This window comes from Jannaschia sp. Os4, from assembly GCF_016820245.1.
In the GTDB taxonomy this organism is placed as follows: Bacteria; Pseudomonadota; Alphaproteobacteria; order Rhodobacterales; family Rhodobacteraceae; genus Jannaschia.
Genome location: NZ_JAFCAR010000005.1, coordinates 53,872 through 107,718, shown reverse-complemented (window position 1 = coordinate 107,718; position 53,847 = coordinate 53,872). Strand labels below are relative to the sequence as shown.

55 protein-coding genes (2 of these 55 cut by a window edge) are annotated in these 53,847 nt (G+C 74.3%); 30 read left to right on the top strand and 25 right to left on the bottom strand.

The annotated features are described in order from the left end of the window. Positions 1 to 1,175, bottom strand: partial view of a UDP-N-acetylmuramoyl-tripeptide--D-alanyl-D-alanine ligase gene (gene murF / locus JQC91_RS14205; RefSeq protein WP_203287791.1) — the 5' portion only. The gene continues 211 nt to the left of window position 1, outside the view; only the first 1,175 of its 1,386 coding nucleotides appear in the window; it begins with the start codon at positions 1,173 to 1,175; the stop codon falls past the left edge of the window. Next, positions 1,172 to 2,611 carry a UDP-N-acetylmuramoyl-L-alanyl-D-glutamate--2,6-diaminopimelate ligase gene (locus JQC91_RS14200; RefSeq protein WP_203287789.1) on the bottom strand — a complete coding sequence of 480 codons (1,440 nt, stop codon included), beginning with the start codon at positions 2,609 to 2,611 and terminating at the stop codon, positions 1,172 to 1,174. Before JQC91_RS14200 ends, murF begins: the two co-directional genes overlap by 4 nt. 139 nt (positions 2,612 to 2,750) lie before the next feature. Here JQC91_RS14200 and pepN point away from each other — a divergent pair, with 139 nt between their 5' ends. Both pepN and JQC91_RS14190 read left to right on the top strand, forming a co-directional pair. After that, positions 2,751 to 5,306, top strand: coding sequence for an aminopeptidase N (gene pepN / locus JQC91_RS14195; protein WP_203287787.1), 2,556 nt, complete (start codon positions 2,751 to 2,753; stop codon positions 5,304 to 5,306). Continuing rightward, a complete protein-coding gene (locus tag JQC91_RS14190) occupies positions 5,293 to 6,207 on the top strand; it encodes a hypothetical protein (RefSeq protein WP_203287785.1) in 915 nt (304 codons plus the stop codon). The genes pepN and JQC91_RS14190 overlap by 14 nt, the downstream gene beginning before the upstream one ends. Here JQC91_RS14190 and JQC91_RS14185 read toward each other — a convergent pair. The 4 genes from JQC91_RS14185 to JQC91_RS14170 form a co-directional block, all read right to left on the bottom strand. Further along, positions 6,204 to 7,160: an acetyl-CoA carboxylase carboxyltransferase subunit alpha gene (locus JQC91_RS14185; protein WP_203287783.1), complete on the bottom strand. Its 957-nt coding sequence runs from the start codon at positions 7,158 to 7,160 to the stop codon at positions 6,204 to 6,206. The genes JQC91_RS14190 and JQC91_RS14185 overlap by 4 nt on opposite strands. Positions 7,161 to 7,266: 106 nt before the next feature. Then, entirely contained in the window at positions 7,267 to 8,337 is a 1,071-nt protein-coding gene (locus tag JQC91_RS14180) for a LytS/YhcK type 5TM receptor domain-containing protein (RefSeq protein ID WP_203287781.1), read from the bottom strand. Positions 8,338 to 8,423: 86 nt separating this feature from the next. After that, positions 8,424 to 9,377, bottom strand: coding sequence for a CoA ester lyase (locus JQC91_RS14175; RefSeq protein WP_203287771.1), 954 nt, complete (start codon positions 9,375 to 9,377; stop codon positions 8,424 to 8,426). Between the two features lie 94 nt (positions 9,378 to 9,471). Continuing rightward, entirely contained in the window at positions 9,472 to 10,014 is a 543-nt protein-coding gene (locus JQC91_RS14170) for a TlpA disulfide reductase family protein (RefSeq protein WP_203287768.1), read from the bottom strand. On the opposite strand from JQC91_RS14170, the gene argH reads away from it, so the two are divergent. Together argH and JQC91_RS14160 are read left to right on the top strand one after the other, a co-directional pair. Continuing rightward, positions 10,013 to 11,392: an argininosuccinate lyase gene (argH, locus tag JQC91_RS14165; protein ID WP_203287766.1), complete on the top strand. Its 1,380-nt coding sequence runs from the start codon at positions 10,013 to 10,015 to the stop codon at positions 11,390 to 11,392. The genes JQC91_RS14170 and argH overlap by 2 nt on opposite strands. Further along, on the top strand, positions 11,389 to 11,610 hold the full coding sequence (locus JQC91_RS14160) for a hypothetical protein (RefSeq protein ID WP_203287764.1): 222 nt from the start codon (positions 11,389 to 11,391) through the stop codon (positions 11,608 to 11,610). The genes argH and JQC91_RS14160 overlap by 4 nt, the downstream gene beginning before the upstream one ends. Here JQC91_RS14160 and JQC91_RS14155 read toward each other — a convergent pair. Next, a complete protein-coding gene (locus tag JQC91_RS14155; protein ID WP_343069982.1) occupies positions 11,600 to 12,376 on the bottom strand; it encodes a hypothetical protein in 777 nt (258 codons plus the stop codon). The genes JQC91_RS14160 and JQC91_RS14155 overlap by 11 nt on opposite strands. Further along, positions 12,373 to 13,659, bottom strand: a complete 1,287-nt coding sequence (locus JQC91_RS14150) for a hypothetical protein (protein ID WP_238941568.1) — start codon at positions 13,657 to 13,659, stop codon at positions 12,373 to 12,375. The genes JQC91_RS14155 and JQC91_RS14150 overlap by 4 nt, the downstream gene beginning before the upstream one ends. Before the next feature lie 197 nt (positions 13,660 to 13,856). On the opposite strand from JQC91_RS14150, the gene JQC91_RS14145 reads away from it, so the two are divergent. From JQC91_RS14145 to JQC91_RS14130, 4 genes are all read left to right on the top strand, one after another. After that, the gene (locus JQC91_RS14145; protein ID WP_203287763.1) at positions 13,857 to 14,516 is read left to right on the top strand and encodes an HAD-IA family hydrolase; all 660 of its coding nucleotides are present in this window, start codon (positions 13,857 to 13,859) and stop codon (positions 14,514 to 14,516) included. Then, complete coding sequence (locus tag JQC91_RS14140) at positions 14,513 to 15,262, top strand: TauD/TfdA family dioxygenase (RefSeq protein ID WP_203287760.1); 750 nt, start codon at positions 14,513 to 14,515, stop codon at positions 15,260 to 15,262. The genes JQC91_RS14145 and JQC91_RS14140 overlap by 4 nt, the downstream gene beginning before the upstream one ends. A 63-nt stretch (positions 15,263 to 15,325) precedes the next feature. Beyond that, positions 15,326 to 16,591, top strand: a complete 1,266-nt coding sequence (lysA, locus tag JQC91_RS14135; RefSeq protein ID WP_203287758.1) for a diaminopimelate decarboxylase — start codon at positions 15,326 to 15,328, stop codon at positions 16,589 to 16,591. 19 nt (positions 16,592 to 16,610) lie between these two features. Further along, a complete protein-coding gene (locus JQC91_RS14130; protein WP_203287756.1) occupies positions 16,611 to 19,238 on the top strand; it encodes a DUF4175 family protein in 2,628 nt (875 codons plus the stop codon). 3 nt (positions 19,239 to 19,241) lie between these two features. Here the strand turns inward: JQC91_RS14130 and JQC91_RS14125 are convergent, their stop codons facing one another. Beyond that, a complete protein-coding gene (locus tag JQC91_RS14125) occupies positions 19,242 to 20,234 on the bottom strand; it encodes a zinc-ribbon domain-containing protein (protein WP_203287754.1) in 993 nt (330 codons plus the stop codon). A gap of 177 nt (positions 20,235 to 20,411) precedes the next feature. Between JQC91_RS14125 and JQC91_RS14120 the strand changes: the two genes are divergently transcribed. Genes JQC91_RS14120 through JQC91_RS14110 form a run of 3 tightly spaced genes read left to right on the top strand, consistent with a single transcriptional unit; the run spans position 20,412 to position 22,762 of the window. Next, positions 20,412 to 21,089 carry an ATP-binding cassette domain-containing protein gene (locus tag JQC91_RS14120; protein WP_203287752.1) on the top strand — a complete coding sequence of 226 codons (678 nt, stop codon included), beginning with the start codon at positions 20,412 to 20,414 and terminating at the stop codon, positions 21,087 to 21,089. Positions 21,090 to 21,103: 14 nt separating this feature from the next. Then, a complete protein-coding gene (locus JQC91_RS14115) occupies positions 21,104 to 21,997 on the top strand; it encodes a cell division protein FtsX (protein WP_203288640.1) in 894 nt (297 codons plus the stop codon). Between the two features lie 21 nt (positions 21,998 to 22,018). Beyond that, positions 22,019 to 22,762 carry a lysophospholipid acyltransferase family protein gene (locus tag JQC91_RS14110; RefSeq protein ID WP_203287750.1) on the top strand — a complete coding sequence of 248 codons (744 nt, stop codon included), beginning with the start codon at positions 22,019 to 22,021 and terminating at the stop codon, positions 22,760 to 22,762. An 87-nt stretch (positions 22,763 to 22,849) separates the two neighbouring features. Here JQC91_RS14110 and JQC91_RS14105 read toward each other — a convergent pair whose 3' ends face one another. Continuing rightward, positions 22,850 to 23,134, bottom strand: a complete 285-nt coding sequence (locus tag JQC91_RS14105; protein ID WP_343069981.1) for a helix-turn-helix domain-containing protein — start codon at positions 23,132 to 23,134, stop codon at positions 22,850 to 22,852. Between the two features lie 213 nt (positions 23,135 to 23,347). On the opposite strand from JQC91_RS14105, the gene JQC91_RS14100 reads away from it, so the two are divergent. Together JQC91_RS14100 and JQC91_RS14095 are read left to right on the top strand one after the other, a co-directional pair. Further along, a complete protein-coding gene (locus JQC91_RS14100; protein WP_203287748.1) occupies positions 23,348 to 23,851 on the top strand; it encodes an ester cyclase in 504 nt (167 codons plus the stop codon). A 31-nt stretch (positions 23,852 to 23,882) separates the two neighbouring features. Continuing rightward, a complete protein-coding gene (locus JQC91_RS14095) occupies positions 23,883 to 24,791 on the top strand; it encodes an NmrA family NAD(P)-binding protein (RefSeq protein ID WP_203287747.1) in 909 nt (302 codons plus the stop codon). A gap of 186 nt (positions 24,792 to 24,977) precedes the next feature. Here JQC91_RS14095 and JQC91_RS14090 read toward each other — a convergent pair whose 3' ends face one another. The 5 genes from JQC91_RS14090 to JQC91_RS14070 all read right to left on the bottom strand — a co-directional run bounded on the left by JQC91_RS14090 (position 24,978) and on the right by JQC91_RS14070 (position 30,342). Further along, complete coding sequence (locus JQC91_RS14090; protein WP_203287746.1) at positions 24,978 to 25,772, bottom strand: trypsin-like serine protease; 795 nt, start codon at positions 25,770 to 25,772, stop codon at positions 24,978 to 24,980. A 68-nt stretch (positions 25,773 to 25,840) separates the two neighbouring features. Next, positions 25,841 to 27,247: a glycolate oxidase subunit GlcF gene (glcF, locus tag JQC91_RS14085; protein WP_203287745.1), complete on the bottom strand. Its 1,407-nt coding sequence runs from the start codon at positions 27,245 to 27,247 to the stop codon at positions 25,841 to 25,843. 20 nt (positions 27,248 to 27,267) lie between these two features. After that, entirely contained in the window at positions 27,268 to 27,609 is a 342-nt protein-coding gene (locus tag JQC91_RS14080; protein ID WP_203287744.1) for a hypothetical protein, read from the bottom strand. Continuing rightward, positions 27,609 to 28,673, bottom strand: a complete 1,065-nt coding sequence (locus tag JQC91_RS14075) for an FAD-binding protein (RefSeq protein ID WP_203288638.1) — start codon at positions 28,671 to 28,673, stop codon at positions 27,609 to 27,611. The genes JQC91_RS14080 and JQC91_RS14075 overlap by 1 nt, the downstream gene beginning before the upstream one ends. 241 nt (positions 28,674 to 28,914) lie before the next feature. Next, a complete protein-coding gene (locus tag JQC91_RS14070) occupies positions 28,915 to 30,342 on the bottom strand; it encodes an FAD-linked oxidase C-terminal domain-containing protein (protein WP_203287743.1) in 1,428 nt (475 codons plus the stop codon). A 120-nt stretch (positions 30,343 to 30,462) separates the two neighbouring features. Here JQC91_RS14070 and JQC91_RS14065 point away from each other — a divergent pair, with 120 nt between their 5' ends. The 3 genes from JQC91_RS14065 to JQC91_RS14055 are packed head-to-tail and all read left to right on the top strand — an operon-like array spanning position 30,463 to position 32,015. Then, the gene (locus JQC91_RS14065) at positions 30,463 to 31,155 is read left to right on the top strand and encodes a DUF599 domain-containing protein (protein ID WP_238941567.1); all 693 of its coding nucleotides are present in this window, start codon (positions 30,463 to 30,465) and stop codon (positions 31,153 to 31,155) included. Positions 31,156 to 31,204: 49 nt separating this feature from the next. After that, positions 31,205 to 31,621 carry a CopD family protein gene (locus tag JQC91_RS14060; RefSeq protein WP_203287742.1) on the top strand — a complete coding sequence of 139 codons (417 nt, stop codon included), beginning with the start codon at positions 31,205 to 31,207 and terminating at the stop codon, positions 31,619 to 31,621. A 46-nt stretch (positions 31,622 to 31,667) separates the two neighbouring features. Next, positions 31,668 to 32,015, top strand: a complete 348-nt coding sequence (locus JQC91_RS14055) for a hypothetical protein (protein ID WP_203287741.1) — start codon at positions 31,668 to 31,670, stop codon at positions 32,013 to 32,015. On the opposite strand, the gene JQC91_RS14050 is transcribed toward JQC91_RS14055, so the two are convergent. Continuing rightward, positions 31,997 to 32,692, bottom strand: coding sequence for a CDP-alcohol phosphatidyltransferase family protein (locus JQC91_RS14050; protein WP_203287739.1), 696 nt, complete (start codon positions 32,690 to 32,692; stop codon positions 31,997 to 31,999). The genes JQC91_RS14055 and JQC91_RS14050 overlap by 19 nt on opposite strands. Before the next feature lie 109 nt (positions 32,693 to 32,801). Here JQC91_RS14050 and JQC91_RS14045 point away from each other — a divergent pair, with 109 nt between their 5' ends. Continuing rightward, positions 32,802 to 33,608 carry a class I SAM-dependent methyltransferase gene (locus JQC91_RS14045; RefSeq protein WP_203287736.1) on the top strand — a complete coding sequence of 269 codons (807 nt, stop codon included), beginning with the start codon at positions 32,802 to 32,804 and terminating at the stop codon, positions 33,606 to 33,608. On the opposite strand, the gene JQC91_RS14040 is transcribed toward JQC91_RS14045, so the two are convergent. Beyond that, entirely contained in the window at positions 33,572 to 34,150 is a 579-nt protein-coding gene (locus JQC91_RS14040; RefSeq protein WP_203287734.1) for a cytochrome P460 family protein, read from the bottom strand. The two genes, JQC91_RS14045 and JQC91_RS14040, sit on opposite strands and share 37 nt — an antisense overlap. Before the next feature lie 179 nt (positions 34,151 to 34,329). Between JQC91_RS14040 and JQC91_RS14035 the strand changes: the two genes are divergently transcribed. The 4 genes from JQC91_RS14035 to JQC91_RS14020 all read left to right on the top strand — a co-directional run bounded on the left by JQC91_RS14035 (position 34,330) and on the right by JQC91_RS14020 (position 37,819). After that, positions 34,330 to 35,508 carry an aspartate aminotransferase family protein gene (locus tag JQC91_RS14035; protein WP_203287732.1) on the top strand — a complete coding sequence of 393 codons (1,179 nt, stop codon included), beginning with the start codon at positions 34,330 to 34,332 and terminating at the stop codon, positions 35,506 to 35,508. A 72-nt stretch (positions 35,509 to 35,580) separates the two neighbouring features. After that, positions 35,581 to 36,507, top strand: a complete 927-nt coding sequence (gene argF, locus JQC91_RS14030) for an ornithine carbamoyltransferase (RefSeq protein WP_203287730.1) — start codon at positions 35,581 to 35,583, stop codon at positions 36,505 to 36,507. Between the two features lie 46 nt (positions 36,508 to 36,553). Further along, a complete protein-coding gene (locus JQC91_RS14025; protein ID WP_203287728.1) occupies positions 36,554 to 36,868 on the top strand; it encodes a multidrug efflux SMR transporter in 315 nt (104 codons plus the stop codon). A 39-nt stretch (positions 36,869 to 36,907) separates the two neighbouring features. Further along, positions 36,908 to 37,819, top strand: a complete 912-nt coding sequence (locus JQC91_RS14020) for a DMT family transporter (RefSeq protein WP_203287726.1) — start codon at positions 36,908 to 36,910, stop codon at positions 37,817 to 37,819. On the opposite strand, the gene JQC91_RS14015 is transcribed toward JQC91_RS14020, so the two are convergent. Next, a complete protein-coding gene (locus JQC91_RS14015) occupies positions 37,809 to 38,624 on the bottom strand; it encodes an ABC transporter permease (protein ID WP_203287724.1) in 816 nt (271 codons plus the stop codon). The two genes, JQC91_RS14020 and JQC91_RS14015, sit on opposite strands and share 11 nt — an antisense overlap. 159 nt (positions 38,625 to 38,783) lie before the next feature. Between JQC91_RS14015 and JQC91_RS14010 the strand changes: the two genes are divergently transcribed. Further along, a complete protein-coding gene (locus JQC91_RS14010; protein WP_203287722.1) occupies positions 38,784 to 39,401 on the top strand; it encodes a GcrA family cell cycle regulator in 618 nt (205 codons plus the stop codon). Positions 39,402 to 39,497: 96 nt separating this feature from the next. On the opposite strand, the gene pssA is transcribed toward JQC91_RS14010, so the two are convergent. The 3 genes from pssA to JQC91_RS13995 form a co-directional block, all read right to left on the bottom strand. Then, positions 39,498 to 40,232: a CDP-diacylglycerol--serine O-phosphatidyltransferase gene (gene pssA / locus JQC91_RS14005; protein ID WP_203287719.1), complete on the bottom strand. Its 735-nt coding sequence runs from the start codon at positions 40,230 to 40,232 to the stop codon at positions 39,498 to 39,500. Position 40,233: 1 nt separating this feature from the next. After that, positions 40,234 to 40,929, bottom strand: coding sequence for a phosphatidylserine decarboxylase (locus tag JQC91_RS14000; protein ID WP_203287717.1), 696 nt, complete (start codon positions 40,927 to 40,929; stop codon positions 40,234 to 40,236). 80 nt (positions 40,930 to 41,009) lie between these two features. After that, on the bottom strand, positions 41,010 to 42,971 hold the full coding sequence (locus tag JQC91_RS13995) for an AsmA family protein (protein ID WP_203287715.1): 1,962 nt from the start codon (positions 42,969 to 42,971) through the stop codon (positions 41,010 to 41,012). 118 nt (positions 42,972 to 43,089) lie between these two features. On the opposite strand from JQC91_RS13995, the gene rimO reads away from it, so the two are divergent. Beyond that, entirely contained in the window at positions 43,090 to 44,457 is a 1,368-nt protein-coding gene (gene rimO / locus JQC91_RS13990; RefSeq protein ID WP_203287713.1) for a 30S ribosomal protein S12 methylthiotransferase RimO, read from the top strand. A gap of 58 nt (positions 44,458 to 44,515) precedes the next feature. Then, the gene (locus tag JQC91_RS13985) at positions 44,516 to 44,740 is read left to right on the top strand and encodes a hypothetical protein (RefSeq protein WP_203287711.1); all 225 of its coding nucleotides are present in this window, start codon (positions 44,516 to 44,518) and stop codon (positions 44,738 to 44,740) included. Positions 44,741 to 44,757: 17 nt separating this feature from the next. Here the strand turns inward: JQC91_RS13985 and JQC91_RS13980 are convergent, their stop codons facing one another. Together JQC91_RS13980 and JQC91_RS13975 are read right to left on the bottom strand one after the other, a co-directional pair. Next, positions 44,758 to 45,534 (bottom strand): polyhydroxybutyrate depolymerase, encoded by a 777-nt coding sequence (locus tag JQC91_RS13980; RefSeq protein WP_203287709.1) that lies wholly within the window; start codon positions 45,532 to 45,534, stop codon positions 44,758 to 44,760. Positions 45,535 to 45,652: 118 nt separating this feature from the next. Further along, a complete protein-coding gene (locus JQC91_RS13975) occupies positions 45,653 to 46,366 on the bottom strand; it encodes a M48 family metallopeptidase (protein WP_203287707.1) in 714 nt (237 codons plus the stop codon). Between the two features lie 56 nt (positions 46,367 to 46,422). On the opposite strand from JQC91_RS13975, the gene JQC91_RS13970 reads away from it, so the two are divergent. From JQC91_RS13970 to JQC91_RS13955, 4 genes are all read left to right on the top strand, one after another. After that, entirely contained in the window at positions 46,423 to 46,821 is a 399-nt protein-coding gene (locus tag JQC91_RS13970; RefSeq protein WP_203287705.1) for a DUF393 domain-containing protein, read from the top strand. Beyond that, positions 46,821 to 47,054, top strand: coding sequence for a hypothetical protein (locus JQC91_RS13965; RefSeq protein WP_203287703.1), 234 nt, complete (start codon positions 46,821 to 46,823; stop codon positions 47,052 to 47,054). Before JQC91_RS13970 ends, JQC91_RS13965 begins: the two co-directional genes overlap by 1 nt. A 95-nt stretch (positions 47,055 to 47,149) precedes the next feature. Continuing rightward, positions 47,150 to 47,881, top strand: a complete 732-nt coding sequence (locus JQC91_RS13960) for an SDR family oxidoreductase (protein WP_203287702.1) — start codon at positions 47,150 to 47,152, stop codon at positions 47,879 to 47,881. 171 nt (positions 47,882 to 48,052) lie between these two features. After that, entirely contained in the window at positions 48,053 to 48,925 is an 873-nt protein-coding gene (locus tag JQC91_RS13955; RefSeq protein WP_203287701.1) for a 1-acyl-sn-glycerol-3-phosphate acyltransferase, read from the top strand. Between the two features lie 4 nt (positions 48,926 to 48,929). Here JQC91_RS13955 and JQC91_RS13950 read toward each other — a convergent pair whose 3' ends face one another. Then, positions 48,930 to 50,330, bottom strand: a complete 1,401-nt coding sequence (locus JQC91_RS13950) for a YcjX family protein (protein WP_203287700.1) — start codon at positions 50,328 to 50,330, stop codon at positions 48,930 to 48,932. 88 nt (positions 50,331 to 50,418) lie between these two features. Between JQC91_RS13950 and truA the strand changes: the two genes are divergently transcribed. After that, positions 50,419 to 51,198 carry a tRNA pseudouridine(38-40) synthase TruA gene (gene truA, locus JQC91_RS13945; RefSeq protein WP_203287699.1) on the top strand — a complete coding sequence of 260 codons (780 nt, stop codon included), beginning with the start codon at positions 50,419 to 50,421 and terminating at the stop codon, positions 51,196 to 51,198. Here the strand turns inward: truA and JQC91_RS13940 are convergent. Continuing rightward, positions 51,162 to 51,836 carry an SIMPL domain-containing protein gene (locus JQC91_RS13940; RefSeq protein WP_203287698.1) on the bottom strand — a complete coding sequence of 225 codons (675 nt, stop codon included), beginning with the start codon at positions 51,834 to 51,836 and terminating at the stop codon, positions 51,162 to 51,164. The two genes, truA and JQC91_RS13940, sit on opposite strands and share 37 nt — an antisense overlap. A gap of 148 nt (positions 51,837 to 51,984) precedes the next feature. Here JQC91_RS13940 and JQC91_RS13935 point away from each other — a divergent pair, with 148 nt between their 5' ends. After that, positions 51,985 to 53,847, top strand: the 5' portion of a protein-coding gene (locus tag JQC91_RS13935; protein ID WP_203287697.1) for a hypothetical protein. 1,146 nt of this gene lie beyond the right edge of the window; 1,863 of the gene's 3,009 nt are visible here — the first part of the coding sequence; its start codon is at positions 51,985 to 51,987; the stop codon falls past the right edge of the window.

Sequence of the window (53,847 nt, the reverse complement as noted above, 5' to 3'; positions counted from 1 at the left end):
ACGGCATCCAGCGCGTCCACCGCGTCGAGCCCGGCGAGGCCCGCGTGGAGGGCCGGGCCGGTCGGCCCGAGTTCCTTCATGTCGCCGAGGATGGCGACGCGCCGCGCCCTCTTCGGCACGGGGGTCGCGGCGAGCAGGTCCAGCGCCGCCCCCACGGAGGCGGGGTTCGCGTTGTAGGCGTCGTCGAACAGTTCGATGGGTGGCGCATCGGCGTCCACCCGCACGGCGTGGCGCGCCCCCCGGCCGTCCGGCGGGGTCCAGTCCGACAGGGCCAGCGCCGCCCGCGCGACGTCGCCGCCGAGGTGATGGACGCAGGCCAGCACCCCGAGCGCGTTGGACGCGAAATGCGCGCCCGGCGCGCCGATGCGGAAGGCGATCGCGCCCACCGGCGTCGCCGCCTCGCAGGCGACCGAGTCCGCCCCCGCCGCCACGCGGGTCAGCCGCCACGCCGCGTCCTCGGCATGGCCGAAGCCCTCGCCGTCGCCGCGCCGCAGCATGTCCTGGTGCGGGGCGTCCGCGTTCCACAGCGCCACGCCCCCCGGCTCCAGCCCCTCGAAGATCGACGCCTTCTCGCGCGCGATGCCCTCCAAGCCGTCCTCGAACGCCTCCAAGTGCACGGGCGCCACCGTGTTGACGATGGCCACGTGGGGCCGCGCCTGGACGGCGAGCGGCGCGATCTCGCCGGGATGGTTCATCCCGATCTCGATCACGGCGAAGTCCGCGTCGGGCGGCAGCCCCGCCAGCGTCAGCGGGACGCCCCAGTGGTTATTGTAGGACTTGATGGCCGCGTGGGCCGTGCCCTGCCGCGCCAGCACGTGGCGCAGCATCTCCTTGGTCGAGGTCTTGCCCACCGACCCGGTGATCGCCGCGACGCGCGCCCCGCTCCGCGCCCGCCCGGCGCGGCCCAAGGCCTCCAGCCCCGCCTGCACGTCGTCCACGACCAGCAGCCGGTCCGGCGCCACGCCCTCGGGCACGCGGGAGACCAGCGCGGCGCCCGCGCCCTTGGCCAAGGCATCGCCGACAAAATCATGTCCGTCCCGCGCGGCCCTGAGCGCGACGAACATCTCGCCCGGACGGATGGCCCGGCTGTCGATCGACGGTGCGCCGGCCTCCCAGTCGGAGGCCACCGTCCCGCCCGTGGCGGCGGCCGCGTCCCGTGCCGTCCAGATGCTCATGCCCCCCGGCCCTCCAACGCCGCCACCGCGATGGATGCCTGCTCGGCGTCGTCGAACGGATGCACCACGTCGCCCACGGTCTGCCCCGTCTCGTGCCCCTTGCCCATCACCAGCAGCGCGTCGCCCGGCTCCAGCATCGCGGCCCCCCGCAGGATCGCCTCCGCCCGGTCGCCCACCTCCACGGCCGCCGGCGCGCCCTCCAGCACGGCGGCCCGGATGGCCGCCGGATCCTCCGAGCGCGGGTTGTCGTCGGTCACGATCACGGCGTCCGCGCTCTGCGCCGCCTTCCCCATCAGCGGGCGCTTCGTCCGGTCCCGGTCCCCGCCCGCCCCGACGATCGCCACGATCCGCCCCATGACGTGCGGGCGCAGCGCGGCCAGCGCCGTCTCGATGGCGTCGGGCGTGTGGGCGTAGTCCACGAACACCGCCGCGCCCCCCTCGAACTGCGCCGCCTTCTCCATCCGGCCCCGCACGCCCCGCAGCTTGGGCAGCGCGGCGAGCACCGCCTCCGGGTCGTCCCCCGCCCCGATGCACAGCCCGGCCGCCACCAGCGCATTGCCCGCTTGGAACCCGCCCACGAGGTCCAGCCGCGCCGAATGCGTCCGGCCCTGCCAGCGGACCAAGACCTCCTGCCCCGTGGCGTCGAACCGCTGACCGGCCAGTTGCAGCCGCGCATCCGCATGACGCCCCGTGCCGATCACCTCCTGCCCCCGCGCCGCGCACTCGGCGGCGAGCCGCGGCCCCTCGTCGTCGTCGAGGTCGATCACCGCGACCCCGTCGCCGAGCAGCCGCGAGAACAGCCCCGCCTTCGCCTCGCGGTAGGCCGCCATCGTGCCGTGGTAGTCGAGATGGTCCTGGCTCAGGTTCGTGAAGCCGGCGGCGGCCAGCCGCACCGCCTCCAGCCGCCGCTGGTCCAGCCCGTGGGACGACGCCTCCATCGCCCCGTGCGTCACACCCGCCGCCGCCATGTCCGCGAGCAGCCGGTGCAGCGTGATTGGCTCTGGCGTGGTGTGCGCGGACGGCGCGACGTAGCCTCCCTCGACCCCGGTGGTCCCGATGTTGACCGCCCGGTGGCCCAGCGCCTCCCACAGCTGGCGGGTGAAGGCCGCCACGGAGGTCTTCCCGTTCGTCCCCGTCACCGCGACCATCGTCTCGGGCTGCCCGCCCGCGTGGAGCGCGGCGGCGAAGGCGAGCGCGGCGCGGGGATCCGCCACGACGACCACCGGTCGGCCCTCGATCATCGCGGCGCCCTCGCGATCGGTCACCACCGCCACCGCTCCCTGGGCCAGCGCGGAGTCCGCGAAGCGCGCGCCGTGGGCGTTCGATCCCGGCAGCGCGAAGAACAGCGTGCCCGGCCCGACCAAGCGGCTGTCGACCGACAGGGCGGACACGTCGATCCCGGGCAGGCCCGGCAGGCCTAGGTCAGAAATCAGCATCGAACCCCTCCGATCCGGCACGCGCGATCGGACCGCCGGTTAGGACGCGCGCGCGGGCGGCGCAACGCCCCGGCCCGCCGGGTCGGCGGTTCCCCTCCCCCGGCGCCCGCGCTACGCCCCTCTCCGAAGGAGCACCCCCATGCGCGACGCGGCCCCCGAGACGACCCAGACCGTCACCCGGCTGGAGGACTACGCCCCGCCGCCGGTGGCCGTGACCCACGTGGACCTCCGCTTCCGCCTCGACCCCGATGCGACCGCCGTGACCGCGCGCCTGACCTGCGAGCGGCGCGGCGCGGGCGACATGGTCCTCGACGGGGAGGGACTGACCACCCGCCGGGTCGCGGTGGACGGTGCGGAGGTCACGCCGGAGATCGAGGACGCGCGCGGCGGCCAGCGCATGATCCTGCACGACCTGCCAGACGCCTTCACGCTGGAGACCGAGGTCGAGATCGCGCCCGCCGCGAACACCGAGCTCTCGGGCCTCTACCTGTCGAACGGGATGTACTGCACCCAGTGCGAGGCCGAGGGCTTCCGCCGCATCACGTGGATGCTCGACCGCCCCGACGCGATGGCGACCTACGAGGTGCGCATCGAATCCGACCTCCCCGTCCGCCTGTCCAACGGCGACGAGGTCGCGCCCGGCCACTGGCGCGACCCGTGGCCGAAGCCCACCTACCTCTTCGCCCTCGTGGCGGGCGACCTGCGGGCGTCGTCCGACCGCTTCACCACCTCCGAGGGCCGCGAGGTCGCGCTCAACGTCTGGACCCGCCCCGGCGACGAGGACCGGACGGCCTACGCGCTCGACGCGCTGAAGCGTTCGATGAGGTGGGACGAGGAGGCTTACGGGCGCGCCTACGACCTCGACGTGTTCAACGTGGTCGCCGTCGACGACTTCAACATGGGCGCGATGGAGAACAAGGGCCTCAACGTCTTCAACTCCCGCTACGTCCTCGCCTCCCCCGCCACCGCCACCGACGGCGACTACGCCAACGTCGAGCGGATCGTGGCGCACGAGTACTTCCACAACTGGACCGGCAACCGCATCACCTGCCGCGACTGGTTCCAGCTGTGCCTCAAGGAAGGCCTGACGGTCTTCCGCGAGCACCAGTTCATGGAGGACATGCGCTCGGCGGCCACCGAGCGGATCGGGCAGGTGCTGACCCTCCGCGCGCGCCAGTTCCGCGAGGACGCGGGCCCGCTGGCCCACCCCGTGCGGCCCAGCGCGTACGTTGCCATCGACAACTTCTACACCGCCACAGTCTACGAGAAGGGCTCGGAGGTCATCCGGATGCTCCGCCTCATCGTCGGCGAGGCGGGCTACGACGCGTCGGTCGCCCTCTACTTCGAGCGGCACGACGGGCAGGCCTGCACCATCGAGGACTGGCTCCGGTGCTTCGAGGACGCGACCGGCCACGACCTGTCGCGGTTCGGGCTCTGGTATACCCAGGCCGGCACGCCGCGCCTCTCGGCCTCGTGGGTCACCGACGGCGGCGAGTGCCGCCTGACGCTCCGCCAAGAGGTGCCCGCCACGCCGGGCCAGCCCGACAAGCGGCCCATGCCGATCCCCGTGGCGCTCGGCCTGCTCGACCGGGACGGCGCGGAGGTGGCGTCGGACACCTTGGTGCTGACGGAGGCGGAGGCCGAGTTCGTCCTCCCCTGCCCGTCGGACGACGTGGTCCCGTCGCTGCTGCGCGGCTTCTCCGCGCCGGTCGTCCTCGACGCGCCGCTCACGGACGCCGACCGCCTCGTCCTGCTCGCCCACGACCCCGACCCCTTCGCCCGCTGGGAGGCGGGGCGCGCGCTGGCGAAGGACCGGCTCGCGCGCCGGGTGGTCGACGGGGCCGCCTTCGACGACGGCTGGCTCGACGCGGTGCACGCCCTCGCCACCGGCGGCGCCGATCCCGCGTTCAAAGCCCTCGCCCTCGCGCTGCCCTCCGAGGACGACCTCGCCGCCTCGCTCCACGCGGGTGGCGCGACCCCCGACCCCGACGCGATCTGGGCGGCGCGGCGGGACGCGGGCCGCGCCGTGGCCCGGCGGCTGGAGGCCGACTTGCCCGCGCTCCGCGCCGCCGCCGCCACGCCCGGTCCCTACCGCCCCGAGGCCGGGGACGCGGGCAAGCGCGCATGGGCCGCCACCCTGCTCCGCCTCATGACGATGCTGGACGGGGGCGACGCCGCCCGCGCCGCCTTCGCCGCGGCCGACAACATGACCGACCGGATGGCCGCCTTCGCCTGCCTGCTGGAGGCCCGGGACCCGGACGCGGCGGCGGCGTTCGAGCGGGATTGGCGGCACGACCGGCTGGTGATGGACAAGTGGTTCATGGCGCAGGTCGCCCATGCCGAGCCTGCCGTAGCCGTCGACGTCGCCGCCCGGCTCGCGGCGCGGGACGACGTGCCCGTGACCAACCCCAACCGCTTCCGCATGGTGGTCGGCGGGCTGACCGGCGCGAACCCCGCCGGGTTCCACCGCGCGGACGGGGCGGGCTACGACTGGGTCGCGGACCGCGTGCTGGAACTGGACGCGGGCAACCCGCAGGCCGCGGCGCGCATGTCCACCGCCTTCGAGACGTGGCGCCGCTACGACGCGGACCGGCAGGCGGGGATGCGCGGTGCCTTGGACCGGATCGCCGCCGCCTCGATCAGCCGCGACCTGCGCGAGATGGTGGAGCGGATGCGGGGCGATGGCGACGGCTGACCTCCCGCCGCCCGGCTGGCTGGCGCCGCTGGGCGAGGCGCCGCCCTTGGACGCGGCGGTGGCGGCGCTGTCGGAGGCGCTGGGCGGGGACGCGCCGCCGCACCTGTGCGCGCAGTGCTTCGACCCGCCCTTCGCCGCGAAGACGCTCGCCGCGCTGCGCGCACTGGAGCGGGGCGCCGTGCCGGAGACGGCGGCCTGGGCGCAGGTCTTCTTCGAGCATCCCGACTGCGTCGGCGGCGAAGGGGTGGTCCGGCTGGTGCTGGTCCCGGGGCTGCGGCTCTGGGCCGACCCGGCCGACGCGCCCCGGTGGCTGCGCGACGCGGAGGTGCTGGGGACGGCGCTGCGGGCGGGGCTGTGGTACTGGCCCGCGGCCCAGCGCGCGGCGCTGCGGGACGTGGCGCTGCGGCTGGCGCGGGACTTCTTCGAGGCGGGGCGCCGCGCGTGGCACCCGGCGGAGGCGCCGGTGGACCACGTGGCGGACGACCTGCTGCACCTGCTCGGCGTGGCGCAGGTGGACCCGGCGGCGGTGGTCGCGTGGCTGGCGGGGCTGCACACCGTGGAGGCGGATGCGGGCATGACGCTCGCCGCGCACGGGCTGGCGGTGGAGCCGCCCTTCTACGTGGCCGCCGAGACGGGGCCGGCTGGCGCGTCCAAGCCTTACGCCGAAGCCTGCGCCGCGATGGCGCGCGTCATGGAGGCCCGGGCGGGGGAGGCGGCGCTGGCGGCGCTGACGCCGGACTGGTTCGACGCGGCCTTCTTCCGCCGGGAGCGGGACGCGCCGGACCTCGCCGCGGAGCTGTCGGACCTCGCGCGGGACTGGTCGGTCTGGTCGACGCGGCTGGCGCGCTGGGCGGACCGCCCGGCGGGCCTCGCGCGGCCGGACCTGCCCGTGATCGACTAGGCCGCGAGGCCCTTGGACCCCATCTCGAGGAACTTCGCGCGGCGCTGGGCGCGCAGGGCGTCGCCGCGCTGATCGACCTCGTCGAGCATCGCCTTCAGCGCCGCGCCCACGGCGTCGATCGCGTCGCGGCGCGCGCGGTGCGCGCCGCCCAAGGGCTCGGGCACGATGCGGTCGATCACCCCGAGCTTCCGGAGGTCCTGCGCGGTCAGGCGCAGCGCCTCGGCCGCCTCGCGCATCTTCTCGGCGTCCTTCCACAGGATCGACGCGCAGCCCTCGGGCGAGATGACCGAGTAGATCGAGTGCTCCAGCATGGCCACGCGGTCGGCGGTCGCGAAGGCGACGGCCCCACCCGACCCGCCCTCGCCGATCACCACGCTGACGAGCGGCACGCCGAGCGACAGGCACGTCTGGGTCGAGCGGGCGATGGCCTCGGACTGCCCGCGCTCCTCGGCGCCCTTGCCGGGATAGGCGCCCGGGGTGTCGATCAGCGTCACGACGGGCAGGCCGAACCGGTCGGCCATCCGCATCAGGCGGATCGCCTTGCGGTAGCCCTCGGGGCGCGCCATGCCGAAGTTGCGCTCGATCCGCGTGCGGGTGTCGTGCCCCTTCTCGTGGCCGATCACCATCACCGCGCGGTCGCCCAGCCGCGCCAGCCCGCCCAGGACCGCGTGGTCGTCCGCGAAGTTGCGGTCGCCGGCCAGCGGGGTCCACTCGTCGAACAGCCCCTCGACGTAGTCTGTCGCGTGCGGGCGCTCGGCGTGGCGGGCGACCTGCGCCTTCTGCCACGGGGTGAGGTTCTCGTAGAGCTGCTTGAGCTGCGCCTTGGCCTTCACGTCGAGCTGGGCGGCCTCCTTGCCGACGTCGGTGCCCTGCTCGCGGGCGAGGGCGCGCAGCTCCTCGGCCTTGCCCTCGATCTCGGACAGGGGCTTCTCGAAGTCGAGATATGTGGTCATCGGGGCCTCCGGACGCGGCGTCGGTGGCCATATGACCCCGGCCCGGTCCGGACGCAACGGCGCGCGCCCCCGCCGGGCCGGGCCGCGTCCCGCCCGGGGCGGCCCCTCAGGCGGCCCGGCGCCCCGCGGCCGGAAGCCCGGTCCCGGACCGGGCGCGCTGGGGCCGCGCCTCCTGCCGCGCCTCTTGGAGCAGGGCGTCGAGGTCGGGATCGATTTGCCTCCACGCGGAGCCGCTCTCGAGCGCGACCGTCAGGCGGTGCGCGCCGACGAGGTCGACCGGCTCGGATCCGACCTGCCGGGCGAGGCCCATGGAGGTCGTCCGGTGCGTCGCCATGTCGACGTCGGGCCACAGGACCGCCACCTCCGTCGGGCCGAGCCGGGCGACCATCGCGTCGCGCGGCAACGCGGCGTCGAGCCGGGCGCGCAGCGCCCCCGCCGCCGCGTCCAGCGTCCCGTGGCCGAAGGTCCGGATGACCCACGTGCCGTGGCGCAGGCGCAGCACCGTCAGCCCCGTCCCCCGCGACGGAAGGTTCGCCGAGAGACGTTGCCGGAACGCCCGGCGCAGGCCCGCGCCCGAGAGCAGGCCCGTCGCCGCATCGAGCCACGCGTCGCGGTCGAGGGGTGCCTGCGATCCGCGCAGCCCGAGCGCGGCGAGCGGCGGCACGGTGGCGAGGTTCATCAGGAGCATCAGCGGCGCGAGGGAGGTGGCGAAGGCCCAAGCCGCGTCGCGCGGGAGGAGCAGCGTCGAGACGAGGTGCAGCGACATCGCCGCCCCGAGGAGGAGGAAGGCCCAAGGCCCCGGCACGATGGCACGGCGCGACAGGGTCACCGCCCAGATGCGCGCCATGGTGCCCGCGATCACGATCGCGCCGATCCCCGCGGGCGCGCCCGCCCCGCCGAGGCCCCAGCGGGTCGAGACGGCGATGACCAGGCACGCGGCGAGGCCGCTGGGGCCGAGCAGCGCGCCGGCGAGCGCGACCGAGACCGCGCGCATGTCGATGAGCACGCCGGACTGCATCTCGATGGGGAGGTGCATCTGCAGCGCCGCGACCGCCCCGTAGAGCACGCCGACGGCGAGGTCGGGGAGGCGCGCGCGCAGCGGCTTCGTCCACCACGCGAGGACCATGAGGAGGGCGTAGGAGGACGCGAAGTCCGCCGCGACGTTCAGGGTCAGCATGGGGGCCTCGCGTCATGGTTGCGGGCCCCGTGTCGCCCACCCCCCTTAACGGGACGTTGACGCCGCCCCGTCAAATCGGGCGAATCTTACGCGCCGACGCTCTCGGCCAGCCGGACGATCCCCTCCGCCTGCCGGATCGACGCGATGTCCACCAGCTTGCCGCGCCACGTCGTGGCGCCCGCCCCCGCCGCCTTGGCGGCCTCCATCGCGGCGAGGATCTCGCGCGCCTCGGCGACCTGTTCCTCGGAGGGCGTGAACACCTCGTTGGCAAGCGCGATCTGCTTGGGGTGGATGGCCCACTTCCCCACCGTGCCCAGCACGGCGGAGCGGCGCGCCTGCGCGCGGTAGCCCTCGTCGTCCGAGAAGTCGCCGAAGGGGCCGTCCACCGGCAGCAGCCCGTGGGTGCGGCAGGCCGCGACGATGGCCGCCTGCGCCCAGTGCCATGGGTCGGACCAGTGGCGGGCGCCCTCGTGGAGCATGTAGTAGTCGGCCTGCGTCCCCCCGATGCCGGTCGTCCTCATCCCCATGCTGGCCGCGTAGTCGGCCGCGCCCAGCGACATCGCCACGAGGCGGGGCGAGGCGGAGGCGATCTCCTCGACATGGGCGATGCCGGCGGCCGATTCGATGATGACCTCCAGCGCGACAGGCGTGTCGCGCCCCGCCTCGCGCTCGCAGGCGGTGAGCAGCGCGTCGACGGCGTAGACGTCCGCCGCGCAGCCCACCTTGGGGATCATGATGCGGTCCAGCTTGCCCCCTGCCGCCACCACGTCGATCACGTCGCGGTGCCAGTAGGGCGTGTCGAGCGCGTTGATGCGGACGGAGACGGTCTTGGCGCCCCAGTCCTGTCCGGACAGGGCCGCGCAGACGTTGGCGCGGGCCTGCGGCTTGTCGTCGGGGGCGACGGAATCCTCGAGGTCGAGGTTGATCACGTCCGCCGCCGAGGCCGCCATCTTCGGGAACAGCTTGGGGTTGGAGCCGGGGCCGAAGAGCTGGCAGCGGTTCGGCACGGAGGGGGCGGCGGGCTGGAGGCGGAAGGACATGAGCGGGTAACTTCGTTGCGCGAGGGGATGGCGGGACCGCTAGATCGTGTCCCGCCGCCTCACAACCCCCTGCCCTTCGATGTTCCCCAAATACTCATTCCGCCAACGCGGCCAGCACCGCCTGCATGGACGGCGCGGCCCAGTCGGTGATGCCGATCAGTTCGGCCACCACGCGGCCCTCGGGATCCAAGACGACCGTGTGCGGCAGGCCCTTGACCCCGACCGAGCGGGCGAGGTCGCCCGCGTCGCGGTGCAGGGGCAGCGAGGTGATGCCCGCCTCGTCCCAGAACCGCTGCATCGCCGCCGGGTTGTGACGCCCGAAGGCCAAGGGCACGACCGCGACGTCGGGCATGGCGTCCGCGAGGGCTTGGAAGGACGGCATCTCCTCGCGGCAGGGCGCGCACCACGTCGCCCACCAGTTCACCACCGCGACCTGCCCGGCATAGCGCGACAGGTCGCCCTCGCCCTCGGCGGCCTCGAAGGTCGTGACCGCCGGGACGGTCGGCTCCAGCCAGACCAAGGGCACGCCCTCGGCCTCGGCGACGGCGCGGGCCTCCTCCACCCCGGCCGCCGTGGGGGTGGCGAGCAGGAGGGCGGCGAGATAGGCGAGGGCGGAGACGACGGAGAGGCGGGGCATGACGGACTCCAACGCGATGTGGGGCGGACGGTTCGCGGACCGCCCGGACGAGGTGATGGAGGCGATCAACGCCTCGATCGGGTTCGACCGGCGCATGGCGCGGCAGGACGTCGAGGCGTCCCGCGCGCACGCCGCCATGCTGGCGGCCACCGGCGTCATCTCGGGTAGCGACGCCGAGGCGATCCGGGAAGGGCTCCTCACGGTATTGTCGGAGATCGAGGGCGGGACCTTCGCCTACTCCACCGCGCTGGAGGACATCCACATGAACGTGGAGGCCCGGCTGAAGGAGCTGATCGGCGAGCCGGCCGGGCGGCTGCACACGGGTCGGTCGCGCAACGACCAGGTGGCGACGGACTTCCGCCTGTGGGTGCGGGACCACGTGGACCTCGCCGTGACCGCACTGGACAAGCTGATCGACGCGCTGGTCGGGCAGGCCGAGGCGGGGGCGGACTGGCCGATGCCGGGCTTCACCCACCTGCAGGTCGCGCAGCCGGTGACGTGGGGCCACCACATGCTGGCCTACGCCGAGATGTTCGACCGCGACCGGGGGCGCCTGCGCGACGCGCGGGCGCGCATGAACGAGTCGCCCTTGGGCGCGGCCGCCTTGGCCGGCACGGGCTTCCCCATCGACCGGGAGATGACGGCGGAGGCGCTCGGCTTCGACCGGCCCTGCGCCAACTCGCTGGACGCCGTGTCGGACCGGGACTTCGCCTTGGAGTTCCTCGCCGCCGCCAGCATCTGCGCGATGCACCTGTCCCGGCTGGCCGAGGAGCTGGTCGTCTGGTCCTCGGCCCAGTTCCGCTTCGTGCGGCTGTCGGACCGCTGGTCCACCGGCTCCAGCATCATGCCGCAGAAGCGCAACCCCGACGCGGCCGAGCTGCTGCGCGCCAAGGTCGGGCGGATCGTGGGCGCGAACGTAGCACTCCTGACGGTGATGAAGGGGCTGCCGCTCGCGTATTCCAAGGACATGCAGGAGGACAAGGAGCAGGTCTTCGACGCCGCCGACTCGCTCCTCCTCGGCCTCGCGGCGATGGAGGGCATGGTCCGCGACATGACCGCCAACCGGGACGCGCTGGCGGCGGCGGCGGCGACCGGGTTCTCCACCGCCACGGACCTCGCCGACTGGCTGGTCCGCGAGCTGGGCCTGCCCTTCCGCGAGGCGCACCACGTGACGGGCGCGCTCGTGGCGAAGGCCGAGGCGCGGGGCTTGGACCTGCCCGACCTCACCCTCGTCGAGATGCAGGACGCCCATCCAGGCATCACCCAAGCCGTCTACGGCGTGCTCGGCGTCGAGAACTCCGTCGCGTCGCGCACCTCCTACGGCGGCACCGCGCCGGATCAGGTGCGGGCGCAGGTCGAGCGGTGGAGGGCGCGGTGAGGCACGCATGGATCCTCGCGGCGCTCCTCGCCGCCTGCGGGGCCGACGGCGCCCCGATCCCCCCGTCGCAGGCGCCCGCCGCGGCCCCCGCCCCACCCCTGCCCGTCGACGCGGTGGAGCAGGAGGACGACGCCGTGGACGGCTTGGAGACGGTGGAGTTCGACGAGGAGAGCGAGCTGGAGCGCCTCGCCCGCCGCGCCGCGGGCGCTACTCCGTGACGACGTCCCACTCCGCCATCTCGGCGGGGGTGAGGATGTAGATCTCGTCCGCCGGCGTCGCCATCGCCGGCCCCATCACGCGCAGGTCGATCCCCATCCGCGCGAGGTGCACCAGCACCTCCGCCTGCCCCCGCTGCACGTCCTCGACGGCGAGGAACGCGGGCAGGACCGAGGATTCGCCGAAGCTGTGCTGGTGGACGCCCATGCGCGCGTCCTCGTCCACGCCGCGCGACACGCCCCCCGCGAAGACGTAGGGACAGGCCGACAGGCACACCGCCCCGGCCTCCAGCGCCGTGTCCGCGCCCGCCTCCCGGATCGCGCGGCCCAGCTCCAGCGCGTCGAAGACGCTGCCGCCGGGGCTGTCGAGCAGGACGCGGGCCGGGGCGCGGGCGATGACCTCCTCGGCCACCCGGGCGCCGTCCCCCGGCTCGATCGCGCCGCGCACCCGCAGGACCCGCGCGCCGTCCACCGTGTCGGCCACCGTCACGAGGCGGCGCGGCATGTCCGGGTCCACCCCCGGCCCCGGCTGGGCCGGGCGGCGCGGGCGGTAGCGGCGGGTCTGGTCGCCCGGCGAGACGGGCCGGTCCAGCTCCGGCGCCTGCGAGGGACGCAGGAGCTGCGGCAGCGTCGGCCCGAGGTCGAGCAGCACGAGGACCAGCGCCAGCGCGAGCTGCAGCGACAGCAGCCACCGCAGCGTGCGCCGCGCGCCGAAGGCCTGCCGGTCGGGCGGGGGCGGCGGGCCGCCCGCGGGGCGCGCGTCGCTCACTCGGCGGCCTCGATCTTGGGCGGCGGGCCGGGCCTCGGCTCCGCGCCGAGCACGCGCGCGCCCGGCAGGGCCGCCGCCCCCTCCATCTCGCGCAGCGCCAGCACGGCGGCGCGCAGCTCGGCCACGGTCATCGCGTCCTCGGCCTCGGCCGGGTCGCGGCCCGCGCGGATCGCGGCCTGCGCGACCGCGACGATCAGCACGAGCACCGCCGGCAGGAGGTCGATGGCGATCGCGCCCGCCCACGAGGGGCCGAAGTTGCGCGCGTAGAGGATCACCGCGTCGGCGGTGGAGATCGGCGTGTAGACGACCTCGGCGGGCGGCTCCAGCGCGAGCACTTGCGCGGCGGCGGCCTGCAGCGTCTCGGCCCGCTGGCCCAGCACCTGCAGCAGCGACGTGATCGTCGCCTGCTGCGCCGCCTGCCCGCCCGCGTCCGACGCGTCGAGCCGGGGCAGCACCACCGACTGCGCGAGGTCCGAGGCGGCCCGGTCCACCAAGGGCGCGACCGAGAGCTGGCGCAGGGTCGTGATGACCCCCGCGAGGCGTACCGCCTCCTCCGAGAACTCGACCGAGCGGTCCTCCACGGCCCCCGGCGCCACGGTGAGCGCGCGCATCCGGCTCAGGATCGCGTTGCCCTCGGCGAAGGCCAGCGCGACCGGCGCCTCCTGCGCAGCGATCAATTCCTCCAAGGCGGTCAGCTCGTCGGACTTCTGGCGGAGCACGCGGAACACCGCCCCGCGCCCCGCGAGGCCCGACAGGTTGCCCACCGCCTCCTGCTCCGACAGGTCCTCGAACCCCTGCCGGGTCCGGCCCACGTCGCGGCCCAGCGCCTGCGCCTGCAGCGTGACCTCGTGGGCCCGCTCCAGCGACGCTTGGTAGTCCTGCACGGTCGCCGCCAGATGCCGCTCCACCGCCGCCGACCCGGCCAGCGCGGCGGCGTTCAGCCACGACGACATGGCGATGATCGCGAGCGACCCGATCACCATCGCCACGAAGAGCCACAGCCGCGTCGCCGCCGTCCGCATCGCGGGCAGCAGGCGCAGCAGGTAGGACCAGAACACGAAGACCCCCGTCGAGACCGCCGCCGAGTAGGCCACGGCGGCGAAGAGCGAGAGCGCCCCGCCGTCGTCCAGCAGGCCCCGCACCCCGAGATAGGTGTAGATCCCGCTCGCCACCGCGAGCACGCCCAAGGCGGCCGAGGTGAAGCTGTCGAGCCAGCCGAGGTGCCCCTCGACCTCGCGGGCGTGTCGCAGGCCCACGCTGCCCTGCTCGCGTCTGTCGGTCATGGCGGCTCCCCCTTGCGTCCGGAGGATGTGCAGGCCCGCGCGCGGGCGCAAGGCCGCGCGCGGAAACGCACCGGTCCGGCCCCGCGCGCCCCTTGAACCCGCCGCCCCCGCGCTAAGTCGTCGCACCCGCCCCGGCTGCATCCGGGCGCCCCCCCTCCCGCCGCCCCCGGGGCGGCCTCCCAACAGGGACCGTCGCCATGAAAGCCCTCCTCCTCGGATCCATCTCGACCCTCGCGGACACGTCGGAACTGCAGCGCGAGGCGTTCAACGCCGCCTTCCGCCAGCACGGGCTCCCGTGGGTCTGGGAGCGCGACGCCTACCGCGGGATGCTCCGCCACGCGGGCGGCGCGGCGCGCATCGCCGCGCAGGCGGAGGCCGAGGGGCGCGACGTCGACGCCGACGCGGTGCACGCCACCAAGTCGCTGATCTTCCAGGACGACCTCGCGCAGGGGCGCGCGTCGATCCGCGAGGGCGTGGCCGACGCCATCGAGCACGCGCGCCGGATGGGCATGCCCGTGGGCCTCGTGACGACGACCTCCAAGGCGAATGTCGACCGCCTCCTCGCCGCGCTGCGGATGGAGGACGCGTTCGACGTGGTCGTCACCGCCGAGCAGGTCACCGCGCCCAAGCCCGCGCCCGACTGTTACCACCTCGCCGCCGCGACCCTCGCCGTGGCGCCCGAATCCTGCACCGCGATCGAGGACAACGAGGACGGCGTGGCCGCGGCGATGGCGGCGGGCATGACGGTGATGGCGTGGCCCAACGCGAACACCGAAGGGCACGAGTTCGGCGAGGCGCGGGTCGTCGACGGCAACCTCGACCGCGCCGTGTTCTCCGAGCCGCTGGCCGCCGAATGAGCGACTGGGAGGCCGCCCGCCTCGACGCGGGCGCAGGCGCCGACGCCGTGCTCGCGGCCTTGGGCGACGTGGGCGTGGTCGTGGTCGAGGGTGCGGAGATGTCCGACCGCGCCTTCGCCGACTTCCTCGAGACGCTCGGGCCTCTGACCTTCACCGACGGCGAGACCCCCTTGGAGGGCGAGCCGCGCCTGAACTTCGTCACCAACGTGGGCCGAAAGACGCCGCCCCGCTCGGTCTTCCATACCGACACGTCCTACGTCTCCGCCCCGCCCGCCTTCACCGCGCTCAAGGGGCACCGCATCCCCGAGAGCGGGGGCGAGACCGTGTTCACCAACCTCTTCGACGCCCACGACCGCCTCGACGCGGATCTCCGCGACCGCCTCCGCGGCGCCCGCCTCCTCCACCGCGTCACCGGCGTGGACCCGGGCGAGGGCAAGGAGACGGAGACGTGGCACCCGCTGCTCCGCCGCCACCCGGTCAGCGGCAAGACCGCCCTGTGGCTGTCCACGCCCGAACGCTGCGTGGCGTTGGCGCTGGCCGACGGGACCCGTGCGGACGACCTGGTCCCCCGCCTCTACGCCCACGCCACCGATCCCGCCCACCAGTGGCGCCACCGCTGGCGCGGCGGCGAGGTGCTGATCTGGGACAACCGCTGCACGCTGCACCGCGGCGACCACTCCCGCACGGTGGGCGAGCGCGTGCTGCACCGCGGCATGGTCGCGGGCGAGATCCCCTTGGCCGCGTAGCGGCGCCCTTCCCCCGCGCGCCCCGTCCCGCTAAGGCCCCCGCGTCCCGACCCGGAGGCCGCCTTGGACCACTTCCTCTACCGCGACGGCGTCCTGCAGGCCGAGGACGTCCCCCTGCCCGAGATCGCCCGAGTCGTCGGCACCCCCGCCTACGTCTACTCGGCGGCCACGCTACTGCGGCACTACCGCCTGTTCGACGACGCCCTCGCTTGGGGGCCGCACCTCGTCTGCTACGCGGTCAAGGCGGCGTCGAACGTGGCCCTGCTCAAGCTGCTCGGCGACGCGGGCGCGGGCATGGACGTGGTGTCCGAGGGCGAGTACCGCCGCGCCCGCGCCGCCGGCGTGCCAGGCGAGCGCATCGTCTTCTCCGGCGTCGGCAAGACGGAAGGCGAGATGCGCCACGTCCTCGGGAACGGCATCCGCCAGATCAACCTCGAGTCCGAGCCGGAGTACCGCCTCCTCTCCCGCGTGGCGTCCGAGATGGGCGTCGAGGTGCCCGTGACCGTGCGCGTGAACCCCGACGTCGACGCCAAGACCCATGAGAAGATCGCCACGGGCCGCAAGGAGGACAAGTTCGGCATCCCCATCGCGCGCGCCCGCGAGACCTATGCCGAGGTGGCCGCCCTGCCCGGCCTGCGCGTGGTCGGCATCGACGTCCACATCGGCAGCCAGCTGATCGACCTCGACCCGTTCCGGCAGGCCTACCGCAAGGTGGCCGACCTGACCGAGAGCCTGCGCGCCGACGGCCATTCCATCGAGCGCCTCGACCTCGGGGGGGGACTCGGCATCCCCTACGCGCGTTCCAACGCGGCCCCGCCGGTGCCGTCCGAATACGGCCAGGTCATCCGCGACGAGGTCGGCCATCTCGGCTGCGAGATCGAGATCGAGCCGGGGCGCCTGATCGCGGGGAACGCGGGCATCCTGCTCGCCTCCGTCACCTACGTGAAGCAGGGCGAGGGCCGCGACTTCCTGATCCTCGACGCGGCGATGAACGACCTGATCCGCCCGGCCATGTACGGCGCCCACCACGACATCGTCCCCCTGCGCGAGCCCGCCCCCGGCGCCGAACCCGCGACCTACGACGTGGTCGGCCCCGTCTGCGAGAGCGGCGACACCTTCGCCAAGGGCCGCACCATGGCCGCCGTGGGCGCGGGCGACGTCGTCGCCTTCCGCTCGGCGGGGGCCTACGGGGCCGTCATGTCCTCGGAATACAACTCCCGCCCCATGGTGCCCGAGGTGCTGGTGGACGGCGCGGACTGGGCGGTGATCCGCCCGCGTCCCACCTATGACGATATGTTGCGGCGCGAGACGGTTCCCGATTGGCTCTGACCGCCCTACGTTCGCTCCCATGAGCGACCGGACCCCGGCCCACCGCCAGATCGCCCTCACCCGCGCGGGGCTCTGGGCGGAACGTCTCACGCGTGCCTTCTGGCCCGCGTGGACGGCCCTGTTCGTGGGCCTCGCCGCCCACGCCTCCGGCCTGATCCCGCCGCTGTGGGAAGGCTCCGCCCTGATCGCGGCCGGGCTGGTCGCCCTCGTCTTCGCGGTCCTCGGCCTCCGGTCCTTCCGCGTGCCCACCGCGCAGGACGCGCGGGACCGCCTCGACGCCACGCTTCCCGGCCGCCCCCTCGCCGCGCTCCACGACGACCAGGCCGTGGGCGCCGCCGACCCCGCGAGCGCCGAGGTCTGGGCCGCGCACCGCCGGCGCATGGCCCAGCGCGCCGCCGCCGCCCGCGCCGTCGCCCCTGACCTGCGCGTCAGCCGACGAGACCCCTACGCGCTGCGCTACGTCGCCCTGCTCCTGCTGCTTCTCGCCCTGCCCTTCGGCACGCTCTTCCGCGTCCCGCAGGCCCCCGCCCTGCCCGGCGTCGCCAGCCAAGTCGCCACCGGCCCCGCGTGGGAGGCGTGGCTGGAGCCCCCGCGCCACACCGGCCTGCCGACGCTCTACCTCAACGACATCGACCCCGGCCCGGTGGAGATCCCCGAGGGCACGCAGGTCACCCTGCGCCTCTACGGCGAGGTCGGCGCGCAATCCGTCACCGAGACCGTCTCGGGCCGCGCCGTCACCGACCCGACCGAGCCGCTGCAGGACTTCACCGTCACCCGCTCCGGCACGCTTACCATCGACGGGCCGGGCGACGACGACCCGACGTGGTCGCTGGCCGCCACGCCCGACGCGCCGCCGACGATCGCGCTCGACGGCACGCCCGACTACGAGCATCCCGACACCACCGTCATCCCGTGGCAGGCGGCGGACGACTTCGGCGTTCTTTCCGCCCGCGCCACGCTGACCCTCGACCTCGCCGCCGTCGAGCGGCGCCACGGCCTCGCCGTCGAGCCCGAGGGCTACGCCCCCCTTGACCTCGAGCTGCCGCTGCCGATCTCCGGCGACCGGTCGGACCTGCACGAGGTGCTGCGCGAGGACCTGACGCTCCACCCGCTCGCGGGCCTGCCCGTGACCGCGCGGCTCTCGGCCATCGACGCCGCCGAGCAGGAGGGCACGACCGAGGAGGCGATGGTCCTTCCGGCACGCCCCTTCTACGACCCCACCGCTGCCGCCCTGGTCGAGATGCGCCGCGACCTGCTCTGGTCGCGCGAGAACCGCGTCCGCACCGCGCAGGTGCTGCGCGCCGTGACGTGGCAGGCCGACGGCGCCTTCGACGGCGCGCCCTCGGCCTTCCTGATCGTCCGCATGGCCATCCGCCGCCTCTCGGACGGCGACCTGACGACCGAGGCGCGCGACGAGATCGCCGACATGCTCTGGCAGGCCGCCACGCGGCTGGAGGACGGCTCGCTCGACGGCGCCCTCGAACGGCTCCGCCAAGCGCAGGAGCGCCTGTCCGAGGCGATCCGCAACGGCGCCTCGGAGGAGGAGATCGCGCGCCTGACCGAGGAGATGCGCCGTGCGATGGACGACTACACCCGGCAGCTCGCGCAGCAGCAGCAGGGCCAGCAGGGGCAGGAGCAGGCGGGCAACCAAGGCGAGACCCAAGAGGTCACGCCCGACATGCTCGACGAGATGATGGAGCGCATCGAGGAACTGATGCGCCAGGGCCGGACCGCCGAGGCGCAGGAACTCCTGCGTCAGCTGCAGGAGATGATGGAGAACCTGCAGGTGGCCCAAGGACAGGGCGGACAGGGCCAGCCCCAGCCCGGCCAGCAGGCGATGGACGACCTGCGCGACACGCTGCGCGAGCAGCAGGAGCTGAGCGACGACAGCTTCCGCGAGCTGCAGGAGCAGTTCGAGCCGCAGCAGGGCGAGCAGGGGCAGGACGGGCAAGAGGGGCAGCAGGGCCAAGAAGGCCAGCAAGGGCAGCCCCAAGGCGGCCAGCAGCCCGGACAGCAGCAGGGTCAGGGCCAGCAGGGTCAGGGCCAGCAGCCCGGCCAGCCGCAGGGCCAAGGCGAGCAGCCGGGCCGCGGCGACCAGCCGGGCGCGCAGTCGGGCGCCGGCGAGGGCGAGGGCGAGAGCGGCCAAGGCACCTCCCCCTCCGAGCTGGCCCAGCGCCAGCGCGAGCTGCGCCGCGCCCTCGAAGGGCTGGAGCGGCAGGTGCCCGGCGGCGCGGACGGCGACGCCGCGCGCGAGGCGCTGGGCCGCGCGGGCCGCGCCATGGACGAGGCCGAGCGCGACCTCGCCGACGGCAACCTCGGCGGCGCGCTCGACGACCAAGCCGAGGCGATGGACGCGCTGCGCGACGGGATGCAGGCCCTCGGGCGCGCCTTCGCCGGCGAGCAGCCGCCCTCCCAGCAGGGGCAGGGCCAAGCGTCGACCACCCCCGGCGACGGCTTCCGCCGCGACCCGCTGGGCCGCGACGCGGGACAGGGCGGACCGCTCGGCACCGAGGAGAGCTATCTCGACGGCCCCGACGCCGCGCGCCGCGCGCGCGATCTGCTGGAGGAGCTCCGCCGCCGCTCCGGCGAGCGCGGGCGCCCGGACGTGGAACTCGACTACATCGACCGGCTGCTCGACCGGTTCTGAGCCTCAGCGCTCGATCTGCATCCGCTCGGTGAGCCCGTCGACCGCCTGCGCGAAGGCCGCCCGGCGACCGTCCACCCACGTCCGGTAGTCGCGCAGCCCGTCGGCCAAGCCGGGCACCGCCGTGCCGAGGCGCGGCCCGTACACGTAGACCAGCGTCGCCAGCGCGAGCACGAGCAGCGCCACGGCGAAGCCCGTGCGGAACCCGCGCTTGCGCGGCGCGACCGCGTCGTCCTCCGGCTCGGGATCCGGCGCGGCCGCGTCGTCGTCCACCTCGCCGATCTCCGGCAGGCGGCCCGCCCGGCTGACGCGGGCCTTCTGGGCGGGCGGCGGGGTCGGCTCCGTCCGCGCCGCTGGCGGGGCGGGAGGCGTCGCGGTCGGGGGGGTCGTGGCCGGGGATGCCCCCACATCGGCATCGGCGGAGGCCTCCGCCGCCTTGTCGCGGGCGCGGGCCAAGGCCGCGGCGGCGGCCATGCGGTCGCGCTCCCGCCGGGCGCGTGCCTCCGGGGTGTCGTCCTCCGGCTCGACTTCGGGCGGCGCATCCGCCTCCGGCGCCGCGTCCTGCGCCTCGGCGGCCTCCGCCGCGGGGGCGGCGTCGGGCGCGGCCTCCTCCGGCTCGGGCGCCTCCTCCGGCCCGGCGTCCATCTCCGGCGGCGGCGCGCCGCGCGCGGCGGCCTCGGCGGCGCGGCGGTTGAACTCGCGCTCCTGCCGCAGGATCTCCAGCGTCCGCGCGTCCGGCCCCCGGCGCGGGGCCGTCCCGGCGGCCACGAAGTCGGGGTCGATCGCCTCGCCGTCGCCGAGGTCCGCGTCGTCCTGCTCCTGCGCGTCCAGCGTATCGGCGGCCCCCTCGGGCGCCTCCGCCGCGTCGGATTCCGGCGCGGGCGGCATCTGGAACCACGTCGTCGCGCAGTTGGAGCACTGCACGTCGCGGCCCTCCGGCGGGATCATCTCCGCCGCGATCTCGTACTGCGCCCCGCAGTCGGGGCAGATCAGTCGCATCCTGTCAGACCTCTCGGGTGCCCGGGTCGCCGGGCAGACTAGTCCCCCCGCGCCCCGGCGGCCAAGCACGGGACGCCGCTGCGGGGCCTGCGGGCCACACCTGTTGCAGCCGCGCGCCGCCCGATTGCGCGGGTGCCGCCGCCCCGCTAGCACCGCGCGGACCACGGGGGACGGGCGATGATCGAACTGGACGGGGCGAGCTTCAGCTACGGGGACGGGCCGCTGCTCGACGCCGTGTCGCTGACCTTGGCGCCCGGCTCGTTCCACTTCCTCACCGGCCCGTCCGGCACCGGCAAGACGACGCTGCTCCGCCTCTGCTACGGCGACCTCAAGCCCACCGGCGGCGAGGTCCGCCTGTTCGGCGCCGACAGCCGCCACGTGACCCGCGACGACCTCGCCCGCGCGCGGCGCCGCATCGGCGTGGTGCACCAGGACTGCCGCTTCCTCGACCACCTGCCCATGCACGAGAACATTGCCCTGCCCCTCACCGTCGCCGGCCGCCTCGACGCCTCGACCGGCGAAAACCTCGGCGCGCTGCTCGACTGGGTCGGCCTGCGCGAGCGGTTCTACGCCCGCCCGCCCGAACTGTCGGGCGGCGAGCGCCAGCGCGCGGCCCTCGCCCGCGCCGTCATCATGGACCCGGAGGTGATCGTCGCCGACGAACCCACGGGCAACGTCGACTGGCAGATGTCCCAGCGCCTGCTCGCGCTGCTGCTGGAGCTGAACCGCATGGGCAAGACGATCCTCGTGGCGACCCACGACCTCGCCCTCATCCGCGCCGCCAAGCAGCAGGCCCAGACCCGCGTCCTGCGCCTGACGGGCGGATCGCTCCAAGTCGCGGGGGCCGACCTTTGAGCCGCGCCGCCGCGATGCTCCGCGCCGCCGCCGACCTCGCCATCGGGGACGCGCAGGGCGACCGCGTCGTCCCGCCCACGGGCTTCACCGTCTGGCTCACCGTCGCGACGGCCGCCGCGATGACCTTCCTCGCCGTCTTCGCCCTCGCCCTCACGCTGGCCACGGGCCGCCTCGCGGACCGCTGGGCCGACAGCCTCGCGCAGGCCTCGACCATCCGCCTTTCGGCCCCGCCCGAGCAGATGGCCGCGCAGGTGCAGGCCGTGACCACCATCCTCGCGGGCACCCCCGGCGTGGCCGACACCCGCGTCATCGACGAGTCCGAGCAGGCGCGCCTGCTCGAGCCGTGGCTCGGCCCCGACCTGCCGCTCGACGCCCTGCCGCTGCCCGGCCTGATCGAGGTGGTGGACGACGGCGACCTCGACCTCGAGGGCCTGCGCGCCCGCCTGCGGGCCGAGGTGCCCGGCGCCGTGCTCGACGACCACACCCGCTGGCGCGAGCCCTTGGTGGCCGCCGCCGCGCGCCTGCGCCTGATCGGCTGGACCGCGCTGCTCCTGATCCTCGGCACCACGGCGGCCATGGTCACGCTGGGCGCGCGCGCCGCGCTCGCCGCCAACTCCGAGGTGATCCGCGTGCTGCGCCTGATCGGGGCCCGCGACGCCTATGTCGCCCGCGCCTTCACCCGTCGCTTCACGCTCCGCGCCGCTGCGGGCGCGCTGGTCGGCGCGGTGCTCGGCATCGCCGCCATCGTGTTCCTGCCCGACGCCGACGACGCGGGCGGCTTCCTCACGGGCCTGTCCTTCGGCGGCGCGTCGTGGATCCTGCCGCTGCTCCTCGTGCCGCTGGTGGGGGGCGTGGCCTTCGCCGCGACGCGCGCCGCGACCCTGCGCGCCCTCTCGCGGTTCGAGTGATCCCGCGCTAGGGGAGCGCCCATGCAGTTCCTTCGCTCGCTCCTCTTCAACGTCCTGATGTACCTGTGGATGCTGGTCGTGGCCGTGCCCCTGCCCGCGCTGCTCAAGCCCCGCTGGGCGTGGGCCGTCTGCAAGGTCTACTGCGACGGCGTCCTGTGGATGCTCCGCGTCATCGTCGGCCTCGACACCGAGATCCGCGGCCCCGTCCCCACCGGGCAGGTCCTCGTCGCCGCCAAGCACCAGTCCTTTCTCGACGTGTTCATGATCTTCACGGCCCTGCCGCGCGCCTTCTTCATCATGAAGGACGTGCTCAAGTGGACGCCCTTCGTCGGCTGGTACGCGCTGCGGATGGGCACGCTCACCGTCAAGCGCGGGCGCCGCTCCGAGGCGGTGAAGGCCATGGTCTCCAAGGTCCGCGACGGCACCCGCGACCCCGGCCAGCTCGTGATCTACCCGCAGGGCACCCGCACCGCGCCCGGCGCGCACCTGCCCTACAAGGCGGGCACGTTCGCCCTCTACGAGCAGCTCGGACAGCCCTGCGTCCCCGTGGCGGGCAACGTGGGGCTCTATTGGCCCAAGCGCGGGATCACCCGGAGACCCGGCACGGCCGTCATCGAGTTCCTCGAGCCGATCCCGCCGGGCCTCGACCGCGAGACCTTCATGGCCACCCTCGAGCGCCGCATCGAGGAGGGCTCGAACCGCCTCATGGCCGAGGCCGGCTTCGACATCGCCGCGACCGAGGCGGGGCGGCGCGCGGCGGCCTAGCCCGCGAAGGGAGGGCTAACCGCGGCGCAGGATGGCTTCGCGCTCGGAACGAGCGGCGCGTCGGAACGGGGGGCCGTCTCGAGCGCCTCAGCGAGCGGCCTCCCGCGACGTCCCCCAAACCGACATCGCCTCGAGGATCGGCACGAGCGACCGGCCATGGGACGTCAGACCGTACTCGACGCGCGGCGGCACCTCGGCGAACACGGTCCGGCGGACGAGGCCGTCGCCCTCCAGTTCGCGCAGCGAGCGGGTGAGCATCCGGTCGGACGCCCGAGGCACGAGGCGCTGCAGCTGCGAGTAGCGCCGCGGCCCCTCCAGCAGGTGGAACAGCAGGATCGGCTTCCACTTCCCCCCGATCAGCGCGACCGTCACCTCGACGGCGCAGTCGCTTTCCCGGCGCGGGCCTGCGGTTGCGGGGAGGTCATCCCCCGGGAGGGCGGTCCGCCGTGTCATCGCGGCACGGTACACGCCCGCAGGAAGGCGGTCCACGGACACGGGTGTGCGTGACCCACACCGGCGCGGGTAGCGGGCGGGCGGCAGGACGGGCGAGGAGCGGAGAGCCCTTCCCTCCGGAGCCTTCCGCCCATGTCCCTCCCGTCGTCCCCCGCCCTCGCCGCATCCGTCCTCGGCCTCGGCCTCATGGCCCCCGTCCCCGCCTTCGCCAACGAGGCGGCCGAGATGATCCGGGCCTTCTACGCCGCCGTCGACCGCGGCGACCGCGATGCCTACGCCGCGATGATCGACGACGGGTTCGAGGACCACGACCGCCCCGCCGCCGCGCCCCCCGCCGCCAGCGACGCGCAGGTCGTCCTGGACCTGTTCTCCGAACTCGCCACCGGCTTCCCCGGCGCGGTCCACACGCTCGACCTGATCGAGCCGATCTCGCCCGACGCGGACGGCAACCCGCGCGCCATGGTGCGCTGGACGTTCGAGGGGGACCACAAGGGCGCCTTCTTCGGCATTTCCGCCTCCGGCAACGCGGTCTCGATCACCGGCATCGACGTCTTCGCCGCGCGGGACGGCCGGTTCGTCGAGCAGTGGCATGTCGAGGAGCTGGCCCAGCTCTTCGCCCAGATCGACGCCCGCTAGGCCCCATGACGCCCCAAGGGAGATCCTGACCATGACCGATGGACCCGTCCGCATTCTCGTCACCGGCGCGACCGGCATGCAGGGCCGCCCGATCGTGGATGCCCTCCTCGCGCGCGGCTTCGCCGTCCGGGCCCTCACGCGACGATCCGATCCGGGCCTGCCGCCCGCCGTGGAGGTCGCGCGGGGGGACATGGACGACGCGGCGAGCCTCCACGCGGCGTTCGCCGGGATCGACCGCCTGGTCCTGCTGCTGCCCCTCGCCTTCGACGCCGCGCTGGTCCGCGGCTACGTCGCCAACGTCATCGAGGCGGCGCGCGCGGCCGAGATCGACCTGATCGCGTTCGACACCTCCGCGCCCGTGCCCGACGCGCCGGTCGGCGTGGCGGCCGTGGACGTGAAGGTCGAGGCCTCCGCCCTGCTCGCCGCCTCCGGGCTGCCCGTCGTCACCGTGCGGCCGACGATCTACGCCGGCAACCTCGCCGCGCCGTGGACCGCGCCGGGCATCGTCCAGAGCCGCACCATCGCCTATCCGCTGGCGGCGGACGTCCCCTGCGCGTGGATCACATGGGAAGATGCGGCCGCCTGCGTCGCGGCGGCGGTGGCGAACCCGGCCTTGGTGGGCCGGACGTTCGACATCGGCGGGCCGGAGGCCCTGGACGGTGTCGCGCTCGCGGCGGCGTTCACGCAAGCGAGGGGCGTCGAGCACGTATATGCCGCCGTGCCCTTGGACGCGTTCGAGGCGGGGCTGAACGGCGCGCTCGGCGCGCCGGTCGGAACCGAGATCGCGGCTCTCTACCGCTGGCTGTCGGGACCGGGGTCCGGTCATCTCGATCTCGCCCGCGGCGGACGGGCGAACGGAGCGGGCGAGCTTGGCGTGACGCCCGCCTCCATCGCGGACTGGGCCGCGCAGGTGCCTTGGGAGGCCGTCGCGGAGGGGTGAGGCTCCGTGGGCCGGGCGCGGCCGGTCATGGCCCGGCCGCCCGCGCGATCCGCACGATGCCCGGGCGGATGCCCCCCCCGGCCGGACGCCGGACCTGCGCCCTGGACGCAGACGAAGGACGCCGCCCCGTGGCAGCGGGGCGGCGTCGTCGCGCCGGTCGGGGCCAGGCCCCCGCCGCGCGTGTCCCTATTCGGTCGCCGTGTCCTCGACGGTGTCCGGCTTGATCGACTTCGCCACCGGCCCCAGCGCGGGCGTCCGGGCGAAGGTGTCGATCAGCTTGGCGATCTCGCCCTCCATCGACGCGGCCAGCGCCACGGGGCGCCCGTCCCACTCCGCCTTGGCGGAGATCACCGAAACGATCCGCCGCCGCCCGTCGTCCATCAGGAAGACCGGCGCGCCCGACGCCCCGAAGTCCACGTCGCAGGACAGCACCAGCACCTCCACGTCGCGGGTGAGCACTTGGCACGCCTCCTCGACCGACGGGGCCTCGGCCCGGTCCTTCGCGTAGGAGACGACCTGCACCGCCTGCCCCGCGCCGACGCTCTCGGCGGTGCGGAACGGCAGGACGCGCCCGTTGCGGACGGGATGGTCCAGCTCGATCAGCGCCATGTCGGCGGCGACCCGGCTCAGCCGGTCGGCGGCGTGGAAGTCGTAGTCGGGATGGATCACGATCCGCCGGATCGACCGCACCGCCTCCGCGCGCCCGTGCCGGAAGCCGGGGTGGAAGCTGATCTCGTGGGAAGGGATGCGCCGCCCGGTGATCTTGTCGTAGAGGCAGTGCGCCGCCGTGAGCACCACCTCGGCGGTGATCAGCGCGCCCGTGCAGAACCCCGTGTCCGAGAAGTTAAGCCGCCCCACCGCCTCCAGCCCCCGGCTGTCGTCGGCGGTCTGCAACTGGCGCAGGCCCTGCGACGTCGCGGGCGTGGCGAGGGTCGCCACGAAGACGGCGGCGCTGATCGCCACTCTCGTCCACCTGTTCATGCCCCGTCCTCCGTCCCAGCGTCGGAGACCTTACTCATCCCGGAGTCGGGCGCGAGGGGGGCGGGGGATCACCGCAGTCGGGGCGGTTCCGGGGTCAATTCGGGCGCGTCCGCGTCGAATGTGGCGAAGGCCGGGGGAACCGGCCCCCCCGTCGCCCAATCCAGCAGCTCAACCGTGTGCACCACCGCCACGCCCGCATCGCGCCCGATCTGCATCATGCAGCCGATGTTGCCCGCCGCGATCACGTCCGGGCGCCGCTCCATGAGCGTGGCCACCTTCCGCGCTCTCAGCTGCCCGCTGATCTCCGGCTGCATCAGGTTGTACGTCCCCGCCGACCCGCAGCACAGATGCGCGTCGCGCGGCTCCACCACGGCGAACCCCGCCCGCTTCAGCAGCGTCTTGGGCGCCGCCTTCACCTGCTGCCCGTGCTGGAGCGAGCAGGCCGCGTGATACGCCACCCGCAGCGGCCCCGTCCCCGCGTCCTCCGGCACCCGCCCGAGCGGCACGCACCCCACCCCGTCCCGCGCGGGGCGCGGCGTCTCCACGAAGGGGAAGTCCCCCGGCAGCAGGTCCAGCAGCACCTCCGACACGTCCTTGGCCACCGCGCTCACCCGCGCCGCGTCCTCCGCCAAGGGGTCGTTGCGGAACATGTGCCCGTAATCCTTCACCGTCGTCCCGCAGCCCGACGTGTTGATGACGATGGCGTCCAGCCCGTCCCCGTCCATCTCGCGCGTCCACGCCCGGATGTTGGCCGCCGCGAAGGCGTGGGAGCTGTCGGTCTTCCCCATGTGATGCGTCAGCGCCCCGCAGCAGCCCATCCCCTCGGGGACCACCACCTCCGCCCCCAGCCGCGTCAGCAGGCGGATCGTCGCGTCGTTGATATCGGTGTTGAGCGCCTTCTGCGCGCAGCCCGTCATCAGCGCCACGCGCATCTTCCGCTCGGGCGCGGGAAACACCTGCGGATCGTCGTTGCGGCTGACGGGCGGCACCTGCTTCGGCGCCATCTCCAGCATCGCGCGCAGCCGCGCGTCCGGCACCAGACCCCGGAACGGCTTGGCGATCTTCGCCCCCAGCAGCGCCAGCCGGAACCGCCCCGGATAGGGCAGCACCCGCGCCAGCACCTCCCGCAGCGCCCGCTCCACGAAGGGCCGCCGATACGTCTCCTCGATATGCGCCCGGGCATGGTCGACGAGATGCATGTAGTGCACCCCCGACGGGCAGGTCGTCATGCAGGCGAGGCAGGAGAGGCACCGGTCGATATGCTTGACCGTGCCCTCGTCGGCGGGCCGCCCCTCCTCCAGCATCTGCTTGATGAGGTAGATGCGCCCCCGAGGGCTGTCCAACTCGTCGCCCAGCACCTGATAGGTCGGGCAAGTCGCCGTGCAGAACCCGCAATGCACGCAGGCCCGCAGGATCTCGTTCGACCGGGCGGTATCCGGGTCGCGCAGCTGATCGGGGGTGAAGAGCGTCTGCATGTCGGGTCTCCCGAACGGAATTAGAGGCGGTTGAGCAGGGCGATCGCCACCACGATGGCCACCACGGTCAGCCCGAGAAGGGTGAGTAGGTAGGCGACCGGTCGGAGGCCGCGCCACGCCCGGACGCCCTGTGCCGAGGTGGCCGCCGCCGCGCCGACGAGCCCCATCACGCCGCCCGCGCGCCCAATGCCGCGGTACCAGTCGTCCGGCGGCGAAGGCGGCGGCAGCGGCGCGGCAGCCATAAGCCCCGACAGGACGATAGCGAAGACGCCCACCGCCAGCCCGAGCCGCGGATCGGGCATCGCCGCGGTCAGCACGAAGCCGAGGATCGCGGGGCCGAGTAGGATCGCCGCGATCTCCATCAGGCCGCGAACAACCCCTTGGGGTCGAACCTCGCACGCAGCCCCGCCTCGAGTGTCGCCACCTCCGGCGCCGTCGGGTGCAGCGCCGCGCCCTGCCCTCGGACCAAGGTCGCATAGCCTGCGGGCAGCGCCCCGCGCACCTCCGTCCCCGGTGGCACGGCCAGCCAGACCAGCCCCCCGCCCCAGTCCATCACCGCCCGTCCCGGCATCGCCGCCACCACCTCCGCCGCCCGCGACGGCCGCACGTGCACGCGCCACACCTCATCGTCCCCCCCGTGGAACGCGGCCACGTCCCGCACCTCGGCCCATGTCGCCGCCACCGCCTCCGGGTCGCGCTCGACGGCCACGGCCCCGTGGGCGGCCAGATGCGCGGACAGCGCGCCGACGCGGTAGTCCACCGACCCCGGCAGCCCCTCCTGCCGCAGCAGCACCGACGTTCCGTCCCACGCGGCGCCCGTCACCTCGAAGGGCGAGGTCAGCGCCGCCGACATCGCCGCCACGGCGGCCCCCGCATCCGCCACGGGAAGCGTCAGCGTCGCCGAGGCCTGCGGCGCGGGCAGCACCTTGAACCCCACCTCCGTCAGCACCCCAAGCGACCCGCGCGCCCCGGCCATCAGCCGGGTCAGGTCGTAGCCCGTCACGTTCTTCATCACCCGCCCGCCGTTCACGACGACGGTCCCCTCCCCGTCCACGAAGCGGCACCCGAGCAGGAAGTCCCGGCACGCCCCCGCCACCACCCTGCGCGGCCCCGAGACGTTCATCGCCACCGCCCCGCCGATCGTCGGCGCGCCGTCCGTCCCCAGCAGCCTCCGATGATCCATCGGCTCGAAAGCCAGCCGCTGCCCCTTCCCGGCCAGCGCGGTCTCGATCTCCGCCACCGGCGTCCCCGCCTTCGCCACCAGCGTCAGCGCGCCCGGCTCATAGCGTTCGATCCCCGCGATCCCGGCCGTCGTCAGCGGCTCGCCCGCGCCGGGCACATGCCGCGTCGCGCCCCCACGCACCGCGAGCAGCCCGTTCGCCCCGCGCACGATCTCGGCCAGCGCATCTTCGCTCTCCGGTCTCAGCACGGCGCCGCCCCCGTCTTCGTGGCCGAAATACTCCCGCCGGAGGCGCCCGGACCGACCCGATCCGCATCGGCGATCAGGCGGTTCGACCACGACCGAGGAATTAACGAGATATGAACGGGCGTATGCACGCGCGTATGCACGGGGGGTGTACGGGGGGTGCACGGGGGATGCACAGGGGGCGCCCCCCCACCGCGCGGTAAGGATACCGGACCACCTGCGCCCTTGACGCGCGGGGTGCTCACCGCCGCGCCTCCGAGGTGGCCAGCGGGAACACCTTCGCCGGGTTGAGCAGCCACGCGGGGTCGAACACGTCCTTTACCCGCATCATCGCCTCCATGTCGGCGGGCGCGAACTGATGGGACATCAGGTCCCGCTTCTCCACGCCCACGCCATGCTCGCCCGTCAGGCAGCCGCCCACGTCGACGCAGAGCTTCAGGATCTCGGCCCCCATCGCCTCGACCTTCTCCAACTGGCCGTCCCCATTCGCGTCGTACATGATCAGCGGGTGCATGTTCCCGTCGCCCGCGTGGAACACGTTGCCGACCTTCAGGTCGTACTTCTCCGACAGGTCGCGTATCCCCTTGAGGACGCGCGGCAACTCGCTGACCGGGATCGTCCCGTCGAGGCAGATGTAGTCCGCCACCCGCCCCGTCGCGCCGAAGGCCGACTTGCGCCCCAGCCAGATGGCCGCGCTCTCGTCCGCGCTCGCCGCCCGGCGCAGCTCGACCGGGTCGTGGCGGCGCGCGATGGCCTCGATGGTCGCCAGCTGCTCCTCGATCTCGTCCTCGGACCCCTCGACCTCCACGATCAGCAGCGCCTCGCAATCGGGGTAGCCCGCCTGCGCGAAGTCCTCGGTGATGCGGATGATCGGGCGGTCCATGAACTCGATGGCCACGGGCAGGACGCCCGCCTCGATGATGTCGGCCACGCAGGCGCCCGCCACCTCGTTGCTGTCGAACCCCATCAGCACGGGCCGCGCCCCCTCGGGCTTGGGCAGGATTCGCAGCGTCGCCTCCGTCACGACGCCCAGCTGCCCCTCCGAGCCGCAGACCACGCCCAGCAGGTCGAGGCCCTGCGCGTCCATCTCGCCCCCGCCCAGCTCCACGACCGTGCCGTCCATCAGGACCATCGTGACGCCCAGCAGGTTGTTGGTCGTGACCCCGTACTTGAGGCAGTGCGCTCCGCCGGAGTTCATCCCGATGTTGCCCGCGATGGCGCAGGCCAGCTGCGACGACGGGTCCGGCGCGTAGAAGAACCCGTCCGCTTCCACCTCGCCCGTGACGGAGAGGTTCGTGCGCCCCGTCTGCACCCGGATCAGCCGGTCGTCGTAGTCCACCTCCAGCACGTCCGTCAGCCGCGCGGTGCCTATGATCACGCTGTCCGCCGTCGGCAGCGCGCCCCCCGCGAGCGACGTCCCCGACCCGCGCGGCACCACCGGCACCCTCAGGTCGTGGCAGACCCGCAGCGCGGCCGCGACCTCCGCCGTCGAGCGCGGCAGCACGGCGGCCAAGGGCGGGCAGCGGTAGGCGGTCAGCGCGTCGCACTCGTAGGCCACCAGTTCCGTCTCGTCCGACACCACCGCGTCGGCGGGCAGCACGGCGCGCAGTCGCTCGATCACCTCTGCGCGGCGCGCGAGGACGAAGTCGCGGGGGACGGGCATTTCCATGGGACGGGCCTCCGGCGTCGATTTGGTAAGATTATATTACCAATCCCCCTCACGGCAAGATGTAGCGCGCCCGCCCCGATTTCCCTCGAATCCCACCCCGCCCCGCCCCATGATCCCCCGATGGACATGATGGAGTCCCTCCCCCTGCTGACGCCCGGCGACTGGGCGGGGCTGACGGTCCTGACGATGGTGTGGTGGGGCGCGACTTGGATCGTGGAGCACCCGCCGCGACGGCGGCCCTCTGTCACGACGCTGATGGACCGGCACCGCCACGCATGGATGCGCCAGATGCTCACGCGGGACGGGCGCAACTTCGACGCGGCCATCGTGGGCAACCTGCGGCAGGGCACGGCGTTCTTCGCGTCCGGCTCGCTCTTCGCGCTGGGCGGCGTGCTGGCGCTGGCGGGCAACTCGGACCGCGTCGCGATGCTGATCGAGAACGTCCCCGTGGCGGCGGGCAGCGCGGGGGCGTGGCAGGTCAAGCTGGTGGTCTCGGCGCTGCTGCTGACCCACGCCTTCCTCTCCTTCGTCTGGTCCAACCGGCTGTTCGGCTACTGCGCGGTGATCATGGCCGCGACGCCCGAGGACCACGCGGACCCCCGCGCGCCCCGCTGCGCCACCCAGGCCGCGCGGCTGAACGTCCGCGCGGCGCACGTCCTGAACCGGGGGCTGCGGTCCATCTACCTCGCGCTCGTCACGCTGGCATGGCTGCTGGGGTGGGAGGCGCTGCTGGTCGCGCTCGCGGGGTTCGCGGCGGTCATCGGCTGGCGCGAGTTCGGCCCCGGCGCGCGCGAGGTGCTGACCGAGGATTGACGCAGGGGGTGGATTGACCCCCCTCCCCCGGCGCGGCACCCGTCGCGGCATGGACTGGGTCAAGATCATCCACCTGCTCTGCGTCATGGGATGGATGACGTCGATCTTCGCCGTGCCGCGCGCGCTGATCTACTGGCGTCGCGACTGGGCCGCCTCGGGCGAGGCGCTGTCGCCCTTGGGCGACCTGACCTTCCGCCTCTACCGGTTCTCGGCCGGGCTTGGGGTGATCGCGCTGATCACCGGGCTCTGGATGGGGGTCGCGGTCTGGGCGATGGACCCATGGGTCTGGCTGAAGCTGGGCCTCGTGGCGCTGCTGGCGGGGCACTACGCCTACACCGGCGTGATGGTCGCCCATGCCCGGCACGGGCGGTTCGACCGATCCGACCGCTGGCTGCGGGTCTTCAACGAGGTCTCCGTCCTCGGCGCGATCGCGGTGCTGTGGGTCGTGGTGGTCAAGCCGCTGTGACCGCCGCGCCCGTGACGGGCGCGACCGCGCCCGCTAGGCTGCGGACATGCGTGCCCTGATCCTCGCCCTGCTGCTGCCCGTCCCCGCCCTCGCCGGCGAGGCCGTCGTCACCGAGATCGCCGCCGCCCGCACCGGCGAGACGTGGCGCTTCGACGTCACCGTGGCCCATGCGGACGAAGGCTGGGACCACTACGCCGACGCGTGGCGGGTGGAGGCCGAGAACGGCACGGAGCTCGGCCTGCGGATCCTCCACCACCCGCATGTCGAGGAGCAGCCCTTCACCCGTTCGCTCTCCGGCGTGGCGATCCCGGACGGGACGGGGACGGTGATCGTCCGGGCCCGCGACTCGGTCCACGGCTGGGGCGACGGGGTGCCCTACGCCCTCCCGCGCTGAAGCACCTGCTGCGCGAGCCCCGCCAGCAGGAGCCACACCGTCGCCAGCCCGAACAGCGCGTCGCCCCAGCCCGGCAGGTCGAACGCGCGGAACGTGGCCCACGTCGCCAAGAGCATCCATGCCGCCGTCAGCCCCAGCGTCACGGGCCGCCACGTCGCCGTCCGCACGGGATGCACGAAGCGCAGCGGCAGGAACATCGCGACGGACAGGGCCACCGCGAAGAGAAGGGTCAGCCATGCGGGCGGGGTGAGGATGAAGACGGCGAGCGCCACCATGTTCCAGCAGCCGGGGAAGCCCTCGAACGAGGCGTCCTCCGTCTTCATCTGCACGTCCGCGAAGTAGAGCGCGGAGGCGAAGGGCACGACCGCCACGATCCCCCAGCCCGCCCAGCCGTCCACGAGGCCGGACGCGTAGAGCGCATAGGTCGGGATGAAGACGTAGGTGAGGTAGTCGATGATGAGGTCCAGCAGCGCCCCGTCGAAGCGCGGCGCCAGCACGGTCACGTCGTAGCGGCGCGCGAGCGGGCCGTCGATGCCGTCCACGAAGAGCGCCGCCAGCAGCCAGAGCCACATCCACGCCCAGTTCGCCTCGACGGCGGCGAGCAGGGCGAACATCGCGAAGACCGCGCCCGTCGCGGTCAGCAGATGCACGGAGAGGGCGCGGGTCCGGGGCCACATGCGGCGGGTCGTGCCCGAGCCGCGCGGGCGTGTCGAGGGAGGGGCGCCGATCCGCCGCCCGCCTGTTGCGCCCCTCCCCGTCCGCCCGCCCGCGTGCGAGGGTCGGGGCATGGCCGAGGACAACTACGCGACGACCGCCCCCTTGGGCGCCCGGGCGGACTTCAACGCCCGTCACGCGACGGTCGGGTGGCTGGACTGGGTGGCGGCGCGGCTGCCCGCGGCAGGACCGGGCGCGCGGGTGCTGGACGCAGGCTGCGGGCCGGGGTGGCTGTGGCGCGCGGGCGGGGCGGACGTGGCGCCGGGTGCGGCGCTGACGCTGCTCGACAGGTCGCCGGCGATGGTCCGGGCCGCCGAGGAGCGGCTCGCCCACCGCGAGCCGAGGCCCGTCGGCGTCGTGGCGGACGTGGCGGATCCAGGGCTTCCGGCGGGGTCGTTCGACCTGATCGCCTGCACCCACGTCCTCTATCACGCCGACGATCCGGGGGCGGCGCTGAACGCGTTGGCGGCGCTGCTCGCTCCCGGCGGCGCGCTCGTGGTCACCACGATCCGCCGGAACGACCTGCCGAAGGTCAACGCCCTGACCCGCGACGCGTACGGCCACGACCCCGTCGCGCCCCTGCACGATCGCTTCGCCGCGGACGTGGCCGCGCCGCTGCTGGCAGCGCGGTTCGCCGCCGTCGAGCGGCACGACCACGCGGACACCTACCGGATCGAGGATGCGGACGCGCTGGCGGCGCACGTCCTGTCGATCCCGCCCGGGCCCGGCTTGGGCGAGGCGGATCGCGCCCGCGTCGCCGACCTCGCGGCGGAGCGGATCGCGGGGGCTGGCGGCATCCTCGTCACGGGGCGGCGCCAGACCCTCTTCCTATGCCGGCGGCCTCACTCGGCGGAGGCGCGGACCTCCTCCAGCGGGTAGCCCATCGAGTCGCTGGCGTCGTAGCCGCCGTGGCAGTCGTGGCAGAAGGACTGGCTGACGTTGAGGGCCTGCCCCGTCGGCTGGACGCCGGAGTAGCGCCAGCCGTCCGTCTCGGGCGCGTCCTCCACCTTCGTCATGATGAGGAGCGGCGCGCGGCGCGCCTCGCCGTTCCCGCGCACGCCGATCATCTCCTTGGCCAGCACGGAGCCCACCGGCATCTCGAACGTGCCCTCCTCGAACCTGAGGTACTGCTCGGCGGCGACGTCGTTGACGAAGGTGTTGAGGAACCGCTCGCCGTGCACGCCCGCGACGGCCGGGCGGGTCGAGGCCTGCGTCCAGCCGCGGTAGGCCATCGCGACGGCGTCGCCCTGTGCTTGGTAGCCGTCAATCATGCGCCCCTCCATGCAGTCGTAGAGCGCGTCGACCTGCGCGGCGGTCATGTCGTAGCGGTCCGCCGGCAGTGCGCAGGCCTCCTGCGCGGCGGCAGGGGCGGCGGGCGCGACGAGCGCGGCGCAGGCGAGGAGGGCGGCGGTCGGTCTCATGGTGGTCTCCCTTGGGTTGCGCGCCCGGTGTGGCGCGGCGGGGGGCCGCGGGTCGAGGGGCGGGGCGGCCACGGGCGGACACGTCCGCGTGAGACGCGCCCCGCGTTGACAGGCGCGGCCCGAGACGTCACGCCGGGCGGACCCCGGCGACGGTCGCCGGGCCTTCGAGGAGAGAGACCATGATCCCCCCCGTCCTTCCCACCTACAACCGGGCCGACCTCGCGTTCGTCTCGGGCCGCGGCTCGTGGCTGGTGGACGACGCGGGGCGACGCTTCCTCGACCTGGGCTCCGGCATCGCGGTCAACGTCCTTGGCCACGCCCATCCCGCGTTGACCGAGGCGCTGACGGCGCAGGCGGGCGCGCTGTGGCACACATCCAACCTTTACCGCATCCCCGCGCAGGAGGAGCTGGCCGAGCGGCTGGTCGAGGCGACCTTCGCCGACACCTGCTTCTTCACCAACTCGGGCACCGAAGCGTGCGAGCTGGCGGTGAAGATGGCACGCAAGCGGTTCAGCGAGAACGACCCGGAGCGGACGCGGATCGTGGCCTTCACCGGCTCGTTCCACGGGCGCTCCAGCGCGGGCATCGCCGCCGCCGGGTCCGAGAAGATGACGAAGGGCTTCGGCCCACTGCTGCCCGGCTTCACCCATGTCCCCTTCGGCGATCACGAGGCGCTGAAGGCCGCGATGGGCCCGGACGTGGCCGCCGTGATCCTCGAGCCCGTGCAGGGCGAGGGCGGGATCGTGCCCGTGCCCGACGTCTGCCTGAAGGGTTTGCGCGACCTCTGCGACGCGCACGGCACGCTCGTCATCTTCGACGAGGTGCAGTGCGGGATGGGCCGGACGGGCAAGCTCTTCGCCCACGAATGGGCGGGCGTGGCGCCGGACATCATGATGGTGGCCAAGGGCATCGGCGGGGGCTTCCCGCTGGGCGCGGTGCTGGCGACCGAGGGCGCCGCGCAGGGCATGACGGCGGGCACCCACGGCTCGACCTACGGGGGCAACCCACTCGCCTGCGCGGTGGGCAATGCGGTGATGCGCGAGGTCGCGACCGAGGACTTCCTGGCGGAGGTCCGGCGCAAGGGCGCGCTGCTGCGGCAAGGGTTGGAGGGGCTCGTCGCCTCGCATCCTGACGTGTTCGAGCTGGTGCGCGGCAGCGGCCTGATGCTCGGCCTGAAGTGCAAGGTGCCCGCCGCCGACGTGGTGAAGGCGGGCTACGGGGCCGAGCTGCTGACAGTGCCCGCGGCGGACAACACGGTGCGCCTGCTGCCCGCGCTCAACATCGAGGACGCGGACATCCGCGAGGCGCTGAGCCGCCTCGACCGCGCGGCGGCGACGCTCGCGCCCGCGGCGGCCTGATCCTTCCTCTTGCCTGAAATATCCCGGGGGTCCGGGGGCAGAGCCCCCGGCCCTCTCCACGGGAGGTTCCCGATGACCCATTTCCTCGACATCTCGAACACCGAGACCGGCGACATCCGCGCCATGCTCGACCGGGCGGCGGCCATGAAGGCCGCCCGCGCCGGGCGCCCCAAGGGCACGCCCGACGACGAAACCCCGCTCGCAGGACGCATGGTCGCGCTGATCTTCGAGAAGCCCTCGACCCGCACGCGAATTTCCTTCGACGTGGGCGCCCGCCAGATGGGGGCCGAGACGATGGTCCTGTCCGGCGCGGACATGCAGCTGGGCCACGGCGAGACCATCGCCGACACGGCCCGCGTGCTCAGCCGCTACGTCGACCTCATCATGATCCGCACCTTCGAGGAGGACACGCTCCACGAGATGGCGGAGTACGCGGACGTACCGGTCATCAACGGGCTGACCAACCAGTCCCACCCCTGCCAGATCATAGCCGACGTCATGACCTACGAGGAGCATCGCGGCCCCATCGCGGACGCGCGCGTCACGTGGTGCGGCGACGGCAACAACGTCTTCGCCTCCTTCGCCCACGCCGCCGGGCGGCTGGGCTTCGACCTCACCTTCTCCGGCCCCGCGCAGCTGGACCCCGAGGACGCGCCGATGCGCTTCGCGGCGCAGGCCGGGCGCCCCGTGCGGATCGAGCGCGACGCCGCCACCGCCGTGGAGGGCGCGAACCTTGTGGTCGCGGACACGTGGGTGTCGATGCACGACAGCCAGACCGCGCGGGAGCGGCGCCACAACCTCCTGCGCCCCTATCAGGTTAATGCCGCGCTGATGGCCCACGCCGCGGACGACGCGCTCTTCATGCACTGCCTGCCCGCCCACCGCGAGGAGGAGGCCACGTCCGAGGTCATGGACGGCCCGCATTCGGTGATCTTCGACGAGGCGGAGAACCGGCTGCACGCGCAGAAGGCGGTCATGCGGTGGTGCCTCGGGGTGTGAGGGCGTCGGCGGGGCGACCCGGCCGGATCACGGACGGAGGCATGCGATGCACTGGATCTACCTCGCCCTCGCCGCGGCCTTCGAGGTGGCCTTCGCCCTGTCGATGAAGCTGTCGGACGGGTTCACCCGCCCGCTCTGGTCCGCCGTGACCGTCGTGGCCGTGGTATTCGGCATCGGCTTCCTGACGCTGGCCCTGCGGACCCTCCCCGTCTCGATCGGCTACCCGATCTGGACCGCCGCCGGCACGCTCGGAACCGTGGCGCTCGGCTGGGCGGTCCTCGGCGAGGACCTGACGCCGCTCAAGATCGCCTCCGCCGCGCTCATCGTCTGCGGCGTCGCGGGGCTCAAGATGTCGGCCTAGGGACTGGCGCGTCCGGATCGGCGGGTGCAGGCATCGCCCATGGCCGCCCCCGCCCCCCTCGCGACCGCCACCCCCGCGCCCGCCCGGCAGGCCCCCGCCTTCGCCGCCGCGCTGATGGTCTGCGCGACCGTCCTCATCGCGGCCACGACGCTGATGTCCAAGGCGCTGGGGACCGACGCGCTCGGCCCCGCGCTGCCGATCGTGCAGGTGACCTTCGGGCGCTACCTCTTCGGCGCGCTGGCCGTCTTCGCCGTCGCCGCGATCCTGCGCCCCCGGCTCTCGGCCAAGCGCGCGCCGGTCCATGCGCTGCGCGTGGCCTGCGGCTGGGGCGGCGTCACGCTGATGTTCGCGGCGACAACGATGATCCCTTTGGCCGAGGCGACGGCGATCTCCTTCCTCAACCCGGTCGTGGCGATGCTGCTGGCCATCCCCCTGCTGGGGGAACGGGTCGGACGCTGGCGCTGGCTCGCCGCTGCCGTGTCGCTGGGCGGCGCGGCCCTGCTGCTGCGCCCCGGCGGCGGCGTGGTCTCGACGGGGGCGCTGGTGGCGCTCGGCGCCGCCGTCCTGCTGGCGCTGGAGGTCTTGGTGATGAAGCGCCTCACCCGCACCGAGAGCCCCTTCGCCACCATCGTCTGGGCCAACGGCCTCGCCCTGATCGTGGCCACGGCCGTCGCCCTGTCCGTCTGGCAGCCGCCCACCCAAGCGCAATGGGGCGCGATGGCCGCGCTGGGGGTGACGATGGTCGCGGCGCAGGGCTTCTACGTGAACGCCATCGCCCGCGCCGACGCGTCCTTCGTGACGCCGTTCAGCTACCTCACCCTCGTGTTCGCGGGCCTCTACGACGCCGCCCTGTTCGGCACGGTGCCCGACGCGGTCGGCTGGGCCGGGGCCGCGACGATCCTCGCGGGGGCGGCCCTGCTCGCGTGGCGGGAGGGGCGGGTCAGGACTTGAGGCGGTAGCCGGTGCGGAACATCCACCACGCCACCGCGCAGATGACCAAGGTGGAGCCGGTCACCACCAGCGCCCCGAAGGCCGGGTCGCTGTCCGACACGCCCAGCACCGCGTGGCGCAGCCCGTCGATCAGGTAGAAGACCGGGTTCGCGTGGGACAGCGCCTGCATCACCGGCGGCAGCGCCTCGATCGAGTAGAACGTGCCCGACAGGAACGACAGCGGCGTCACGATGAAGTTCGTGATAGCGGCGATCTGGTCGAACTTGTTGGCGAAGACCGCCGCGACGATCCCCAGCGCGCCGAGGAACGCGCCGCCGAGGACCACGAAGAGCAGCGCCTCCAACGGGTGCGCCACGCCCAGCCCGATGAACGGGAAGATCACCGCGACGACCGCCACCGCCACCACGACGCCGCGCAGGATGCCCCCGGCGAGGTAGCCCACCACCAGTTCCGTGGCCGAGAGCGGCGGCATCAGCGTGTCGACGATGTTGCCCTGCACCTTCGAGATCACGATGGAGGAGGACACGTTGGCGAAGCTGTTCTGGATCACCGTCATCATCAGGATGCCGGGCGCGAGGAAGTGGGCGAAGGGGACGCCCATCACGGCCTCCCGCGACGGGCCGATGGCGAGGTCGAAGATCAGGAGGAACAGCGCCGCCGTCACCAGCGGCGCCAGCAGGGTCTGCGTCCACACCGCCATGAAGCGTCGCACCTCGCGCAGGGCCAGCGTGTACATCCCCAGCCAGTTGACCCGCCCGAAGCGGCGGACGCCTTGGTCGCGGGAGAGGTGTGACGTGGCGGACATGGGCGGGCTCCGGGAGGGCGGTGCGGGGTGGCGCGGCTTGTAACCGCGGGGGCGGGACTTATGATAGGGCCTCGCGCAAGGGCGGGGCCGCGACGCTCCCCTGCGCCAACGCACGGACCCGTCCGAGGGTCCGGCACGGGCAGACTGGAGAGTTTTCGCATGGCCTGGACCGACGACCGCGTCGAGACGCTCAAGCGCATGTGGGCCGAGGGCGCCTCGGCCTCCACCATCGCCAAGGAGCTGGGCGGCGTGACCCGCAACGCCGTGATCGGCAAGGTGCACCGCCTCGGCCTGTCCAACCGCAAGGGCGAGGAGACCCCTGCCGAGCCGGCCAAGGCCTCCGCCGCGCCCAAGGCCGAGACGAAGCCCAAGCCCGAGAAGGCCGAGGCGAAGGCCCCCGAGCCCGCGCCGGAGCCGGCGGTCGAGGAAGAGGACGACGACGACGAGCCGCGGACCATGGCCGCCGTGCCGCGCGGTCCGAACATCACGCCGCTGCGCAAGGCGCTCGTGGCCGCGGGCCAGCCCCTGCCGCCGCAGCCCTCCGCCAACGAGATCTCGCCCGAGGCGCTGGCCAAGGTGAACGCGGTCGAGAAGACCGCGCGCAAGATCAGCCTGATGGAGTTGACCGAGCGGACCTGCAAATGGCCGATCGGCGACCCCGCCACGCCGAAGTTCTGGTTCTGCGGCCTGCCCACGCAGACGGGCAAGCCCTACTGCGAGGCGCACGTGTCGGTCGCGTTCCAGCCGATGTCGTCGCGCCGCGACCGGCGGCGGTGACCTAGGAGGGCGGCCTGTCGCCGCCCCCTCCGCACGCAGACTCATGCGCGAGATGTGGGCCCGGCGCGCGCACCGCCGGCCCGTCGTCGCGGCGCGCTACGGCTCGGCCTGCGGACGCCGCCGCCCCTTCACCGCGCCCCACGCGAGCAACGCCATGTAGAGGACGCTCGCCAGCACGCAGAACAGCCATAGGCGGGTGAGCATCAGCCCGATGACGACGGCGGCGGCGAGCAGGACCCAGATGGCGTTCTCCCGGCTCACCCGCATCGACTTGAGCGAGACCGTGCGGAACGACGCGACCATCAGGCCGCCGACGAACAGCACCCACAGCGCGATCACCAGCGGCACCTCGCGCAGGTCCACGACGTCCGCGTGGTCGAGGAAGACCGGGAAGAGGCAGAGCATCGCGCCCGCCGGCGCCGGCACGCCTTGGAACGAGCCGTCCCCCTGCACGTCCGGATCCTTGGCGGCCACGTTGAACCGCGCCAGCCGGAGGCAGCAGCAGATCGCGAAGAACAGCGCCGCGACCCAGCCCAGCCCGTACACGTCCGACAGCGCGAACGCGTAGACGAGGAGCGCGGGCGCGACGCCGAAGCAGACGAAGTCCGACAGCGAGTCCAGCTCGGCCCCGAACGGCGACGCCGCGTCCAGCTTGCGCGCGAGCGCCCCGTCCGTGGCGTCCAGGAGTGCGGCCACCACCAAGAGCACCGCCGCCGTCCGCATCTGCCCGTCGAAGGCGAAGCGCACCGCCGTCAGCCCCGTGCACAGCCCGAGGATCGTCACGAGGTTCGGCAGGAGCGCGGTCAGCGCGAAGCGGCGCGGCTCGGCCATCCTACTCGTCCCGCGACAGCAGCGGCTCGGCCACGCCCAGCCGCGCGATCACCGTCTCGCCGGCCAGCATCGTCTGACCCACCGCCACCTGCGGGGCCGTGCCCTCGGGCAGGTAGGTATCGAGGCGCGACCCGAACCGGATGATCCCGAACCGCTCGCCGCGGCGCAGCTCGGCCCCCTCGGACACCTCGCAGAGGATGCGGCGCGCGACGAGGCCTGCGATCTGCACCACGCCGATGCGGGTGCCGTCGCCGGCCTCCAGCACGATGCCGTTGCGCTCGTTCTCCTCGGACGCCTTGTCCAGCTCGGCCGACAGGAACTTGCCGGGGCGGTAGGCCACGGTCGTCACGCGCCCCGCGATGGGCGCGCGGTTCACGTGCACGTCGAAGACCGACATGAACACCGACACCCGCGTCAGCGGCGCGGTCCCGAGACCCAGTTCGGCGGGCGGAACGGCGGGCTCGATCAGCGAGACGAGCCCGTCGGCGGGCGAGGTCACGAGGCCCTCGCCCTCGGGGAGCGTGCGGACGGGATCGCGGAAGAAGTAGTAGCACCAGACCGTGAGCCCGAGGCCGAGGAGGCCCAGCTCCGCCTCGAAGAGGAACAGCAGCAAGGTCACGGCGGCGAAGATCGCCACGAACTTCGGACCCTCGCGGTGGAGGGGCTTGATGACGGTCTCGGACAGCTTCACGCCCATCTGCGGCACTCCGGTCGGGGTCGCGCGGAGTTAGACCGGTCGCGACGCGGGGTCCAGCGCGGCGGAGCGCCGCCCCGCCCTCAGTCGCCGAGCAACGCCTCCATCAGCTTGCTCTCGACCCGCTGCTTGATCGCGTCCTCGACCTCCTCGCGCGAGGACAGCTCCACCGGCTCCACGTCCAGCTCGTCGGCCAGGCGGGACTGCAGGTCGGCCTCGGCGGCGGCGAGCTTCTCCTCGATCTCGGCCTTGGCCCGCGCCTCCAGGCGCTCCCGCTCGGCGGCCAGCTCACGCCGCGCGAGCAGCTCGAGGTCGGGCCGGATCGACGGGTCGTCCCATGGCCCCTTGATGAGGATCGGCACCTCGAGGCTCCGGTCGCCCGCCTGGAGCGAGGGGATCATGCGCCAGTCGAGCGTCCGCCCCCCGAGGTCGACGGTCCCCGTCCCGGCCACGTCCACGTGCCGCGACGCCAGCGCGAAGTCGTCCGACCGCGCCACCCCGTCCGTCACCGCGAAGGTGGCGGAGAGCCCGTCGAACACGGTCTTGCGGCCCTCGCCCACGTAGGAGGCGTCGAGGTTGCGGATCATGCCGGCCACGTCGAGCCCCTCGATCTCGCCCTGCCCCGTGCGGAGCGCGACGCGTCCGTCCAGCGAGCGCATGAGCGCGGCCATGTTGTCGCCCACGCCGAGCAGCGACACCGCCGCCCCGCCGGTGGCGACGAGCCGGTCGAATCCGGCGTACTCCTCGGCCAGCCCGCCCAAGTCCATCTCCCGCACGTCGAGGTTGGCCCGCGCGGACAGGCCGCCGCGCCCGTTCACCACGACCTCGCCCGTCACCGTCCCACCCTGCAGGCGCACCGGGCGCAGCGCGGCCACGGCCCGGCCCCGGTCCAAGGTCACGTCGGTCCGGACCTCGTCCAGGACGAGGTCGGGCAGCGCCACGCGCCCGGCGGCCAGCGACAAGCGCCCATCCACCGCGAAGAGGCCCGACACGTCGATCTTCTCGGTCGACCACCCCGACGCCTCCGCGGCCGCGTCGTCCGGGGCGAGCGCCGTCAGGTCCAGCGCCTCCGCCGCCAAGGTCGCCGCGACGTGGGGCCGGTCGGCCCGCGTCGGGTCCACGTCCATCCCGCCCGTCAGGCGGTTGCCGTCGAGCGCGAGCACCATCTCGCGCAGGTGGATCGTCCCCTCGGGGGCCAAGGTCACCTTGGCGGCGAGCGCCGCGCGCCCCGCGCCGAGTCCTTCGGGCAGGTCGGGGCGCTCCTGCCCCAACCGGCCCAGCAGCGCGAAGCCGTCCGTGCTCTCGACGTCGACCGAGCCGTCGAACGACAAGGGGTCGAGGTCGGCGCGCCCGTCGATCAGCAGCCGCGTGCCGGCCGACACCAGTTCCGCGTCCACCGCCGTCAGCGCGCCGTCGAGGAACCCGGTCAGGCCGGCCACGCGCGCGTCCAGCTTGGCGGGCGCCCCGTCGAGCAGGGCGGAGGCCGCGACCGTGACCGGGCCGTCCAGCGCGGGCGCCGACAGGACGAGGTCCAGCGCCGTGAGGGTCAGGTCGGGGCCGTCCGCGTCGATCCACCGCAGCGTCGAGTCGCGCAGCACCGCCGAGGGGATCGAGAGCGGCGGCAGGTCCGACGCGCCGTCCGCCGCCTCGGGGGCGGGCCCGGCCATCTCCCACGATCCGCTGCCGTCCGCCCGGCGCTCCAGCACGACCTTGGCGCCCGTCACCTCCAGCGCGGCTGTCACCACCTCGCCCCGCAGCAGGCGCAGCGGCTCCAGCCCGAGGACGAGCGACCGCGCCTCCAGCGTCGGCCCGGCCTCGGACCATGACGGCGCCGACAGCGTGACCCCCTCGGCCCGGACGCCGATATGCGGCCAGACCGTCGGCACGATCTCCCCGGTGACCGTCAGGGTCCGTCCGGTCGCCGCCTCGACCTGGTCGGAGGCGAGCCGCGCGATCTTGTCCGACGGGATCGTCACCAGCAGGCCCGCGCCGATCAGCAGCAGCACCGCGACGGTGCAGACGATCTTGAAGATCCAACGGAACATGGGAAGCCTCGCGCGCGGAGAGTTGCCCCGACGATGCCGCGACCGTCCCCGCACCGGCAACGGACCGCCCCGTTCCCGCCCTTTCGCCGCCCCGCCGCCTCGCCTATCTGCACCCCCCATGCCACAGGACGCCCAGAACCCGCCCGATTTGCGCCCCGACCTCGCCCCCCGCCCGGTGCTGCCCGGCGACGCGCGCCCGGGCCAGCCCAAGATCGGGATGGTCTCGCTCGGCTGTCCCAAGGCGCTGGTGGACAGCGAGCGCATCCTCACGCGGCTGCGGGCCGAGGGCTACGCCATCTCGCCGGACTACGCGGGCGCCGAGGCGGTGATCGTGAACACCTGCGGCTTCCTCGACTCGGCCAAGGCCGAGAGCCTCGACGCCATCGGCGAGGCGCTGCGCGAGAACGGCCGCGTGATCGTGACCGGCTGCCTCGGGGCGGACGCGGAGTTCGTCACGGGGGCGCACCCGAAGGTCCTCGCCGTCACGGGGCCGCAGCAATACGAGCAGGTGCTCGACGCCGTCCACGCCGCCGTGCCGCCCAGCCCCGATCCGTTCGTGGACCTCCTGCCCGCCAGCCAAGTCTCTCTGACGCCACGACATTTCAGCTATCTGAAGATCTCCGAGGGCTGCAATCACAAGTGCAAGTTCTGCATCATCCCCGACATGCGCGGGCGCCTCGCCTCGCGCCCGCATGCCGCCGTGATGCGCGAGGCGGAGCGTCTGGTGGATGCGGGCGTCAAGGAACTGCTCGTCATCAGCCAGGACACGTCGGCCTACGGCGTCGACCGGGGCGACGCGCGGGCCATCGTGCCGCTCGCCCGCGACCTCGGCTCGCTCGGGGCGTGGGTGCGGCTGCACTACGTTTATCCCTACCCGTTCGTGCGCGACCTCGTGCCGCTCATGGCCGAGGGGCTGGTGCTCCCGTATCTCGACGTGCCGTTCCAGCACGCCCATCCCGACACGCTGCGGCGCATGGCCCGCCCCGCCGCCGCCGAGAAGACCTTGGACCGCATCGCAGAGTGGCGCTCGATCTGCCCTGACATGGCGATCCGCTCGACCTTCATCGTCGGCTATCCCGGCGAGACGGAGGCCGAGTTCCGGACCCTGCTCGACTGGCTGGAGGAGGCGCGCTTGGACCGGGTGGGCGCCTTCACCTACGAGGACGTGGCCGGCGCGCGCTCCAACGCCCTGCCCGACCACGTGCCCGACGAGGTGAAGCAGGAGCGCTACGCCCGCTTCATGGAGGTGTCGCAGCGCATCTCCGCCGAGAAGCTGGCCGCGCGGGTCGGCGGGCGCGAGACGGTGATCGTGGACGCCGTGGACGAGGACGGGGCGACCTGCCGCACGGCCAAGGACGCCCCCGAGATCGACGGCAACCTCTTCGTCGACGCCGCGGACGCGGACGGCCTCGCCCCCGGCGATCTGGTCGAGGTCGAGGTGGACGAGGCGTCCGACTACGACCTCTGGGGGACGCCGGTCCGGTAGGGGGGGGATCGGAACGAACGGCGGCCTTCGGGGATTCACGCCCCGAAGGAGACCTCGAATGGCCCATACCGACCGCGACCCCTACACGCCCACGCCGAAGCCCGTCACCGCCGCCCATCCCGCCTCTCCCGGCGCGCGCGTGGCGGCAGGCGTCCACACCCACGGCCCGCAGGGCACGACCCACGACCCGAACTCCGTCACCACGGGGACCGAGGTCGAGCCGTCCCACGCCGAGGTCTATCCGCCCAAGGGCGAGACCGAGGCCGAGCACCGCCGGGTCTGACCGCGCGGCGCGGCGGGTCAGCCCGCCGCGAGCACCTCGTCCAGTATCCGGGCGAACCAGCCGCGCGGGATCAGGTGGCTGGCCGGATGCACGTCCATCGTCACCAGCCCCGCCGCGCAGTCCCACTCGTGCCGGGTATGGGTGAGCCAGGACACCGCCTGCCATTTGAATGAGCGGTCCTGCACGCCGCAGCCCATGTCGCGTCGCCACAGGTCCACCGCCGCCGTCTCCTCGCCATCCGGTCCGTAGGGGAAGCCGAGCACGGTGTCGTCCGTGCCGTGGACGTGGGACACCCGTCCCACCGTGGCGTCGCACGCCATCCCGCCGGGGAACGCCCCGGCCACGAGGAGCAGCGCCTCCACCGCAGGCCCCTCGCAGGCGAAGCGCGCGGCCATCAGCGCGCCCCACGAGTAGCCCGACACGAAGAGCCGCCCGTCCGTCGGGTAGCGGGCCGCGACCTCGGCCAGCACGGCGGTCGCGAACGACGTGTCGCGCGAGCCGGGCGCGCGGAAGTCCCACGACCGCCCGAGCCCGTCGGGCGCCACGAGCAGCACGCCGCGCGGGCGCGTCGCCCCGGCGATGCGCGGATGGTTGACGATCGTCTCGCCCTGCCGCCCCCAGCCGTGGAAGTGCAGCATCACCGGCAGCGGCGTCGCGCCGTCCCAGCCTTCGGGCGGCACCACGTGGTAGCCCCGCGCCTCGAAGCCCGGCGGGCCGGGGCATTCCTGCAGGCCCACGCAGGCGAGGACGGGCGTCGGGAGGGTCAGGGCCAGCAGCAGCAGGAGCGTTCGCATCCCCCGTTCCTGCTCCGACGGGCGCGCGCGGTCCAATGACGGATCCGTCACCCGCGCGCGCCCGTGGGCGGTGGACGCGGGGGCCGGCTCGGCCCGCACCCCGCGTCCCGCGCGCATGCTACAGCGAGGCGGCCGTGCGTCGCACGATCTCGACGCGCTGGGCGTTGGGCGGGTGCGTCCCGAGGAAGCGGTCGCCCGGATCGGGGATGCGCGCGAAGTAGGCGGCGCCGCGCACGGGGTCGAAGCCCGCCCGCGCCGCGATCCGCGTGCCCAAGGCATCGGCCTCCAGCTCGAAGTCCTTGGAGTAGCGCCGCGCGCCCACCTGCGCGCCCGCGCGCGCGAGCTGGTCCGCCGTGCCCCGGTCAAGGCCGGAGGCCGCGCCGATCACCGTCCCGATGATCGCGCCCGTCGCCGCGTTGTTGCGCTGCCGGGCGATGTGGTCGGCGATGTGGTGCGCGGCCTCGTGGGCGATGACGAAGGCGATCTCGTCGATGTTGCGGGTGTCCGCGATCAGCGCCTGCGTGAAGGTCAGGAGCGGTCGCCCGTTCGGCGCGAGGCTCTGGAACGCGTTGGCCGGCGCGCGCGGGTTGGGATCGACGCGGATCAGGAAGTCGCAGTTCCCTTGCCGCGACTGGCGGCAGACCTGCTCGGCGACCGGCTCGACCCGGGCGACGGCGGTGCGGAAGTTGGCTTGTGCGTTCGACCGGTCGATGCGGTCGGTGGTCGGCTGTGGTGCGGTCGGGGCCGTGGGCGTCGGCGTGACCACGCAGCCCGAGACGAGCAGCGCGACGGCGACGATCACGGCCACGGGGGAAACCAAGGTGCGGCGCATGGCATTTCCTCGTGGGGGATCACATATGTCCCCGGACAGTAGCACGGAGGCGCGCCATGTCAGGTCATGTGTCGGGCGATGGCGGCGATCCGGCGGTCCGCGTGCTCTACAACGCCGAATGCCCGGTCTGCAGGTTCGAGATCGACCACTACCGCGGGCGCGTCGAGCGCGACGGGCTCGGGGTCGGGTTCGACGACCTCAACGACGCGGACGCGCTCGCCCGCTGGGGGATCGACGCCGACGCCGCCGCGCGCCGCCTCCACGTGGTGCGGGACGGCCGCGTGCTCGCGGGCATGGACGCGTTCCGCGCGCTCTGGTCCGAGATGCCGCACATGCGCTGGGCCGCCCGCGCCGCCGGCTGGCCGGGTCTGCGGCAGGGGCTCGACTGGCTCTACGAACGCGTGGGCGCGCCGCTGCTCTACCGCTCCCACCTCCGGCGGCAGGGGAGGGGCTGATGTTCTCGGTCGAGCACACGTTCGACGCCACCGTCGTCACCTTGGTCGACGAGGGCGAGAGGGACACCCCGCCGGGCGAGGACGTGATCGTCTCGCTGTTCGAGGAATGCGTGACGCTCGTGCAGCTCGATCCGCGCTCGGGCGAGCCCGTGACGATCACGCTCACCGCCGGGCAGGCCCGCGACCTCGCCGCCGCCCTCGACCTGCCCGAAGGGGTGTATCGCCGCCGCTGAGGCGGGGGGGGGTGCGCGCCGTTCCGTCCGGCCGTTCGTGACGCGACTGCCCGCGACCGCCTTGCGGGTTCCGGTCCGAGCGCCGAAACGGGGGCATGACCCGCAAGACCCTCCTCGTCACCGGCGCATCCTCCGGGATCGGCGCCGCCACCGCGATCATGGCGGCCACCGACCACGACCTCGCGCTGCACTTCAACGCCAACCACGCCGGGATGGAGGAGACGGCGCGGGCCTGCCGCGACGCGGGTGCCCGCGTGACCACCCACCGCGCCGACCTGTCCGACCCGTCCTGCGTGGAGGAGCTATTCGCCGCCTTCGACGAGGCGCATCCCCGCCTCGACGGCTTGGTCAACAACGCGGGGATCGTCGCCGAGGCGGCGGAGGCCACCGCCTACGGGGCGGACCGCGTGGCCCGCATGGTGGCCGTCAACCTCACCTCCCCCATCCTCGTCGCCGGACAGGCCGCGCGGCGGATGCGGGAGGGCGGGGCCATCGTGAACGTCTCCTCGGCGGCGGCGAAGCACGGCGCGCCGGGGCAATACGCGGACTACGCGGCGACCAAGGGCGGCCTGGAGGTGTTCTCCAAGGGCCTTGCGCAGGAGCTGGCCCCGCGCGGCATCCGCGTGGCCGCCGTGCGCCCCGGCATCGTCGCCACCCCGATCCACGCCAAGGGCGGCCAGCCCGACCGCATCGACCGCCTCGGCCCCACCGTGCCGATGGGCCGCGCGGGCACGGCGGACGAGATCGCCCGCGCGATCCTCTGGCTGCTGTCGCCGCACGCCTCCTACGTCACGGACGCGGTGCTCGACGTCTCGGGCGGTCGGTAGGAACCCGCCGCTCCGCCCGGGTCCGCCGGCAGGGCGCTGCCCGAACCCCGCCCCCGCCCGGAATCGTCTGGATCGCGGGCAACGCCGCCACTATCTGCGGCGTTGTGCGGAAAGCGCGACTCGCCCGACGGATGTGGGGCGGTCGTCCACGGACAAGGATGGAGGGCCGCCATGCGCGACCGCCTCGACCCGCTGATCGCCGAACGGGCCCCGTGGCTCTTCCGCGAAACGCTCGCCGCCAAGGCCGCATGGACCGGCCTCGGGAAGCTCTTGGCCTACGAGCGCTCGGTCGAGATCGGCGCGCACTACGTCGACAAGCCCGTGCCCGAGATCATGGCCGACATGGCCCGCCGCATCGCGCGGCGCGTCACGTGGGAGGGGCGGGGCAACCTGCCGGCCACCGGACCCGCGCTGATCGTGGCGAACCACCCGACCGGCATCGCGGACGGGATCGTCCTGCACCACGTCCTCCGCGACGTGCGCGAGGACGCGTTCTACTACGCCAACTCGGACATCCTGCGCGTCCTGCCGCAGTTCTCCGACATCGTCGTCCCCGTCGAATGGCGCGAGGAGCGGCGCACGGTCTCCAAGACGCGCGAGACGATGGCCCTGACCCGCAAGGCGCTCGACGCGGGCCGCCTCGGCGTGATCTTCCCGTCGGGCCGCCTCGCAAAGCGGCGGGGCCTGTCGCTGCACGAGCGCCCGTGGATGGCCTCCGCCGCGATGATCGCGCGCAAGTTCGCGCTGCCGGTCGTGCCGGTCCACATCCGCGCGCGCAACTCGGCGCTGTTCTACGCCTTCGACGCGATGCACCCGACGCTGCGCGACATCACCCTGTTCCACGAGACCCTGAACAAGGACGTCCAGCCCTACCACATCCGCTTCGGGCGCCCGATCGACGGGGCGGCGCTGCCGAAGTCGGCCGAGGACGGGATCGAGGTGCTGCGCGAGGCGGTGCTGCGCCTGCCGGGCGAGCGGCACGGCGAGATCGACCTGACGCGCCACCGCCCCGGCCTGCGGATCGGCGGGCGGCGCACCGCCTGAACGGCTAGAGGCGGTCGCCCAGCAGGAACTCCGCCGCCCGGTCGAGCCGGATGTGCGGCGGGCCCGATCCGGCCCGCAGCGTCGAGGGCGCGGGCGCGAAGGCCTCCACGCCGAACGCCCCGCCGGGCCACTCCGCGTCCCCGCGCGCGGCCGCCGCCAGCAGGGCCGACGGGTCGCCGGGCAGCGCGCCGGGATCGAGCGACACGGCCCGCCCGTCCGTCAGCCGCCCCCGCACCAGCCCCACGGTCGCGCCGCCATGCGCGCGCTCCTCCTCCGTCGTGGCGCGGAGCGAGGCGAGCGCCAGCGTCTTCGTCTCCGCGCCCGCGAAGTCGGCCCGCGACTTGGCGTCCCGCACCATCGCGTCGAGGATCGCCTGCAGCCGCGCGTGCTGCGCGTGGTGCAGGTGGTCCGCCTTGGTCGCCGCGAAGAGGATGCGATCGGTGCGCTTGAGCCCCACCAGCGACGCCAGCCACCCCGCCCGCCCGGGACGGAACGCGCGCAGGATGTCCGTGACCGCCCCGCGCATCTCCTCCAAGGCCCGCGGCCCCCGCTGCAGCGCGCCCAGCACGTCGAGCAGCACGACCTGCCGGTCGATCCGGGCGAAGTGGTCGCGGAAGAAGGGCCGCGCGACGCCGCGCTTGTAGGCCTCGAACCGCCGCGCCATCTCGGCCCGGAGCGATCCCCGCGGGGCGTCGCCGGGCGGCAGCGGCGCGAAGGTCAGGGCGGGCGACCCGGCAAGGTCGCCGGGCAGGAGGAACCGCCCCGGCGTCAGGTCGTAGGCCCCCGCGTCCCGCGCCGCCTGCAGGGCGTCGGCGTAGAGCGCGGCGAGCCGTGCCGCCTCCGGCTCGTCGAACTTCGCCGCGGCCTGCGCCGCGCGAGCCGCGTCCAGGAACGGCGCCGCCGCATCGGGCCACCCTTCCAGCCGCGCGAGCACGTGGGCCGACCATTCGTCCCACGACCGGTCGAGGAGCGCGACGTCCAGCAGCCATTCGCCGGGGTAGTCGAGGATGTCGACATGCAGCACCCGCGCGCCCGTCACCCCGCCGAGCAGCCCCGTGGGCCGCACGCGCATCGACAGGCGCAGCTCCGACGTCGCCCGCGTGCCGTCGGGCCAGCGCGGCGCCGGCCCGGTCATGTCCGCGAGGTGCCGCTCGTAGGCGAAGCGCGGCACGGTGTCGTCGGGCTGGGGCTGCAGGAACGCCGCCTCGATCCGGTCGGCGGCGGAGAGGCCGGGCATCCGCCCGCGCTCCAAGAGGTTGGCCACGAGCGACGTGGTGAACACCGTCTTCCCCGAGCGGGACAGCCCCGTCACGCCCAGGCGGAGCGTCGGCTCGAACACCTCGCCCACGCCCTGCACGATCCCCTCGGCGCCCCGCGTCACCGCATCCGCCAGCCGTCCGATCATGCGCGTCCTCCCGTTGCCCCGGACATGGGCGAGGCGGGAGGCGGGGGCAAGGTTGCAGGCGCGTCCCGCCCCCGCTAGCCCGCGCGCCATGCCCCGATACGCGATGCGCGTGGAATACGACGGCGGCCCCTTCGCCGGGTGGCAGCGCCAAGACGGCCCCGACACCGTGCAGGCGCGCCTGGAGGCGGCCCTGCGCGCGCTGGAGCCGGACGTCCCCTCCGTCGCGGCGGCGGGCCGCACCGACGCGGGCGTGCACGCGACCGGGCAGGTGGCGCAGGCCGACATGGGCAAGGCATGGCGCGCTGACCGCCTGATGGGCGCGGCGAACTGGCACCTGAAGCCCGCGCCCGTCGCCGTGACCGCCTGCGCGCGCGTCCCCGACGACTGGCACGCGCGCTTCTCCGCGACTGAGCGGCGCTACACCTACCGGATCATCGCCCGCCGCGCCCCGCTGACCACCGAGCGGGGGCTGGCGTGGCGCGTCCCCGGACCGCTCGACCCGCGCGCGATGGCCGAGGCGGCCGGGCACCTGATCGGCCTGCACGACTTCACGACCTTCCGCGCCGTCCATTGCCAGTCCGCCTCGCCCGTCAAGACGATGGACGAGATCGCCGTCGAGGCCGTGGACCGCCCCGACGGGCAGGAGATCCGCCTCCACCTGCGCGCCCGGTCGTTCCTGCACAACCAGGTCCGCTCGATCGCGGGCACCCTCGAGCGGGTCGGCGCGGGCGCGTGGCCTCCCGGACGCGTTGCGGAGGCGCTGGCCGCGCGGGACCGCGCCGCCTGCGGCCCGGTCGCCCCGCCGGACGGGCTGACCCTGACCGGCGTGGGCTACCCGTCGGACCCGTTCAGCTCGACCACGACCTGAACCGAGACGCGGGTCTCGACCTCGCCCCGCTCGACGGGAACGCCCGCCATGCGCGCCTCCATCATCACCGGACCCGGCGCGGCGTCGACGGGCCCTTCGGTGATCGAGACCACGGGCCCCACCTCCAGCCCCGCCGCCCCGGCGTAGAGCCGGGCCTTCGCCATCGCGTCCGCGAAGGCCGCGCGGCGCGCCTCGTCCTCCGCGGCACGCGGCGCGGACAGGCCGAACTCCGGACCCGACAGCCCGTTGGCCCCGTCCCCCACGGCGGCGTCGATCAGCGCGCCCAGCCCGTCGAGGTCCCGCACGCGCACCGTCAGCACCGTCTCCGCCACGTAGCCCGCGATCCGCGCCTCGTCGCCACGGTCCCAGCGCGGGCCGAGCGAGAGCCGCCCCGTTTGCAGGTCGCGCCCCTCCACGCCCGCCGCGCGCAGCCGGTCGGCCACCGTCTCCGCCGCGCCCGACATCGCGGCCAGCGCCGCCTGCGCCGTCGCCGCCTCGCGCGCCACCGACACCCGCAGGGTCGCCATGTCCGGCGCGGCGGCCACCGTGCCCGCCCCGGTCACGGTCAGCGTCGTCTGCGCGGCGGCCGGCGCGCCGAGCAACGCGAGCATCAGGGCGAACGGGCGAAGCAGGGTCATGGCGGTCCTCCGGTTTGCCGCCACCCTGCCCCGTCCGCGCGGCGGCGTCCCGCCCGCCCCCTAGGCACCGGCGGCTTCCCGCCTTAACCTCGGCGCAGCCTCCGGGTGTCCGTCGCGCCCCGGCGGAGCCGGTGGTAGCGGAGGGGCCATGACACCGCAGGTCGCACTAGATCTCTCGCAGGACGGCATCGCCCTCCTGTCCCGCGCGCCCGACGGCGCGTGGTGGCGGGAAGGGGCGGTCCGTCTCGACGACCCCGCCCTCGCCGAGGGGCTGGCCCGCCTGCGCGATCGGGCCGAACTGCGCCACGGCCCCGACTTCACCTCCATCCTCGTCCTGCCCGAATCCCAGCTGCTCCTGACGGTCCTCGAACGGGACGACCGCCCGCCGCAGGCGACGATCCGCGCCCTGCTCGCGGGACGCACGCCCTACCCGGTCGAGGACCTCGCATTCGACTACGTCGAGCGGGGCGACCGGCTGCACGTCGCCGTGGTGGCGCTCGAGACGCTCTTGGAGGCCGAGACCTTCGCGCTCGACCACGGGATGCGCCCCGTGGGCTTCGCCGCCGCGCCACGCGACGCGGCCTTCCCCGCCGTCGCCCGCTTCGGGCAGACCGGCGTCGCGGAGACCTTCCTCGACGGCGACGTGCTGGAACTGGACCTGCCGCGCGAGGAGATGCGGATCGTCCCCGCCCCGCCCCTGCCCGAGCCGGACCCCGCGCCGGAGCCGCAGGCGTCCCCCGAGGCCGCCGCCGCGCCCGAGGCCGCTGCCGCGCCGGAGCCCGATGCGGTCGAGGCGGCACGGCCCGAAGAGACCCCCGCGCCCGCCGCCCCGGCGGCGCCCGCACCTGCCGCCGAGGCGGATGTCGCCGCCCCCCCCGCGCCGGTCGAGCCCGTCGAAGCCGCGCCCTTGGCGATCGACGTCGCGCCGGAAGCCGGGCCGGAACCGGAGGCCGAAAGCGAACCTTCCGCCGAGCCGGACGACGCCGACCCCGCGATGGACGACGCGCCCGCGGAGACGCCGACGGAACCCGGCCTGCCGCCCCTCGCCGCGGCGGCCGGGCTCGGCACCGGCCGGTCGCCCGAGCCTGCGCCGTCCCCCTCCGCCACCGCGGCGCCGCGCCCGCTCGTCGCGACGAAGGGCCGGGCGGCGGCGGAGGGGGACGACGCGTCCGCCCCGGCCTTCTCCACCCGGCGGAGCAAGCGCGGCGCCGCGGCGACGGCGGCGGGCGCGATGGGGCGCCTGCGGCCCCGTCTCGGCGCGCTGTCCGGCGCGTCCGACGCGCCCCGCGCCGAGCCGAAGCTCGGCGGCGGCGCCAAGACGTCTCCCCCGGCCGCCGTGCCGGGCCTCGCCGCGCCGTCCCGTGCCCCCGCGCCCCGTGCCACGGCGTCCGCCCCCGCGCCGTCCGCCCGCCCGCCCGCCGAGGACGGCGCCGCGGGCCGGGCCAAGCTCGTCGCCCAGATCGCCCGCGCCCGCGCCGCCGGGAGCGACATCCGCGCGAAGGGGACCGAGCCGACCTTGGCGGCGCCCCCCGCCACCGAGGCTGAGGCGCTCGCGCTGCCCGGCTACGCCCGCGAGAAGGCGCGGACGCCGAAATCCGCCGCTCGGCCCAAGCTCGGGCTCTGGCTCACCGTCGGCCTGCTCGTGGCGCTCCTGCTCGTGGCGATCTGGTCGGTGCTCTTCCTGCCCGGCGCGCAGCTCGCCGGGCTGTGGCGCGACGATCCCGATGACGCCGAGATCGTCGCCCTCGCGCCGGTCGAGCCGCCCGAGGCGGAGGCCGGGCGCGTGATCGCGCCCGCCCTCGTCCCCGCCTCCGAGGCACCGCCGCAGGCGGAGGCCTCGACGACCGTGGCGCTGCTGCCCGAGGGCGCCGCGCCGCCGCGCACCGACGGCGACGTCATTGCCCCGCCGGAGCCGCTCGCGCTGCCCTCCGTGCCCGCGGGCGCCCCCGAGGTGGAGCTCGCCGCCATCGACCCCGCCGCGGCGCTCCCGGGGCCCGAGGCCGCGCCCGAG

What these genes read in the sequence shown, in the direction of transcription:
- JQC91_RS14060 (WP_203287742.1), top strand. Translation starts at nt 31,205, where the DNA reads ATGGACTGGGTCAAGATCATCCACCTGCTCTGCGTCATGGGATGGATG.
- JQC91_RS14035 (WP_203287732.1), top strand. Translation starts at nt 34,330, where the DNA reads ATGATCCCCCCCGTCCTTCCCACCTACAACCGGGCCGACCTCGCGTTC.
- JQC91_RS14040 (WP_203287734.1), bottom strand. Translation starts at nt 34,150, where the DNA reads ATGAGACCGACCGCCGCCCTCCTCGCCTGCGCCGCGCTCGTCGCGCCC.
- argF (WP_203287730.1), top strand. Translation starts at nt 35,581, where the DNA reads ATGACCCATTTCCTCGACATCTCGAACACCGAGACCGGCGACATCCGC.
- JQC91_RS13940 (WP_203287698.1), bottom strand. Translation starts at nt 51,836, where the DNA reads ATGACCCTGCTTCGCCCGTTCGCCCTGATGCTCGCGTTGCTCGGCGCG.
- JQC91_RS14185 (WP_203287783.1), bottom strand. Translation starts at nt 7,160, where the DNA reads ATGACCACATATCTCGACTTCGAGAAGCCCCTGTCCGAGATCGAGGGC.
- JQC91_RS14000 (WP_203287717.1), bottom strand. Translation starts at nt 40,929, where the DNA reads ATGGGCGTGAAGCTGTCCGAGACCGTCATCAAGCCCCTCCACCGCGAG.
- JQC91_RS13960 (WP_203287702.1), top strand. Translation starts at nt 47,150, where the DNA reads ATGACCCGCAAGACCCTCCTCGTCACCGGCGCATCCTCCGGGATCGGC.
- JQC91_RS14200 (WP_203287789.1), bottom strand. Translation starts at nt 2,611, where the DNA reads ATGCTGATTTCTGACCTAGGCCTGCCGGGCCTGCCCGGGATCGACGTG.
- JQC91_RS14025 (WP_203287728.1), top strand. Translation starts at nt 36,554, where the DNA reads ATGCACTGGATCTACCTCGCCCTCGCCGCGGCCTTCGAGGTGGCCTTC.
- JQC91_RS14145 (WP_203287763.1), top strand. Translation starts at nt 13,857, where the DNA reads ATGAAAGCCCTCCTCCTCGGATCCATCTCGACCCTCGCGGACACGTCG.
- JQC91_RS14015 (WP_203287724.1), bottom strand. Translation starts at nt 38,624, where the DNA reads ATGTCCGCCACGTCACACCTCTCCCGCGACCAAGGCGTCCGCCGCTTC.
- JQC91_RS14020 (WP_203287726.1), top strand. Translation starts at nt 36,908, where the DNA reads ATGGCCGCCCCCGCCCCCCTCGCGACCGCCACCCCCGCGCCCGCCCGG.
- JQC91_RS13955 (WP_203287701.1), top strand. Translation starts at nt 48,053, where the DNA reads ATGCGCGACCGCCTCGACCCGCTGATCGCCGAACGGGCCCCGTGGCTC.
- JQC91_RS14080 (WP_203287744.1), bottom strand. Translation starts at nt 27,609, where the DNA reads ATGGAGATCGCGGCGATCCTACTCGGCCCCGCGATCCTCGGCTTCGTG.
- JQC91_RS14130 (WP_203287756.1), top strand. Translation starts at nt 16,611, where the DNA reads ATGAGCGACCGGACCCCGGCCCACCGCCAGATCGCCCTCACCCGCGCG.
- JQC91_RS14010 (WP_203287722.1), top strand. Translation starts at nt 38,784, where the DNA reads ATGGCCTGGACCGACGACCGCGTCGAGACGCTCAAGCGCATGTGGGCC.
- JQC91_RS14115 (WP_203288640.1), top strand. Translation starts at nt 21,104, where the DNA reads ATGCTCCGCGCCGCCGCCGACCTCGCCATCGGGGACGCGCAGGGCGAC.
- JQC91_RS14055 (WP_203287741.1), top strand. Translation starts at nt 31,668, where the DNA reads ATGCGTGCCCTGATCCTCGCCCTGCTGCTGCCCGTCCCCGCCCTCGCC.
- JQC91_RS14150 (WP_238941568.1), bottom strand. Translation starts at nt 13,659, where the DNA reads ATGACCGACAGACGCGAGCAGGGCAGCGTGGGCCTGCGACACGCCCGC.
- JQC91_RS14090 (WP_203287746.1), bottom strand. Translation starts at nt 25,772, where the DNA reads ATGAACAGGTGGACGAGAGTGGCGATCAGCGCCGCCGTCTTCGTGGCG.
- JQC91_RS14140 (WP_203287760.1), top strand. Translation starts at nt 14,513, where the DNA reads ATGAGCGACTGGGAGGCCGCCCGCCTCGACGCGGGCGCAGGCGCCGAC.
- JQC91_RS14175 (WP_203287771.1), bottom strand. Translation starts at nt 9,377, where the DNA reads ATGTCCTTCCGCCTCCAGCCCGCCGCCCCCTCCGTGCCGAACCGCTGC.
- JQC91_RS14110 (WP_203287750.1), top strand. Translation starts at nt 22,019, where the DNA reads ATGCAGTTCCTTCGCTCGCTCCTCTTCAACGTCCTGATGTACCTGTGG.
- JQC91_RS13980 (WP_203287709.1), bottom strand. Translation starts at nt 45,534, where the DNA reads ATGCGAACGCTCCTGCTGCTGCTGGCCCTGACCCTCCCGACGCCCGTC.
- JQC91_RS13975 (WP_203287707.1), bottom strand. Translation starts at nt 46,366, where the DNA reads ATGCGCCGCACCTTGGTTTCCCCCGTGGCCGTGATCGTCGCCGTCGCG.
- JQC91_RS14045 (WP_203287736.1), top strand. Translation starts at nt 32,802, where the DNA reads ATGGCCGAGGACAACTACGCGACGACCGCCCCCTTGGGCGCCCGGGCG.
- JQC91_RS14065 (WP_238941567.1), top strand. Translation starts at nt 30,463, where the DNA reads ATGGACATGATGGAGTCCCTCCCCCTGCTGACGCCCGGCGACTGGGCG.
- JQC91_RS14125 (WP_203287754.1), bottom strand. Translation starts at nt 20,234, where the DNA reads ATGCGACTGATCTGCCCCGACTGCGGGGCGCAGTACGAGATCGCGGCG.
- JQC91_RS14095 (WP_203287747.1), top strand. Translation starts at nt 23,883, where the DNA reads ATGACCGATGGACCCGTCCGCATTCTCGTCACCGGCGCGACCGGCATG.
- JQC91_RS14190 (WP_203287785.1), top strand. Translation starts at nt 5,293, where the DNA reads ATGGCGACGGCTGACCTCCCGCCGCCCGGCTGGCTGGCGCCGCTGGGC.
- JQC91_RS13995 (WP_203287715.1), bottom strand. Translation starts at nt 42,971, where the DNA reads ATGTTCCGTTGGATCTTCAAGATCGTCTGCACCGTCGCGGTGCTGCTG.
- truA (WP_203287699.1), top strand. Translation starts at nt 50,419, where the DNA reads ATGCCCCGATACGCGATGCGCGTGGAATACGACGGCGGCCCCTTCGCC.
- pepN (WP_203287787.1), top strand. Translation starts at nt 2,751, where the DNA reads ATGCGCGACGCGGCCCCCGAGACGACCCAGACCGTCACCCGGCTGGAG.
- JQC91_RS14050 (WP_203287739.1), bottom strand. Translation starts at nt 32,692, where the DNA reads ATGTGGCCCCGGACCCGCGCCCTCTCCGTGCATCTGCTGACCGCGACG.
- JQC91_RS14100 (WP_203287748.1), top strand. Translation starts at nt 23,348, where the DNA reads ATGTCCCTCCCGTCGTCCCCCGCCCTCGCCGCATCCGTCCTCGGCCTC.
- JQC91_RS14120 (WP_203287752.1), top strand. Translation starts at nt 20,412, where the DNA reads ATGATCGAACTGGACGGGGCGAGCTTCAGCTACGGGGACGGGCCGCTG.
- JQC91_RS13950 (WP_203287700.1), bottom strand. Translation starts at nt 50,330, where the DNA reads ATGATCGGACGGCTGGCGGATGCGGTGACGCGGGGCGCCGAGGGGATC.
- rimO (WP_203287713.1), top strand. Translation starts at nt 43,090, where the DNA reads ATGCCACAGGACGCCCAGAACCCGCCCGATTTGCGCCCCGACCTCGCC.
- JQC91_RS14180 (WP_203287781.1), bottom strand. Translation starts at nt 8,337, where the DNA reads ATGCTGACCCTGAACGTCGCGGCGGACTTCGCGTCCTCCTACGCCCTC.
- JQC91_RS14170 (WP_203287768.1), bottom strand. Translation starts at nt 10,014, where the DNA reads ATGCCCCGCCTCTCCGTCGTCTCCGCCCTCGCCTATCTCGCCGCCCTC.
- JQC91_RS14070 (WP_203287743.1), bottom strand. Translation starts at nt 30,342, where the DNA reads ATGGAAATGCCCGTCCCCCGCGACTTCGTCCTCGCGCGCCGCGCAGAG.
- glcF (WP_203287745.1), bottom strand. Translation starts at nt 27,247, where the DNA reads ATGCAGACGCTCTTCACCCCCGATCAGCTGCGCGACCCGGATACCGCC.
- pssA (WP_203287719.1), bottom strand. Translation starts at nt 40,232, where the DNA reads ATGGCCGAGCCGCGCCGCTTCGCGCTGACCGCGCTCCTGCCGAACCTC.
- argH (WP_203287766.1), top strand. Translation starts at nt 10,013, where the DNA reads ATGACGGACTCCAACGCGATGTGGGGCGGACGGTTCGCGGACCGCCCG.
- JQC91_RS13985 (WP_203287711.1), top strand. Translation starts at nt 44,516, where the DNA reads ATGGCCCATACCGACCGCGACCCCTACACGCCCACGCCGAAGCCCGTC.
- JQC91_RS13965 (WP_203287703.1), top strand. Translation starts at nt 46,821, where the DNA reads ATGTTCTCGGTCGAGCACACGTTCGACGCCACCGTCGTCACCTTGGTC.
- JQC91_RS13970 (WP_203287705.1), top strand. Translation starts at nt 46,423, where the DNA reads ATGTCAGGTCATGTGTCGGGCGATGGCGGCGATCCGGCGGTCCGCGTG.